Origin of the sequence: Secundilactobacillus silagei JCM 19001, from assembly GCF_002217945.1 — a bacterium.
GTDB classification, from domain to species: Bacteria; Bacillota; Bacilli; order Lactobacillales; family Lactobacillaceae; genus Secundilactobacillus; species Secundilactobacillus silagei.
The window spans coordinates 115,343-173,013 of sequence record NZ_BCMG01000002.1 but is presented as its reverse complement, the minus strand read 5'-3'; the positions used below and the strand labels follow the sequence as shown (position 1 = coordinate 173,013).

Annotated in this window: 38 protein-coding genes and 1 pseudogene (1 of these 39 cut by a window edge); 9 read left to right on the top strand and 30 right to left on the bottom strand. The window is 44.8% G+C overall.

Annotation, left to right across the window (positions count from 1 at the left end; translation table 11 throughout):
• From CES79_RS02415 to CES79_RS02400, 4 genes are all read right to left on the bottom strand, one after another.
• On the bottom strand, positions 1-174 hold the 5' portion of the coding sequence (locus CES79_RS02415; RefSeq protein ID WP_225362285.1) for an ECF transporter S component. It extends 330 nt beyond the left edge of the window; only the first 174 of its 504 coding nucleotides appear in the window; the start codon lies at positions 172-174; its stop codon lies beyond the left edge, outside the window.
• 339 nt (positions 175-513) lie between these two features.
• Positions 514-1,371, bottom strand: a complete 858-nt coding sequence (eutJ, locus tag CES79_RS02410) for an ethanolamine utilization protein EutJ (protein WP_225362284.1) — start codon at positions 1,369-1,371, stop codon at positions 514-516.
• Positions 1,372-1,708: 337 nt separating this feature from the next.
• Positions 1,709-2,326, bottom strand: a complete 618-nt coding sequence (locus tag CES79_RS02405) for a CatB-related O-acetyltransferase (RefSeq protein ID WP_054656041.1) — start codon at positions 2,324-2,326, stop codon at positions 1,709-1,711.
• A 13-nt stretch (positions 2,327-2,339) separates the two neighbouring features.
• On the bottom strand, positions 2,340-2,726 hold the full coding sequence (locus CES79_RS02400) for an Rrf2 family transcriptional regulator (protein ID WP_089136203.1): 387 nt from the start codon (positions 2,724-2,726) through the stop codon (positions 2,340-2,342).
• A gap of 196 nt (positions 2,727-2,922) precedes the next feature.
• On the opposite strand from CES79_RS02400, the gene CES79_RS02395 reads away from it, so the two are divergent.
• On the top strand, positions 2,923-3,171 hold the full coding sequence (locus CES79_RS02395; protein WP_054656043.1) for a type II toxin-antitoxin system Phd/YefM family antitoxin: 249 nt from the start codon (positions 2,923-2,925) through the stop codon (positions 3,169-3,171).
• Between the two features lie 119 nt (positions 3,172-3,290).
• Here CES79_RS02395 and CES79_RS02390 read toward each other — a convergent pair whose 3' ends face one another.
• Together CES79_RS02390 and CES79_RS02385 are read right to left on the bottom strand one after the other, a co-directional pair.
• Complete coding sequence (locus tag CES79_RS02390) at positions 3,291-3,608, bottom strand: HesB/YadR/YfhF family protein (protein WP_054656045.1); 318 nt, start codon at positions 3,606-3,608, stop codon at positions 3,291-3,293.
• Positions 3,609-3,757: 149 nt separating this feature from the next.
• Positions 3,758-4,063: an HIT family protein gene (locus CES79_RS02385; RefSeq protein WP_054656117.1), complete on the bottom strand. Its 306-nt coding sequence runs from the start codon at positions 4,061-4,063 to the stop codon at positions 3,758-3,760.
• Positions 4,064-4,243: 180 nt separating this feature from the next.
• On the opposite strand from CES79_RS02385, the gene CES79_RS02380 reads away from it, so the two are divergent.
• Both CES79_RS02380 and CES79_RS02375 read left to right on the top strand, forming a co-directional pair.
• Positions 4,244-5,020: an acetoin reductase gene (locus CES79_RS02380; protein WP_054656047.1), complete on the top strand. Its 777-nt coding sequence runs from the start codon at positions 4,244-4,246 to the stop codon at positions 5,018-5,020.
• Between the two features lie 164 nt (positions 5,021-5,184).
• Positions 5,185-6,060 (top strand): DMT family transporter, encoded by an 876-nt coding sequence (locus tag CES79_RS02375; RefSeq protein ID WP_159459444.1) that lies wholly within the window; start codon positions 5,185-5,187, stop codon positions 6,058-6,060.
• Between the two features lie 95 nt (positions 6,061-6,155).
• Here the strand turns inward: CES79_RS02375 and CES79_RS02370 are convergent, their stop codons facing one another.
• From CES79_RS02370 to CES79_RS02340, 7 genes are all read right to left on the bottom strand, one after another.
• On the bottom strand, positions 6,156-8,726 hold the full coding sequence (locus tag CES79_RS02370; protein WP_089136281.1) for an ABC transporter permease: 2,571 nt from the start codon (positions 8,724-8,726) through the stop codon (positions 6,156-6,158).
• 5 nt (positions 8,727-8,731) lie between these two features.
• Positions 8,732-9,433: an ABC transporter ATP-binding protein gene (locus tag CES79_RS02365; RefSeq protein ID WP_089136201.1), complete on the bottom strand. Its 702-nt coding sequence runs from the start codon at positions 9,431-9,433 to the stop codon at positions 8,732-8,734.
• Positions 9,434-9,614: 181 nt separating this feature from the next.
• Complete coding sequence (locus tag CES79_RS02360) at positions 9,615-12,074, bottom strand: phosphoketolase family protein (RefSeq protein WP_054656053.1); 2,460 nt, start codon at positions 12,072-12,074, stop codon at positions 9,615-9,617.
• A gap of 285 nt (positions 12,075-12,359) precedes the next feature.
• Positions 12,360-12,809 (bottom strand): DUF3021 domain-containing protein, encoded by a 450-nt coding sequence (locus CES79_RS02355; RefSeq protein ID WP_054656055.1) that lies wholly within the window; start codon positions 12,807-12,809, stop codon positions 12,360-12,362.
• Positions 12,806-13,249 carry a LytTR family DNA-binding domain-containing protein gene (locus CES79_RS02350; protein ID WP_054656057.1) on the bottom strand — a complete coding sequence of 148 codons (444 nt, stop codon included), beginning with the start codon at positions 13,247-13,249 and terminating at the stop codon, positions 12,806-12,808. The genes CES79_RS02355 and CES79_RS02350 overlap by 4 nt, the downstream gene beginning before the upstream one ends.
• Before the next feature lie 142 nt (positions 13,250-13,391).
• Positions 13,392-13,907: a hypothetical protein gene (locus tag CES79_RS02345; RefSeq protein WP_089136199.1), complete on the bottom strand. Its 516-nt coding sequence runs from the start codon at positions 13,905-13,907 to the stop codon at positions 13,392-13,394.
• 80 nt (positions 13,908-13,987) lie between these two features.
• Entirely contained in the window at positions 13,988-14,578 is a 591-nt protein-coding gene (locus CES79_RS02340) for a PepSY domain-containing protein (protein ID WP_089136198.1), read from the bottom strand.
• 237 nt (positions 14,579-14,815) lie between these two features.
• On the opposite strand from CES79_RS02340, the gene CES79_RS02335 reads away from it, so the two are divergent.
• Both CES79_RS02335 and CES79_RS02330 read left to right on the top strand, forming a co-directional pair.
• Positions 14,816-15,439, top strand: coding sequence for a nuclear transport factor 2 family protein (locus CES79_RS02335; protein WP_089136197.1), 624 nt, complete (start codon positions 14,816-14,818; stop codon positions 15,437-15,439).
• Positions 15,440-15,444: 5 nt separating this feature from the next.
• Positions 15,445-16,431, top strand: a complete 987-nt coding sequence (locus tag CES79_RS02330; RefSeq protein WP_089136196.1) for an amidohydrolase family protein — start codon at positions 15,445-15,447, stop codon at positions 16,429-16,431.
• Positions 16,432-16,499: 68 nt separating this feature from the next.
• Here CES79_RS02330 and CES79_RS02325 read toward each other — a convergent pair whose 3' ends face one another.
• From CES79_RS02325 to CES79_RS02315, 3 genes are all read right to left on the bottom strand, one after another.
• A complete protein-coding gene (locus tag CES79_RS02325) occupies positions 16,500-17,780 on the bottom strand; it encodes a YhgE/Pip domain-containing protein (protein ID WP_089136195.1) in 1,281 nt (426 codons plus the stop codon).
• A gap of 143 nt (positions 17,781-17,923) precedes the next feature.
• Entirely contained in the window at positions 17,924-18,502 is a 579-nt protein-coding gene (locus tag CES79_RS02320; RefSeq protein WP_054656071.1) for a TetR/AcrR family transcriptional regulator, read from the bottom strand.
• Positions 18,503-18,585: 83 nt separating this feature from the next.
• Positions 18,586-21,273, bottom strand: a complete 2,688-nt coding sequence (locus CES79_RS02315) for a YhgE/Pip domain-containing protein (RefSeq protein ID WP_089136194.1) — start codon at positions 21,271-21,273, stop codon at positions 18,586-18,588.
• A gap of 180 nt (positions 21,274-21,453) precedes the next feature.
• Between CES79_RS02315 and CES79_RS02310 the strand changes: the two genes are divergently transcribed.
• Together CES79_RS02310 and CES79_RS02305 are read left to right on the top strand one after the other, a co-directional pair.
• The gene (locus CES79_RS02310) at positions 21,454-22,050 is read left to right on the top strand and encodes a TetR/AcrR family transcriptional regulator (RefSeq protein ID WP_054656077.1); all 597 of its coding nucleotides are present in this window, start codon (positions 21,454-21,456) and stop codon (positions 22,048-22,050) included.
• Between the two features lie 110 nt (positions 22,051-22,160).
• The gene (locus tag CES79_RS02305; protein ID WP_089136193.1) at positions 22,161-22,778 is read left to right on the top strand and encodes a hypothetical protein; all 618 of its coding nucleotides are present in this window, start codon (positions 22,161-22,163) and stop codon (positions 22,776-22,778) included.
• Between the two features lie 96 nt (positions 22,779-22,874).
• Here the strand turns inward: CES79_RS02305 and CES79_RS02300 are convergent, their stop codons facing one another.
• The 4 genes from CES79_RS02300 to CES79_RS02285 all read right to left on the bottom strand — a co-directional run bounded on the left by CES79_RS02300 (position 22,875) and on the right by CES79_RS02285 (position 37,888).
• Positions 22,875-26,312: a mucin-binding protein gene (locus tag CES79_RS02300; protein ID WP_089136192.1), complete on the bottom strand. Its 3,438-nt coding sequence runs from the start codon at positions 26,310-26,312 to the stop codon at positions 22,875-22,877.
• Positions 26,313-26,522: 210 nt separating this feature from the next.
• Complete coding sequence (locus CES79_RS02295; protein WP_089136191.1) at positions 26,523-33,698, bottom strand: LPXTG cell wall anchor domain-containing protein; 7,176 nt, start codon at positions 33,696-33,698, stop codon at positions 26,523-26,525.
• Between the two features lie 550 nt (positions 33,699-34,248).
• Positions 34,249-36,561 carry a glycoside hydrolase family 31 protein gene (locus CES79_RS02290; RefSeq protein WP_089136190.1) on the bottom strand — a complete coding sequence of 771 codons (2,313 nt, stop codon included), beginning with the start codon at positions 36,559-36,561 and terminating at the stop codon, positions 34,249-34,251.
• Between the two features lie 31 nt (positions 36,562-36,592).
• A complete protein-coding gene (locus CES79_RS02285; RefSeq protein WP_089136280.1) occupies positions 36,593-37,888 on the bottom strand; it encodes an SLC45 family MFS transporter in 1,296 nt (431 codons plus the stop codon).
• A 293-nt stretch (positions 37,889-38,181) separates the two neighbouring features.
• Between CES79_RS02285 and CES79_RS02280 the strand changes: the two genes are divergently transcribed.
• Positions 38,182-39,207, top strand: a complete 1,026-nt coding sequence (locus CES79_RS02280; RefSeq protein ID WP_089136189.1) for a LacI family DNA-binding transcriptional regulator — start codon at positions 38,182-38,184, stop codon at positions 39,205-39,207.
• A gap of 136 nt (positions 39,208-39,343) precedes the next feature.
• Here CES79_RS02280 and CES79_RS13180 read toward each other — a convergent pair.
• From CES79_RS13180 to CES79_RS02240, 8 genes and pseudogenes are all read right to left on the bottom strand, one after another.
• Positions 39,344-39,460: pseudogene (locus CES79_RS13180) on the bottom strand (LPXTG cell wall anchor domain-containing protein); the annotation flags it as partial.
• 159 nt (positions 39,461-39,619) lie between these two features.
• Positions 39,620-49,222, bottom strand: a complete 9,603-nt coding sequence (locus tag CES79_RS02270) for a KxYKxGKxW signal peptide domain-containing protein (protein ID WP_225362283.1) — start codon at positions 49,220-49,222, stop codon at positions 39,620-39,622.
• A gap of 537 nt (positions 49,223-49,759) precedes the next feature.
• Positions 49,760-50,470, bottom strand: coding sequence for a D/L-lactic acid transporter LarD (larD, locus tag CES79_RS02265; RefSeq protein ID WP_089136187.1), 711 nt, complete (start codon positions 50,468-50,470; stop codon positions 49,760-49,762).
• 123 nt (positions 50,471-50,593) lie between these two features.
• The gene (locus CES79_RS02260; protein WP_225362282.1) at positions 50,594-50,830 is read right to left on the bottom strand and encodes a hypothetical protein; all 237 of its coding nucleotides are present in this window, start codon (positions 50,828-50,830) and stop codon (positions 50,594-50,596) included.
• A gap of 390 nt (positions 50,831-51,220) precedes the next feature.
• A complete protein-coding gene (locus CES79_RS02255) occupies positions 51,221-51,910 on the bottom strand; it encodes a 2,3-diphosphoglycerate-dependent phosphoglycerate mutase (RefSeq protein ID WP_054654921.1) in 690 nt (229 codons plus the stop codon).
• A gap of 140 nt (positions 51,911-52,050) precedes the next feature.
• Positions 52,051-52,662: a signal peptidase I gene (lepB, locus tag CES79_RS02250; RefSeq protein WP_089136186.1), complete on the bottom strand. Its 612-nt coding sequence runs from the start codon at positions 52,660-52,662 to the stop codon at positions 52,051-52,053.
• A gap of 28 nt (positions 52,663-52,690) precedes the next feature.
• The gene (locus CES79_RS02245) at positions 52,691-53,779 is read right to left on the bottom strand and encodes an AI-2E family transporter (protein ID WP_054654917.1); all 1,089 of its coding nucleotides are present in this window, start codon (positions 53,777-53,779) and stop codon (positions 52,691-52,693) included.
• 77 nt (positions 53,780-53,856) lie between these two features.
• Entirely contained in the window at positions 53,857-54,792 is a 936-nt protein-coding gene (locus CES79_RS02240; RefSeq protein WP_225362281.1) for a hypothetical protein, read from the bottom strand.
• Between the two features lie 165 nt (positions 54,793-54,957).
• Here CES79_RS02240 and CES79_RS02235 point away from each other — a divergent pair, with 165 nt between their 5' ends.
• Complete coding sequence (locus CES79_RS02235; RefSeq protein ID WP_089136184.1) at positions 54,958-56,130, top strand: SAM-dependent methyltransferase; 1,173 nt, start codon at positions 54,958-54,960, stop codon at positions 56,128-56,130.
• 378 nt (positions 56,131-56,508) lie between these two features.
• On the opposite strand, the gene CES79_RS02230 is transcribed toward CES79_RS02235, so the two are convergent.
• Together CES79_RS02230 and CES79_RS02225 are read right to left on the bottom strand one after the other, a co-directional pair.
• A complete protein-coding gene (locus CES79_RS02230; RefSeq protein WP_054654911.1) occupies positions 56,509-56,853 on the bottom strand; it encodes an AzlD domain-containing protein in 345 nt (114 codons plus the stop codon).
• Positions 56,854-56,870: 17 nt separating this feature from the next.
• Positions 56,871-57,671, bottom strand: coding sequence for an AzlC family ABC transporter permease (locus tag CES79_RS02225; protein ID WP_089136183.1), 801 nt, complete (start codon positions 57,669-57,671; stop codon positions 56,871-56,873).

Genomic DNA, 57,671 nt, shown 5'->3' with positions numbered 1-57,671 from the left:
GCCAAAAACACCAAGTATCGCGCCATACCAAGGGCCAAGTAAAATGGCTCCCAGAAATGCCGGCATCGAATCAAACGCAATTGATCCCATGATCTTAATGTTTGCGCCAACAACACACAGTGCAATCAACATCGCCGTGAGTGTCAGCCGTTTTAGTCGATCTGAGCTATCCAAAGAAAGTCCTCCTTTGTTCAAAGCCATTCAAAGCGCAACATTTTTCACTAGCTCCATCTTATCGTACAATTCTGAGCAAGCTCGCAGTTTTGTAGTATTCAGCATATCTAAGGCAAAGTAAGGCGAACATGTGCTAAATTACTAATATAATTCGTCTTTTTCACGGATTTTGGTATTATTTTGCAATGGCCCAAAAATAATGACTAAAAAGAACTAAAACTGCCTGAATGACTTCCAGAAAACAATCAGCGTCCGGACTAGGTCTCCTACTTTGGAGAAACTTGTCCGGACGCTGTTGACGTTATTAAAAACTCATTGATGACGTTATTTTGACCCAGTCTATTCTGCTGTCCCGTCGTCAAACATCGCAATGCCTAACGGTGTCACAAACTGCGGGTAGTCAGGTTTGTAAGCTGGCAGTTTAAGGGTCTTACTAAACGTTGGGATGAAATCCTTAAAATTAATGGCACCACCAACGACGATTACTGGCTGCTCGACCCCAGTCTTCACCGCCGTTTTGGTAATGGTCGCCATCTTCTCGACTACTGGCCGGATCACGCCGAAGACTTCATCTTCATTGGCGGGATCCCGCTTCATGAGCTCTGCTTCATCGGCCTTAACGTGCTGATTGCCCGCCAGTACCAGCGTCATATGAAAACCACCCGTGGCTTCATCCAGGACTTCCACCAGCTTACCGCGCTGAAACACACTAATACCAGTTGTCCCACCACCAATATCAACCACCGTGCCGTCTTGCATCTGCAAAAACTTGGCAGCCGCCGTTGGTTCATCAACAATTGCCGGACAGATAAAACCGGCAGCCTCAATAACGTTTTTGACGATCTTGGCACTGCCTTCACCAGTCTTCGGTGGAATCGCACCGCAAGCTGTCGTCAATGGGACGCCTAACACGTCTTCGGCTTTCTGCTTTAACTTTTCCAGGATCTGAACGGATTCCATGTAGTTCACAACCAGCCCATCACGAACGGCATGGTCGTACTCAAACGCACCGTATATCGGTTGATCCTTACTATCTAAAACGGTCAACACGATTGAGGAAGTCCCTAAGTCAACGCCAGCCTTTAATTTTTCTTTAGGTGAAACCTTTCTCATCGCCTTTTCGCTGTTAACAACTTGATCAAATTGATCAAGCTGCTGGTTAACTGCATCGAGGTCCATCTTTTGTTTTTTAGTCATCTTTAATCCCAGCTTCCTAAAAATATGTCAATATTTTATATAGCGCTTACATTTGTAAGTAATGATGATGACGCTAATTGCGATTACTCAAGCCCTTACGAATAAACCACTGTCCCGTGTAAATAAATAATAGGAAGTAACCGTGATTTTTAGGCTTGAACCGTCTTAATTAGTCATTGTGAAATAGTATTCATTTAATGTCTTACTATTTATCTTATCATGAGACATTACATTCCGTAAGCGACATATATGTTTTATCTTGACGCCTTTGTATCAATTTAAGTTAGTTACTTGTAAAAAAACGGACTGCACATTACCGTGCAGTCCGTTTTTAGGTTTAATAGTTGTTAATCAATTGCGTTAAGGTATCAATATCCTGGTCAATATCGATATTAGCCAAGGTATCGCGGTTCTTCACAAAGAAGTCGGGATCCAGTTTACTAAAATCAAGTTTCAGCAACGCTTCAATCGTCGCCGGTTTAAACCGATACTTGATCACCTTGGCCGGATTACCGCCCACAATAGCGTATGGCGGGACGTCCTTGGTTACAATACTACCCGCTGCAACCACTGCGCCCTGGCCGATGTTAACGTTAGAAACCACCGTTACGTTAGCACCGATCCAAACATCGTCGCCCAACGTAATTGGCCCCTTGGCCTGTACATCCGCCTGCTTGGTCACAAAGAACGCATCGTAGGGAAAACTCAAGAAGCGCTTGTAGTCATGCTCCCCACCCATTAAAAAGGTGACGTTATCAGCGATGGAACAAAAGTTACCAATGGTCAGCCGTTCATTATCCGCACCCCAGGAGCGAATATCCAGGTTGCCATAAGTAAAGTTGCCAACGGTCACTTTGTCGATTGGAAACGTATAAGTGGCCACTGTCGTCGTATTATGGCCGTTGCGCTCACGCCACTGTTTTCTAAAATCTTCGAGCGAAATATCCGTGTTCATTCAAATCCTCCATCTAAATCTGTTTTAAGTCAATAAGCCGTTTATTTTCGAGATATTGCCACATCTGCTCTTCTGCCGCTTGAATCGTGGCCGCAATCTCACATTGCTCGCCCGCACCTTCAAGCGCGTCTTGGTAATCCGGTCGGCCATCCAGTGCTTCAATGATCATCGCAAAGGTGATCTTGTCGGGCTGCTGGGCAATGCGGTAGCCACCCTTCACACCGGGAACCGATGCAATCAGATTAGCCTTCGTTAGCCTAGTCAATATTTTGGATAAGTACGTTGGCGACACTTGGAAGCGGTCCGCCAACTCTTTAATACTGGTATTTTGCTGAGACTGTTTTTGAACTAAATAGGTCATTACGTGCAGTCCCATATTGGTTGCCTGTGTGAATTTCATTTAATCACCTCTATTATAGATAACATTTATCTACGATATCTTAATTTAGTTTAAATGTCAATCACTTAATTAAAAAGCAATGCGTGAAAGTCGATCCCTAGTCTTACGAAAGTAAATGGTGCATTTTAAGTACAATATACTGTACTTAATCAACAAACATGATATTCTCAATTTAACTATAAATGAGGTGATTAATATGGACACAGTCACTTACAGTAACTTTCAGCGCAATTTGAAAGCTTATATGCAAAAAGTAAATGACGATGCGGATAGTTTGATTGTTATCACTAAAGAACCGGATAATTCCGTTGTCGTTATGAATAAAGATGATTATGATGCTATGCAGGAAACGATGTCCATCCTTAGTAATCACAAATTAATGGATCGAATCCGTGAAGGCGATGACCAATTTGCTCAAAACGATGGTCATCAACAGAATAAATAAACGATTCGCATCTACGCCTGTCGTTATCATTATTGATGAATTTAAACTAAAAACACCCAATCTGTTGACTGGGTGTTTTTCTGACTATTTATCACTAAACGAAAGTAACATGTTTAGCCTTACAGTTCGTCGTTTTCTGTCCACTTATACTGAACATTTTCTGGATCCTTTTCAGGGTCATAGTCCACCTCAAGGTCGTAGCCAGCGAAGAACCATAGATCATCTTTTTCAATGTAGAAAGTGACACCATCTTTTACCACTTTAACACCAAAGTTATGCGGGTTTAATTCCCTGGCCAGCGCAATTGAAAAACCGTGATGGACTTTAGTACGGCCATATAACTTGCCATAAAAACGAATCGCTGCACTTTGATCCGCGCTCACGTTCATTTCGTCTTCGAACCACTTCACTGCGGCATCGGTAATTTGTAATTTCATAGATTGATCCTCCTTGGATAAACCTGTTTAAATGCAATTAAAGCACGTGTTAGCCACACGTCAACTTCAATATACCATACCCCGCCAGCAGTGTGAAAATTAATACTTGTGTTTTATTTAATTTGTGTGCAACTTATTTTGCAATGGTTTTAAGCCACTGGTACCAAGTGAATGTGGGCGTGGAAAACTTTTTGATAAGCCGCCTTCCCCACGTGACTGAACACTTGATAACCGCGGGGATGATACTGCCCATCTAAGTAATCTTTAGCCTGATCCAGTAAATCAATCATGGCGATCTGCACGTCTCGTGGCGCATCAAAGAAAGTTACGTAATGTTCCTTGGGGACAATTAAGAAGTGGCCTGGTGCCACCGGATGAATATCGTAGAAACCCTTCGCCAGCTTATTTTCGATAACGGCTGGTTTGCTGCAGAAAACACAATTATCATCAATCATTTCAATCACCTATTCTCTCAACTGACCAGAAATCTTCCCCTAGTCAGAAACTATTATTCACATTTAATTGTACCACCACCATTATTTCCAATAAAACGAAAGCTGATTGTTTGTAAAAGCGCTTTCAATCACGTACAATTTAAAAGTACTCTATTAAAATAAGTTGGAGGTTTTCCGATTATGACAAAAGTTGCAATGGTTACAGGTGCTGCTCAAGGAATTGGTGCTGAAGTTAGTTTACACTTAGCAAAAGCGGGCTTCGATATCGCGGTGGCCGATTTACCGGCACAAGAGGAAAAAGCTCAAACGGTAATTGCTAACGTTAAAGACGCTGGTCAAAAAGCCATCTTCGTTCCCGTTGACGTCACGGATCAAGCTGCGGTTGCCAAAGCCGTTGATCAAGCTGCTGACCAGTTAAACGGCTTTGACGTGATGGTCAATAATGCTGGGGTTGCCAAAGTTGATAAGTTTGAAGATATCAAACCTAAAGATCTGGAATTCAGCTACAAGATCAACGTCTTTGGTGTCATCTACGGGATTCAGGCCGCTGCCAAGAAGTTCAAGGAATTAAAGGTGCCGGGCCGGATCATCAACGCGTCCTCAATTGCCGGAATGCACGCCTTCCCAGTCTGGGCAACTTACTCATCAACGAAAGCCGCAGTTATCAGCATCACTCAAGACGCTGCTTTGGAATACGCTCCTGATCACATTAACATCAATGCCTATGCACCAGGTGTCGTTGGTACAACTGGTATGTGGGATGAGATCGATGCGAAGATGTCTGAAATTAACGGCAAACCATTGGGGCAAAACAAGAAGGATTACGTGGGCACGATTCCGCTAGGTCGGACCGTTGAACCTAACGATATCGCCAACATGGTCACCTTCTTAGCCAGTCCAGAAGCTGAATTTATCACCGGTCAGACTTACGCCGTTGATGGCGGTGGCTTGCTTTAAAATAAGCTTTAAACGACTAAAAAAACGTTCCTGCAAGTTAATTCTTGTAGGAACGTTTTTATATTTACATCACCTTTAACCAATCAGAAATACCTTTTCTTGAATACCTTATTTAGTGTAAAATGAGTCTTATACAAATATTATTCAAAGGATGTCATACATATATGAATCGTCATCGTGCTTTTTGGCTGATGCTACTGGTAACCGCCTCTTGGGGAGCGTCTTACATGTGGATGAAGATTGCCCTCATCAGCGTTGCGCCATTATTTCTAGTTGGTCTACGGTTTACCGTCGCGTTTTTAGCCACCATCATTATTTTCGCCAGAGTTTTAAAGCGCCCAACTCATCAGGAAGTCGTGGCCAGTTTTATTTTAGGAACCCTGTTATTTTGCGCTTTCACCTTTGTCATGATCGGTCTGCAGCATACTGATGCCTCAACTGCCGGTTTTTTGCTCAGTACGACTACCGTGTTTGTCGCGATTTTTGAAGCGATTCTCAAAAAACGCTTTCCACGGCTGAGTACGGTTATCGCCACCATCGTTGTCGTTATTGGTCTGTACTTGCTGGTGGCAAATGGTGCGGGGCTAAAACTGAATTTCAACGCGCTGCTGTGCCTCGCCTGCGCTGCCATCTACGCAATCTACATTATCGCTTCTGATATCTTGTCAAAGAAGCATTTAGTCACCTTCAGCGTCAGTATCTGGCAACTGGGTGTCGCTGGTGGCGAAGGCCTCATCTTCGGTGGTCTATTGGACGGTGTTACACTGCCGCAAACCACTTCTCAGTGGGGCGCCGTATTAGCGCTAGGCTTGATCTGCAGCGCCTTTGGTTTTGTCGCACAAACGCAGGTGCAGCACTATCTGGCACCAGATACGGTGGGCCTCATTTACTCACTGGAACCCATTTTCTCCGCAATTTTTGCCTTTCTAACCTTAGGCGAAGTCTTATCTGGTCAGCAATATTTCGGAGCAGCCATCATTTTTCTGAGTGTCGTTGCTTCAGAAATTGTGAAAGCCCGCTGGCCACGAGCTGAAAGTTAACTATCATTCAAATACTTTATAATCCACTAAAAAACGCCAACCCATTTCTGAAAGGTTGGCGTTTTTTGTCTGATTTAGCTTTCATGAACAAGAACCTAATTTTCCTTCAGTGCTTCCACCATATCCACGTGCTTGAGTTTCTGATGGGTCACCCACATGACGATCAGGGTAAAGGCCACCATCAATAACGTGGCTACCACGAACCCTGGCCAGCGGATGATCACGGGGAAGACCACCTGCGCAGTCGTCGCCTGATTCAAAATAAAGCTCAGCAGTCCCCAACCGGCACCGTATCCCAGAACAATGCCAAAGACCGTCAGTAAAATATTTTCTCGGGAAACGTACATGGTCACTTCATTATCAAAGAAACCAAGTACCTTCACAGTTGACAGCTCCCGAATCCGCTCCGAAATATTGATATTAGTCAGGTTATACAACACTACAAATGATAGCACCCCGGATAGTAAGATCATCAGCAGCACGATTACGTTCATGGAGCTGCTCATGGTCTTGATCGTGGCTTCCTGATCTGAAGCAAAGCTGGTACCAAGTGCACCGCCACGCTTCAGCAACTGTCTCGCCAATTGCTTTTGCTGTTGATCAGATTGCCCGTTCAGTTTGAGGAGTAGTGTATTCACCACTGGCTCAACATTGAAGGCTTGGTGATAAGCAGTCGGACTCATGTAGGCAAACACCCCCATGTAATTCGGGGTAACCGCAGTCACTTTCAGGGCAGCTTTTTGACCAGTTGTGGTGGTGAAACTCACCTTATCGCCCGTTTTGATATCAAGTTGAGACGCAATTTTCTTACTGATCACCAACCCTTTTGTGTTGAGTGAATGGCTCAGTGTGACGTATTTTTTAAACTGCTGCTGATTATTCGGGGTGACTAAATTAACATCGCTGATTTGTTTAGCATTGGCTTTCACTTTACCAGTGGTCATATTAACCTTCGTCGCACCCTTGTAAGCAGATGACTGATTCAAAATTGTCATGGCCTTTTTGCTCTGATCATTATGGGCCAGTGACACGGTAGCTGAATAGTGAAAGATCTGGCCGTACTGTTGGCTGGCGGTTGAGCCAATTGAATCATTAAGGCCAAACCCCGTCAGGATCAGCGCGGTCCCGCCAGCGATACCAATGATCGTCATCCACATCCGACTTTTATACCGAAATAGATTCCGGTACGAAACTTTTTGGGTAAAGCTCATCCGCCGCCACAACGGCGTGATCCGTTCCATCAAAATCCGTTTAGCTGATTTAGGCGCGCGCGGCAACATCAAGTCGGCTGGTTTCTCCGCCAGTTCACGCCGGACAACGATAATTGCTGCTCCCACCGTTGCTAACAGTGAAAACGCCACGGCTAATGCGATCACCGTCCACATCACTGGTATCGACGTTGTTAGCGGAATACTCATGTGATACATCGAAATCACTAGTCGCGGCAGTGTCGCGTTACCGATGACACTCCCTAAAAGAGCGCCAATCAAACCAGCCATTAAGGCATAGGTCAAATAATTTCGCGCAATGACCCACTTAGTATAACCCAGCGCTTTAAACGTCCCAATTTGACGGCGTGCTTCCTCGACCATCCGCGTGATCGTCGTAAACGTGATCAATGCTGCAATAAGGAAGAAGAACACTGGAAATATATTAGCAATCGTCGCGATGCGATCCGAGGTGTCGCCAAATGACGTAAACCCAGGGAGGTCTTCACGCGTCTGACAAGTATAGGTCGTCTGTGTCCGGGTGTTCGCCTGTTTTAAAGCCGTGTCAAGTTTGGCTTGATTCTCCCGTAACGTTGCTTGTTGCTGCCGAAGCGCTGCTGAATCGCCGGTTGCTTGCTTTAACTGCGCTAACTGCTGTGAGGCCCGGGTCAATTTTTGCTGTTGCGGTGCAAAGGACCGTTTGACATCTGCTGATAGTTGCCGATCACGCTGTTTAGCTCGTGGTTTGAAGGCAGTTTTCAGCTCGTTAACTTTTTTATTCACCGCAGTTTGGTAGTCATCACTAAATGCATTCAGTCCCTGCAACGATTTAAACCTAACCGTTAGCACCGTGGCAGTTGAAAGTTTCAACTGCTGCGGTTTGATATAAGCGAAATAGGCTACCGTCCCATCGCCAACGTTCGCTGCACCACGAGTGGTGTAATCAATGTACCGCGGTGAATCTGCGAAACCGACAATCTGATATGAACGTTGCTTGAGGTTGGCTTGCCGGTTAAACCGGTAAGTGTCCCCTAAATGATAGCCGAAATCTCGTTTAGCCCGTTCATCCAGCACGATTTGATTAGCTGATTGGGGTAAATGACCGCTGCGTAATTTCAGTTGATTCTGTTTGGCACCGGATTGGTACCCATACAGGGCCACCACGTCTTCATCCTTGCCACCGGTGACATCCTTAAACTTGCTGATTTCTGCTTGAGCACCGCTCACTTGCTCGGCCGTTTGGACGTCTTTGCGGGTAAAACCAGTTGTCGAAAATAACTGCACATCACTTAAATGTTTAGCCTTAACCGTGGTAGCCATGGAGTCATTCAGACTGGGACCAGTCGCTTTAACGCCCACAAAGATCAGCGTGCCCAATAAAATAATCATAATAATGGCAATGAAGCGCCCCTTGTTGGCAGCAATTTCGCGCCACATATTTTTCGTCATTGGCTTCATGCTGATCACCACTCAATCTGCTCAACGGAAACTGGCGTGGGATTATCTTCAACCGAGCGAACTCGGGCATCGTTAATGCGGATGATGCGGTCTGCCATTTTAGCGATTGCTGCGTTATGGGTGATAATGACCACCGTCTTGTTGTCCCGTTGACTAGCTGTTTGCAGCAAGCTTAAAACTTGCTTACCGGTTTCAAAATCTAAAGCACCGGTGGGTTCATCGCAAAGAAGTAACTTCGGATTCTTAGCCAACGCGCGCGCAATCGCTACCCGCTGCTGTTCACCACCGGAAAGTTGGGACGGAAAATTATCTAAGCGATTACCCAACCCCACTTCACGGAGCGTTTTTTCTGCATCTAACGCGTCATCCACGATTGAATTCGCCAGTTCAACGTTTTCCTTAGTCGTTAAGTTCGGAATCAGGTTATAAAATTGAAAAACAAAACCCACGTCACTGCGCCGGTATGCCGTTAATTGCCGGTCGTTAAATTTAGCAATGTCAACGCCATCGATCAAAACCGCACCGCTCGTTGGCGTATCCATGCCGCCAAGAATGTTCAGCACAGTTGATTTCCCAGCACCACTTGGCCCGAGGATCACGGTTAATTGGCCCTGTTCACACGTAAAACTCAATTTATTATTGGCAATAATTTCGGTTTCGCCCATTTGGTATTTTTTAGATTCATCTTGCACTTCAATGTAACTCATCGGTGTACCCCCATTCGATTACTCTTGTATTGAGTATCGCTTGACTGTAACAGAATTTCAAGGTGGAATATTTTAGGCACCAACGCCGGACTATTTTTGATAACACCTCCGTGTACACAAAAAAAGCCAGCTCAATTATGAGCTGACCTTTTTCAAATGTTCAGTGATCCGTTAAAGAAAATTACTTCTTCAATGGAGTCCATTGCCATTTAGTGAATTCTTCAATATCGCGACCTTCATCACGAGTAACCTTGAAGTGTTTTGCTAAGATGTCATCCATCTTCTTGTCAAAGGCTTTACCGGCGGCTTCGTCGATAACACCATTGGCAATCAATGTGTTAACAGCATCTTTAGATTGGTTGAAACGATCAAGCTTAGAGTAAACACGCATGTCGTATGCAGTGGTGATGTCACCATCTTCACGGTAACCGTGAACGTGTGTGCCTAAGTGTTGACGTTCGTAGAAGATTGATTCGATCAGATCTTCATAACCGTGGAAACCGAAGAGAACTGGGGTTCCTGATTGACCGAAGAGTGCTTCGAACTTGTCATCTGACAATGAACGTTCTGCGTTCAGAGGGCCGTTCTTCTTTTGAAGACGTCCAAGTTCAACAACGTTGACATAACGCATCTTAACTGATGGGAATGCATCGTTGATCATGTCGATAGCAGCTAAGGTTTCGATAGTTGGTTCAACACCAGCTGAAGCAAAGACGATATCTGCATCTTCACCTTCAGCAACAGTTGAAGCCCAGTCAATGGTCTTGATACCTTCAGTAGCTAATTCTTCAGCTTCATCGATTGAGAACCATTGTTGACGAGGTTGCTTAGAGGCAACGATGTGGTTAAGCTTTTGACGGTCGCGGAAGGCACGGTCAAAGACAGCTAACAACGTGTTACCATCGGCTGGAAGATATTGACGGATAAAGTCAGACTTCTTTTCAGCCAAGTGGGTCAGCATACCTGGGTCTTGGTGGGTGTAACCGTTGTGGTCTTGTTGGAACACAGTTGAAGTTGAGATCAGGTTCAATGATGGGTAATCATTGCGCCATGGTTCAGCAGCAGCTTGGCGGATCCACTTGAAGTGTTGAGTGGTCATTGAGTCAACAACGCGCAGGAATGATTCGTATGAAGCGAAGATTCCTTGACGACCAGTCAGAGTGTAACCTTCAAGCCAGCCTTCAGCTTGGTGTTCTGACAATTGAGCATCTAAGATACGGCCTTCTGGGGCTTCGTATTGGTCATTAGGTTTCTTGACCTTGCTCATCCATTGACGGTTAGTCATCTTGAACATATCCCAGAGACGGTTTGACATGGTTTCGTCAGGACCGAATACACGGAATGATGTTGGGTTCTTAGTGGCAACGCCAGCAAAGAATGATGACAGCACGTTCATATCCATGTTGCGGTTACCATCTGATAATAAAGTACCGCGGTTGTTTTCGTTGATGTCGTTAGCTAAGCTCTTCCAGTCAGGCAAGTCAAGCATAGCTGGCTTTTCGCCACGACGACGGCCACCGTTAGTTACAGGGTTAGCTGCCATCCGCTTGTCGCCCTTAGGTGCAAAGTCAGCAACTTCGGTCTTCAATGAACCATCAGTATTGAATAATTCAGTTGGCTTGTATGAGTTCATCCAAGCTTCGAACGCTGGTAATTCGGCCAGGTTGTTTTGGCTTAAACCAAGTGGCACTTGGTGAGCACGGAATGAGTTTTCGATTGGTTCGCCAGCTGGGTTCGTCTTAGGACCGCCCCAACCTTTAGGCAAACGTGCGATCACAACAGGCCAAGCTGGAATAGTACCATCTTCGTACTTGCCGTTTTCGCGAGCATCTTTTTGAATTTGTTGGATATCAGCAATTGCTTGATCAAATAATTGAGCAGCTTTTTCGTGGTAAGTCATGTAATCGTGAATATCATCGTTTTCAAGGAAACGAGGTGACCAGCCAAGACCTTCGAAGAACTTAGCAATCTTGTCATCGCTCATTCGACTGAAAATCGTTGGGTTGGAAATCTTGAAGCCGTTTAAGTCAAGAATTGGTAAAACGGCACCGTCGTTCTTAGGGTTCAAGAACTTGATTGAGTTCCAAGCAGTCATTGCAGGACCGGTTTCAACTTCACCATCACCAACAACTGTGAATGCGATTTGGTCTGGGTTATCCAGAACGGCACCAGTTGCGTGTGAAAGTGAGTAACCAAGTTCGCCACCTTCATGAAGTGAACCAGGAGTTTGTGCAGTCATGTGGGAACCAATTCCACCAGGGAATGAGAACCGCTTGTAAAGACGTGACATTCCTTCAAGGTCCTGAGTGATTTCAGGGTAAGCGTCGGTGTAAGTACCGTCCAAGTAAGAGTTAGTTACCATTACTTGGCCACCATGACCGGGGCCACCAATATAGAACATGTTCAAACCGTACTTGTTGATCAAACGGTTGGCGTGGGCATACAGGAACGTTTGTCCTGAAATAGTACCCCAGTGACCGATTGGCTTAACTTTTACGTCATCCTTTTGGATTGGTGTGTTCGTAACTGAGAACAATGGGTTGCTCTTCAGAAAAATCATACCGCCGGAAAGATAGGTTGTGGCACGCCACCAGGCGTCAACTTTTTCCAAATATGATTTGGAATCATAATCTACTGTCATGAATTTGTACACTCCTTCATTTTGAATAGCTTTCTTCTAACAATTAACGAGAAAACGTTATGGTCCATTTGCTTTATTAATAATATCAAGTTTTGCCAAAAAGTCAACAACTTTTTAAATTGATACGGTCCAATTATTGAAAATGTACTTAATTTCGCATTTTCGCCCATTGTCAGCAGCTGAAGCCAGCCCGGTTTCTCGTGCTTAAATCATACTATGTCCGGCTGAAATGCGATAGTTAATTTTAAAATAAATTCATGATTTTCTGCCTGATTTGATTTTTGTTTACTTCTTTTCTTTATTTAGTAACTGATTCAACTGGTGAACCTTACTCTTAGCAATTTGCATGGAAACGGCCCAAATGATGACGTAGATGATGACAAATTCAATCAGGTACATCATGAAATAGCTCTGTATTGGAAACCACCCAGCGAGGAGGGCTAACGGCGTGAACAACGCAAAGGTCACAATAAAGTGAACGATCGTCTGTCGGGTAATGTTCCATTGCGTCTCAAAAATCAGGTAACTGCCAACGTCGAATACAATTCCCATCAGCGCCCACAAACCAGCGGAAGCAATTGTTGCTATCAAAGAATTAGGAAATTGGTTAATAAAGTCTGGTGTTGATGACATAAAAACCGTTGTATGATTCAGCAGTGAAAAGCTGAGTGCCAGTAAAAAACCAATCGTGATGCCAGCTGCTGCTCCCGAAATTGCGTGTGAGATAATTTTCATTTTAAAAACGTCTCCTTAATATGGTGTACATAACGTCTAGAAGTATACGTGGTCGCGCCGGTCGTTAAATGGATCTGGTAACTGCCGCTATTAGTCAGTGAAAATGATTTGATTGCCGTTTTATTGACGATTTCAGCATTTGACACGGCAATGAACGTTGATTCTGAAAGCTGCTCTCTGAGTTCATACATCCGTTGCCGAACTTGGTAAGTGCCCGCCACCGTCTCACAGACTACGTGTTTATCCTGTGTGTAAAATCGAATGATCTGATAGAATGGTACGACGATTTGCCGTTCATTCTGGTAACCTATAATCGTCATGTTATTGACCAGCTGATCAATTTCTACAGAAAGCTGTACCAGTTCTCGGTTTTCTTTTTGTGCGTTAATACTGATGAACGGTTTAACGAACTTCTCTGCTAGGTTGAAGATGACATCCATGTTAGTTCCCCCTCCTTTCAACATTAGTTTAGCTACCGATTACTTTGATAACCAGTTGACTGGGATAACTGGTCGGATTCATTGGATAAGTGGTCAAAAACGACCGTTAGCATACAGGCTAACGGTCGTTTTGACGTTTCATTTAAAATTTATAGCTGCCACTGCTGCTGACCGAAACTGTCCGCTGTCCCTTAGGCAATAACGTTTTGGCGTGAGTGAACACCTGCGCTGACTTCAATTTTGAGCCGGTAACGTTCCACAGCAAAACCGATTGAGTCTTGCCATTAACCTTATGGGTCACGTGCCGAAAGTACATGTAATCAGCTTTCGTCCAACCAGATCCGGCTACCGCTTGATGCTTGTTCTGGGCCATCTTAGCCATCTGTCCAACGTTGATCCGGTACCAGCCATGAACTTTGCTGACCGTTGGCAGATAGCCGAAGTTACCCGTGCCAGATGGAAACGAATGCCAAGTTAACTTATGGGTTGAAAATGAGACCATTTCACCCGCTTTTTCTCCGCGATAGTGGGCAGTCGTCGAATACCAGGTTCCGCGAACTGACTTCGAAGCCGTCCCCGCTGATTTAGCGTTCGCACCCACTCCTGACAAACTAAGTCCAGCAACCAAGACCCCTGCAGCAAGCATCAATTTTTTCATTGGAAGCACCTCTGCTATTTTATTTATAACAGCATAAGCATACTGCGATTAAAGCCTTTCAGCAACTCCCTTAATTAAGATTAATCGTCATGTTCAACCGTTAGTACCTTCCCGGTCTGCGCGTTTAATTTAACGTTCGTCTCTTTGCCCTGATGTTCAAATTGAATCTCCCAATTCGTTTGGCCTGCTTCATGGTCTAGCGAGGCTTCCGTCACCGGCTGATTTTTCGCTGAACTCTGGGCGATCTGAACCGCTCGTTTTAAACTGATCAGCGTATTCAAGTTAAGGGCTTCCTGCCGTTTTGCACCATTGGCTTCGTCCGCATCTAACCGCTCGCTTTGCTTGGCAATTATTTTGGCATTCTCGGCATTTAGCTTCACCTGATACTCACGGTGATCGTCAGCACCCTCAAGCTCATATTGGTACTTGCCCAGTTCTCGCTCCACTGAAATGCCCGTAATATCACTGTTAGGAAACGTTTTTTGATACTGTTTGATGGCTGTAGCGACTGGCACCTTAACCTGAGTGACATCCGCAACCGCACTGGAAGAAGCGGCCTGTTGACTACTAGCAGTTTGACCATGTTGGCCCTTGTTTTGCGAATAATCATTTGCGGAACAGCCCATCAGGACTACCGGTAGAATTAATGTTAAGAGGAGTTTAGCTTTCATCTGGAAAACACCCTTTCTTGGCTAAAAACACGTGACGGTCAAAATTGGATATCGATTTTAATGATGTATTCAGTGTACTGAGAATACAGCGTAAATTCAATCAATCCTACCTTTTAAATGCACCCATGAATTTAACTTGAATATAATTAATTGACAATTATCAATCATTGACTATACTAAACAGTCGAAGATAGAATTTACAATCATCTGGTTAATTTTGAGAGGAAGTCATCATACATGTTGTTTGAACAAACTCGGCCCCAAACCCACAATGCACAGGAAATGTTAGATAAGTATCAAATTACGGAACTGGTTCACTACGAACGTTACGCCCGCGACTATGGTCTGTGGGATGGCATGGCCACCTGCTATACCGCTGATGCCACCATTGAGATTTCTTGGTATAAAGGTCCCATTAAAGGCTTTTTGGAAGCTTCTAAACCAGGGCCCGATGCACAAACTGACTCTTTACCAGCACACAAGATGCACGAAACCCTAGTCTGGCTGAACGGTAACAAAGCTGTCGCAGTAGTCGTCACCACCATGACCGGCCGGACACCGGTTCAGGGGCAGACTATGGATAACCTGATTTACGTGCGGCTAGTTTATTCACTCAAACGGGTCAACGGCGAATGGAAGATCTATTCCATGACCCCCGTGTACGAGCGCGATACCCTGCTACCCGTAACCCCTAAGGACATCAAGCCAGTCGAAGGTGCCCGTGACAGCTACAAGAATTTGGCCATCGTCTTGAAAGACCTCGGAGCTAAAACCAGTGATGACCTGCCAGGGTTAGATCAGCCAGCTAGTGTTCAAAAGTTCCTGAATGGCGTCCAGGACTGGTTTGAAAAAAAGGAGTAATACAGATGACAAAAATAATTACGGTTGAAGAACACTTTCAAGCACCATTTGGTGAATCAGCTCCCCAAGCGCAGCCGGAAACCAAGGTTGACCCTAGAGGTCCCAAAGGCAATCTTGTCGATCACTATCTGCAAAACTTTGATAAACGATTGGCCTACATGGATAAGTACAATATCGATATGCAGGTCTTATCCGATGCTGGTAAATCACCCCAGATGGCACCTGATGCCCAAGCCGTTGCTGGCTGTCGCCAAGTCAATGACACCTTAGCTGCTGAGATCAAAAAGCACCCCACCCGTTTTGCCGGTTTAGCTACTCTCCCAGTAAACGTGCCCGATGCTGCCGCTGAAGAACTGGAACGTGCTGTCACACAGTTGGGCTTTAAGGGTGCCCTGATTGCCGGTTTAGCTAACGATCATTTCTTGGACGAACCGCAATACTTCCCAATCTTTGAAATGGCTGCTAAATTAGACGTGCCAATCTACCTGCACCCCGGCATGGTCAGGGCGTCCGAACGCAAAATGCTTTATCACTCTTCAGCTTATTCCGACCAGATCGGTGATATGATCTCACTAGCCGGTTGGGGCTGGCACATGGAACAGGGTGTTCAGATGCTGCATTTAATCTTATCTGGCTTGTTCGATAAGCTGCCTAACCTGAAACTCATCTCCGGTCACTGGGGCGAATTCGTACCGAACTTCTTGGAACGGCTAGATGAATTCACTGGCATGGTTGACCCGCATTTGGACCGTAAATTCTCCGAATACTACCGCAATAACGTCTACATCACCGCTTCTGGGATGTTCACGCAACCGCAGATGGATTTAGGCCTGGCTGAAATGGGCCCCAATCACGTCCTTTGGGCAGAAGACTTCCCCTACCTCAGACGTGAAGACCAAGTCGCCAGCTTCCTGGAACAGGCACCCATCAAACCCGATGTACGTGAAAAGATTGGTCACGAGAACGCTGAAAAGCTGTTTAAGTTAAATTAATCTATGGACTAACAAAGCCCCAAGTATTGCTCTTACGAGAGCAATGCTTGGGGCTTTGTCGCTATGATTTAATCAAAACTGATCCACTTAGAAAATCCCTTTGGCTGTCGACCACGATAACTGATTGCAACAATCAAGATCGTTAACAGTAGCCCAAGGCCAATGACCAGCCAAAGTGCCGTATCAAACGCACCGGTTTGACCGCCACCATATAAGGCATTAAATGACAGGTAAATCCCTTGATACATTGGGGCGTGGTAACTCAGCCACTGGTAGAAACCGCCCATGGCTTGCCGTGGAATGATTGCGCCACCTGCGATAACTTGCGCCACCATAAGTGGTAACTGCACAATGATCGATGGTAACCCAAACATCAGCAGTGCTAATGCAAAGCTCAATTCAAAAGCACCTAGTCCGAATAGCCATTCACTGCCCCAAAGAGTGAGTAACGCACTCCCAGAGAATTGAATGAAGCAACGTAACGTCAAAATGGCGATCAATGGACCGATAATCGTTCCCAGTACCCCGTTGATCTGGGCTGCTAGAAAAGCGGTCCACTTACCCATCGCAAACCGGCCACCCATAAACATGAGCGTTAGGATAATACTCATGATCATGAAACCGAGATAAAGGCCTAAGTTCAAGAACATCGGCGCCATCTGGTATTGATAATTATCGCCAAGTTTGTGTAAATGGGTCGTGTGACTGTCTGGCGCAGCTGTCAATTTTTTGGCAGCCCGTTGCGCCTGAATCTGAGTCTGTTTCGTCACTGTTTGTTTAACCTGCTGCTGCATTTTCTTCATTGCTGCAGGCGGCATTTGGCCACCGGCTTTAGCAGCTTTAGCCTTAGCTTGAGCACTAGCCTGCTTAGCAATCTGCGGCCCAATCTGCTCAGCCATCGCCCCGGTAATACGACCGGATGTCAGTTGAGCTGCAATCTTGTCTTGGATCGCCGTAATTGCTGAACGGGTAATGCTATTTTGCAAAAGCCCGTTGGAGTCACTCACGTAGAAATTAAGTTTCGGCTGTTTGCCAGCTTCAACCGACTTCGTGAACCCTGCCGGAATTGCAACCGTCATTGCATCCGTCCGGTTGGATAATCGATTTTTAGCAGCGGCTAAATTCGTAGTAGTGGTGACGTGCTTAAACGGCACGTTATCTTTGAGCCCTGTCGTCATTTTCTTAGTGACCGCCGTCTTATCCTGATCCACGATCGTCATGCGAAGTTGATCAGTAGACGTTGGTAATTTGGAAAAGCCTGGCACAGCTGCCAAAATAAAAAGTACCCCTGTGATAACAGAAATTAGCATCGCAACGTATGCTAACGGGTGTTTAAACCATTGTCTCATAACATCTTTCTCCCTTACATTTGTAGTTATATTCAGTATGAAACACCAACCCCACAGTCACAATCTGCAAAAAAACGCACAGTGTCCGATAATGGACATTGCACGTTAAAAAGTACGATAAACAACATTTTAATAATAATTAATTACTTAGCATTTGGATAAGTATCCAAATCACCACCATAGATACTGCGAATCATCTTTTCACTTAGAGCTGATGCCTCTTCACTCATCCCGTTTTGCAGCGACCAGCGAATGTAATTCAAAACAATCGCGGACTCTAAGTTAGAAACGAAGCTTTCCGGTGCCTGCTGGTCCGCACCATAGCGCTGATTGACCCGCTGCCAAGTTTCACCTAAACACCGCTCCCAATTAGTCAGCAGATCTAAATTGTCCTCGTGGACCGCCAGCAACACATTCAAGGCTTCACGGTGATCCTGTAAAGTGGATGCAATTTTCGAGATGGATAACACGTGGGTCTCCTGCTTAATGATCTGCGTTGCCCGCTCCTTGACCAGCCCTTGAAATAACAGCGTGTACTGCTTGACCAGCTGGCCCAGCAGATCGTATTTATCCTGAAAGTGTTCATAGAAAGTGGAACGGGAAACCAGTGCTTGGTCACAGATCTGACTGATGCTGATTTTCTGAAACGGGGTCGTTTTAAGCAAGATCAAAACGGCCTGTTTAATGTCACGTTCTGTTTTAATGATTCGTTTATCTGTCATGCTGCCTCACCTAACTATTATGGTTGAATTCGTGAATCAATTCACTCATATCATACCATAGTCGTTTTTTCAACAATGAAGTGCTAACCAGCCACTTTAGCCATCCGCTGCGTCAGCCGATTTTGGGTCGCGGCCACCGCTTTCGGATTCTCAAAATCGATCTGGGATAACTGCACGTAGCGCCGACTGTAAAACAGCCACATCACCGTAATCAGCACAGCAATCACACCGATCAGGACACCCGCTTGCAACCACGCTGAATTGTTGTACATCATCAACGTTTTGCGCATGCCTTCTACCGCGTAGGTCATTGGCAGCCAAGGGTGAATGGCTTCAAAGAAGTGGTTGGACAGCTGGATCGGATACGTACCGCCTGAACCACCCAGTTGGATCACCAGCAGAACCATGCTGAAAAATGACCCAATCTGAGCAAATATCAAGTTTAATAACGTCACCAGTGCCATGGCAACGATCGCCCACAGCCAGATGATGCCAAACGAACTTATAAAGTGCAGTGGCCTTAACCCATCCATCGCGCACACCAAGTTAAAGCTTAAGAAACTTTCCAAGAACGTAAATGGTAACCAGATGGTCATCTTACTGATCAGCCAGTCAAAGCCGGACTTCGGATAAGCCTTTGGCAGATACATGTTGAACATCATATTCAGTGCGATTGCGCCCACAAACAGTGAAACAGCAATCATATACGGTGCCATCGCCGTCCCGTTATTGGGTACCTTGTCTAATTCAGTGTGATCTGCTTTAACTGGCTGCGCGACCTGCTGATAAGTCGCGTGATCAGGATCAACGTTAGCCTGGTCAGCCGCTGTCCCCAGCTTGGTTGACAGTTGCTGGGCACCGCCAGTAACTTGGTCGATACCACTGCCCAATTTTTTAGAACCAGCAGATAATTGCTGCACGCCATTGGCCAGTTGCTGATTACCGTTGGCGACTTTATTCGATCCAGCGGCTAAGGTTTGACCGCTGGTTGCCAATTTACTAAGCCCGTTACCAACCGCGGAACTGCCGGCTGCTAACTTACTCGTACTAGCAACCACTGCTGGCATCTGGCTGTTAAGCTTGCTCATACCATTGCTCAAGGTGGTCGCACCAGCCTGCAAGCCTTGACCAGATTGGGCAAATTTCGTTGAATTAGCGGCTAATGATGATGAGCCATTAGTCAGCTGTCCCACACCGTTCACTAAGGCTGGCGTTTGCTTGGCAAGCGTAGCCGTGCCGGCATTCAGCTGGTTAGCTGACTGTGTCGCCGTTACCAGGTGAACTGATAGTCTAGCTGATCCCGTCGCAAGCCGATTCAAGGCACCATTCTCAGCGGTTTGCTGCGCCTTCATTTTACCCAAGTTAGCCGATAATGCGGCCGTAGTGTTGCTGTTAGGCATTGAATGGGTCAACTGATCGACCGAACTGTTGACCGCGTTCATGGCTGAAGTGACCGCTGCCGTGTTCGCTTTTTGGTGAGTGTCATTACTGCTCTTGACCGCGGCTAACATGGCCGACTTTTGAGCTGGTGTCAGTTTTTGCTGATCGGCTGCTGTACTGACTTTACTGCTGAGATCACTGTCTTTATCATTAGTATCCAGTCCGGCGACCGCTGTCTTCAAATCAGTTAATGACTTATCTAACGACTTGACCGCTTGATCATTGCTATTGAGACCAGCGACTTGTTTTGAGAGTGAATCTAATTGTGACTGCATGGCTGCCGTATTAGTTGAACTACTGTCAGCTAACTGTTTGGCCGCCGCACTTAATTTTTGGCTGCTGGTACTAAGTTGACCGAGTCCGCTGGCCATTGCGGTCATGCCGTTATTGAGTTGAGCTGTACTGCTGCCCATCTTGCTCACACTGCTGTTGAGTTTTTGCATCCCACTATTTAATTGACTGCTGCCATTTTGAATCTTCCCCGCAGCAGCGACGTATTTATCAACGCCGCCGTTCAAATTAGTCGCGCCTGTCGCCAGTTTAGTCGCTCCCGACTGCAGTTTTTGACTGGCTGATTCAAATTGAGTCAAGCCAGCCGTCACCTTTTGATTGCCGGCTTGGGCTTTTTGCACCCCACTGACGTACTGTCCTAAACCGGTCGTCACTTTTTGGCTGCCATTCGCTAAGGTCAGTGAACTGTTGGCGACCTTATTCAGATTATTAGTCAGTGCGGCATCCCCAGACTTCAACTGCTGACCGCCCTTGGCCATTTTACCGTTAGCTTTCCCAGCAGTCTGCATCCCGCTATCGAGCTGCTTAACCGCACCAAATAAAGTTTTCGCATAAGTGGCCGTAATTTCGTGGCTGACCTGATCTTTGATCTGGCCAGCTGCTGAGTTGGTCATTTTAGAAGCCGTGTAGTTGTGACCGGCGCTGGTGGTGTAATTTAGCTGCATCCGTTTGGGATTGCTAGCCATCAAGGTCGTTGCATTTTTAGAAAAGGACTTCGGTACCGTCAGCACCATGTAGTATTTACCAGCTTTGAGCGCGTTTTGTGCCTGCTGCTCGCTGGGGACTACCTTGAAATCAAGCGCTTTTGACCGTTTTAAATTAGTCGTTAATGACTGCCCCACTGCCAAATGTTTCCCCTGATAATTGACACTTTTATCCTGATTGACCACCGCCACTGGCAGCCGGTTCATCTCACCATACGGATTCCACATACTGCGCAAAAATGTGACCGAATAGATCGAGGGTATCAGCGCCACGACGATTAAAACGATCATCATCAATTTATGCTGTTTAATATACTGCCACTCCGCCTTGATCATGCTTAATTTTCTCCCTTACACTTGAACTTTTAGGCTGGTCAGTTCATAATTCACGTTAATGACCAACTGTGTATTAAGTATGATAAACACCGCACCTTTTTTTGACCACATCAAAAACTACTCATTTGTGGCTTATACCACAGATTGCTTAATTTTGTGAATTAGGGAGGAAAATGCTTCATGGTACCCAATACTGATAAGCGAGCACAGCGTACTGAACACGCGATTCAAGCCGCGTTCGAGCACCTGATTGCCACCATGCCGTTATCTGAGATCACGGTGACCCGGCTAACGCAAGAAGCCGATATTAATCGAAAAACTTTTTATCTACATTACAACTCGATTGAGGATTTGCTGGATGGCCAGGTCGATTACATTTCGAATCAAATGCTGTCGATCCTAGCCATTAGACCGCTAAAGGAGATCTATTCTGACCCCGGCTTTTTCTTTGACCAGTACAGTAAGTTAGTTCTTGACCACCATTCCATTGCCCGGGCACTAACTTCTTCTAACGAATATGCACCTTATATGCGCAAAATTGGTGACAACATTGCCGATTCACTGACCCAACGTGTCAAGCAGTCGTTTCCAATGAGCAATAAGGACGCTACCGTGGTGGCTTACTTTCTGATTCATAACACCTTGTCACTGTTTCAGCTCTATCTGCAAGACCCCCAAACGATGACGATCAACGAACTGCGCGCATACACCATCCGCCTAAATATGCAGGGCTTAAGTACCTTTTCGAAGTTGCAGCTAAAACCGTTATCAGATTAATGCAATTAACAAGCTAGATAGTGGTACATTGCCCCCGATTGTTTTAAAATAACGGCACATTAAAGTTGATCCGTACCGTTCGCACACACTCACCTAAAGGGGGTAACACGATGTTTAACTGGGAAATATTGGAACCTGCTGAATATCAGCGTTCAGTTGTTCCAGAACTCGTTGAGTTAACTACACGTAGCTATATCACTGCGGAAGGCCGCACTTCAAGCCACACCGCAGATGACACTTTTTTAGCCTTGGCCGCCGCCGTTGAAAAATTGGCAGCAACCATTGCTGATAGTCCGAATATTGGCATTGAAGTTGACAGTTTTAAATCCTACCGTCCCTACCCAGTTCAAGCAGTTTGGATCGCCGATGGTGATGACGAGCGGTTTAAAATTTGGCTCAAACAACCGTTATTTATTCATGAAAATATCTTTGAGGCCGCTAAAAAGATCGCTAACTTGGCGCCTGCTTTGGCCAACCAAATACACTTTGAACATCTGACTGAAGGTACTGAAATTCAGGCGACGGGGCACGGTGAAGCGGGCAGCCAATCAGCCGCTTTACAATCGCTTAAGACAGCTATCAAGCAAGCAAATTATCAGCCCCGTAATCTCGATACCTACCGTGAACTTTATCTGGATGGTCTGCCACTCACCGACCACAGCGACGTTTTATTCCGGTTAGAAATTGATCCTGCAGTAGGAAATCCTAAACCTAGGGTAAGCAATTAGTTGCAATATTGATTAATCCAAGCCAGCAAAAAGCCCAGATCGCGATGATCTGGGCTTTTAAAATTCAAATTAGAAGATAATCACTTAGAGATTTACTTAACGCGCATGCCGTTTCCGCTTTGGCGCTAATCCTAATAAAGCTGCCAAGCTCAATACCAGCATGCCGATGATGGTAGTTGTTTGATGTTGCTCGTTAGTTTGTGGTAATTGCGGTACTGCCTGAGTCGTTTCACTATTGGTGCCATTGGACTGAGGTAAATCCGTACTTGTATTCTGTATCTGAGGTGACTTAACCCCTACCGCTTGAGCGCTGACTTGATTGACCGGTGCAGCTGTCTTTTCATGGTTGGAGACTGCGGTTCCACCACTAGTTTCTTGTCCATCAGTTGTTGGTTGCTGGTTTTTTTGATCAACCGTTTGTGTTGGTGCAGTCTCACTCGCAACTGTCTGACCGGCTTCGGTAACAGGCGCGGTTTGGGCCGTAGTTTGAGGTGTTACAACAGGTTGAGAAGTATCAGTTGGAGGGACAACCGTTTCAGAGGTGTCAGTTTTCTTCGGTCCATCAGTGTCGGTTTTAACCTGTACAATTGGTGTTAGAACCACCTTAAAGCCCTGAACTGACTGTGAATCAGTATCAAATCTCGCGTTCACTGTACTGTCGGAAACTAGGCTATAACCCTTGTTAATCGCATCTTGAATATAAGTTGCCACCTGACTATGATCCAGTACCGTTCTAGTAGGTCCACTAAAGACCTGACTAGTGATAATTGGCTGGCCATTTTGGTCAACAAAGGCCACCACTGCCTTTTGGATATCAGCCTTGTATTTCACTAACGTCCCAACTGGTGCTTGGGGAACAACTAACTTCTGGTCTGGAACTACGGTGTAGCCCGGAACCGTTGGGTAATTAGTTTCTTTGATTAGATCCCCTGGCACGCCGGTCACCTGCGTTGTTTTAGAGAGGATCATGTGACCAGTTTCATCAACCGGAATTAATGATGTGGTCAGTTGTGACACTGCGTTTTTCGTTAAAATCACTTTGAAGGTTTGCGGTATCTTCGTGTCCTTATCATAAGTGGCATTAAGCGTGCCATCAGTAACCAGCTTGTAACCCTGATTAATCAAAAATTGAATGGTTGGTGCCACTGATTTATGACTGACAGCCGTCCCTGACAAACCACTGACAGTAACACTTGGCGCAAGTGACTGCTTATCCTGATCAATAAAATTAATAGCGCCTGTCTGCGTATCAGCTGTGTAAACAACCTGGATTTTTTGATCAGGTTTATCCGGAAATGTTAATGTCGAATCCTGCACAGTGTAACCTGGTACCTGCGGATAATCATCCGCTGCGATGGTCGTTCCTGGTAACCCGGTGATGGTAGTTTCAGTAGCGTCCAACGGAACATTCTCAGCGTCTACTGGAACTAATTTGACGCTGAGTTTTACTGGTGCAATTGGGACAAATACGACTTCAAGTGTCTGGTCCTTTTGATCATCATTATCAAAGATGGGCTCAAGTGACCCCATTTTAGGACTAAGGTTATAGCCCTTATCCAAGACAGCCTGAATGGTCGGTGCAATCAGCGCGTAATCAATTTTCCCGTCAGTCACACCAGGCAGCGTCAGGTCTTTAGCAACTGGTTTGGTTTCCCCGTTAATGGTAGTCACAAACTTAACAGTGGCATTCTGGTCATTAGCCTTATAAACTGCATTCACTGTCCCATCCGTTTCAGGAATCTCCAATGTTTGATCAGGGACCAGCGTGTAACCAGTAACCGTTGGCGTTTGGGTAATGACAGTGCCAGGTCTGCCTATAGTTTTCAGAGGTTGAGTGCCTGCAATTGATTTTCCATCCTCATTAATTGCCTGGACCCTAACGTTGACATCATGTGTGAAGACGAGATTAATCACATTATCCGCCCCGGACAGTTCTACTGCCTGATTGTCTGCTAGATAGTTCGTTCCGATGTCAGGGACGGCAATTGCCTTGGTCACCGTTTTACCATCAACAGTTGTCGGTGCTGTCGTCCCAGCGCGGTAAAAGCCAACCACATCTGAGGCCATGCCTTTAATGCCGTTTTGCGTTGGCCCAGTTATGTCAGCTGGCAAGCCGCTGGATATAATATTTAAAGTCGCAGTCGCAGCTTGGTAGCTGTAAGAGTTGATTTTTGCTGAATAAGCAGCGTGTGATGCAGCAGTAGCACCGGAAACAGCCATGGTGAAGAATTTACCAACGTACTCATCTGGAACAACGTACTTCCAGGTGGTCACGTCTGCACCCGATTCATCTTTAACCACCGTCGTCAGTGTTTTATCATCAGCTTGATAGTTCACAACAAAGGAGTAATTGATACTTTTCGATGGTTCCGCATCACTTAACGCTGTTGTTATATTCGTAACAACGGGCTTATTGTCAGGTTTATTAATTGCTTGTTGTGGGTTACCGTCTTCAGCCTGATAAATAATCCAGGAGTTCTTATCGTAGCTGCCCTTTGGTGACTCTTTTTTGGCATTCGTTGAAATAATGTAGGCAATCTTGTTAACATCCAACTTACTGATACCAATACCGCCACCTTCTTGGGCAGTTTTAACCGCTTGGTCCGGTGACACATTTTCAAACATCAGGCCCATGCCATCGCCGCCATAGCCCCAACTTTGGTCCTTCATCTGCTTGTTCCAATTAATGGCGATAGTCGCGTTTAAACTAAAGTCCTTGGTAAAATTAATCTGCTGTTTTGTGGTGATCAGCGCTGTGGATTTGGGAAACTGATTTGGTGCATTAAAAGAAAACGCGCTTTCAAAACCATCCGTTAGTTGAACTGTATCCCCGTTAAATGTGATTGGCGTACCATCGATCTTGTGCGCTTCCAAATACTGCGCAATGTTATTAGTGTCTACAGATATATCTGGATTGCCAGTGGCATCAGGGTTCACCGAATAATTGCCCTTAGCGTCCTTTTGGGTCACTAAGTAGGCCGACTCATCAACTGGTGCTTCACGGCCTTGCAGTTTTTCGGTTGGTGCAGCTTTTGCTGGTTTGGGTATTGCTTCTGTTTTGGGTGTTGCTTGCGTTTTTAGTGCTGCTTGAGGTTCTGATGTTTTTTGAGTTTCTGCAGGTAATGTTACTTCATCTTTAGTAGTTACAACTGGTGGTATTGATTCAGTTTCTTTTTCTGCCACCTTATTCGTTGCAGGTTGACTGACTGTAGAAGTGTCAGTTTTAGCTACCTGATCTGGTTGCGTGGTCGCAGCCGCATCCTGTGTAACAGAATCAACCGGTTTTTCGGTAGCATTATTGACTGTTGTTTTTGGACTCTGCAGTGCCACTGCATGAGTTGTATTTTTAACTGTAGTGACAGTCGATTGAGCTGTTTCGGCCGCGTTAGCAACCGTTCCCCCGGTCATTGCTACCCCGATACCAACTGAGGCAGCTACGATCATGGTATAAGACCAGGCTTTACCTTTCTTATACATCTTATAATGTTCTTTTGTGATCATTAATCCCTGTGTGAGTTTTCTTTGCTGTTTCATTTCATTCATCTCCCCCAAAAGTGATGACATCGAACAATAAAACACCTACTTTTCCATTTTGCATGTTGATTATACTGCGATACGTGTTTGCTTACAAGACATATTCAAGCAATTTTAAAAGTGTTCGTTTTCCAAAACTTTATGGCAAATTAAAAGAAGCGCAATTCATTTAAGAATTGTGCTTCTTTTATCATTTTTAACAACTTTCAATTAGTCTTGACGTTTCTTACGTTTCAAATCAATGACACCTAATGAACCTAACAACATTACTAAACCTAAAAGTGATGCTGTGTTTCCTTGCTGAACATTAGTTTGTGGTAACTTATTAGCACTTTGTTGCTTGTTTCCTGCCACTATATGCTTATTAACATCTGCTTTACCGTTAGATTGATTTCGACCTTGTAAATATTGACCGTCAACAATGCCATGGACATTACTGTTTTCAAGGTTTACTGAATGAACTCTCTTTTGATTAGTAACGTCATCAGCAACGCTAGTTCTAACGTTGTTTACATTAGCTTGACTATTCTCTTTAGAACTGTCCTCAGCTTCAGAATTGGTCTGGTTATAACTTACAGTATTATTTTGTTTCTGCACCATTACGTTATCGGATTCAGATTTCTTAACACTGCCAGCTATTGCTTTATTCGCCTGACTAGATTGATCAACCGTATCTTCTGCCGACTCATTATTAGTCGAGGTTTCATTAACCTGATGTTTTTGATAGCTATCCGGATAGGTACTGTTGAAACCATCCTGATAACCTTGAGTCTGGTCTTTCAAGTCAGCTGGTACTGCTTGGCCGGCCTCTCCAGTTGTTATACCATCTACAGCACCCTCAGTTTTGGCATTGTTATAGAACTGTTCACCAAGTCGCTGACCGTTTACATAACCATCTTGATAACCGGCACTTTGCTTGCTGTTATCTGTAGCCTTATTTGCTGTTCCGTCGGTTTGACCAGCTACCTGACCATTTTGGTAGTCGGTATCATAGCTGGCTTTGCCTGCTTCATATGCACTGGTATAACCTTCTTGATAACCTTGTGGTTGATCTTTCAAATCAGCAGGTACTTGACCGGCTTCACCAGCCTTAGTACCAACTGTTTCACCAGCAGTTTCAGCATTTTTATAGAATTGAGTGCCAAGGCGTTGACCATTCACATAGCCATCTTGATAACCGGCACTTTGATTACTGTTATCTGTAGCCTTATTTGCTGTTCCATCGGTTTGACCAGCTACCTGACCATTTTGGTAGTCGGTATCATAGCTGGCTTTGCCTGTTTCATAAGCACTGGTATATCCATCTTGATAGCCTTGTGATTGATCTTTTAAATCAGCAGGTACTTGATTAGATTCACCAGCAGATTGACCAGCTGCCTGACCTGTTTGATAGTCAGTATCATAGCCGGCTTTACCTACTTCATATGCACTAGTGTAACCAACTTGATAACCTTGTGGTTGACCGTTTAAATCAGCAGGTACTTGACCGGCCTCACCAGCCTTAGTACCATCTGTGACACCCTCAGTTTTGGCGTTGTTATAGAACTGTTCACCAAGTCGCTGACCGTTTACATAACCATCTTGATAACCGGCACTTTGATTACTGTTATCCGTATGCTTGTTAGCAGTTCCGTCAGTTTGACCAGTAGTTCGTCCAGTCTGATAATCGGTGTCATAACTGGCTTTGCCTGCTGCATATGCACTGGTATATCCATCTTGATAACCTTGTGGTTGACCGTTTAAATCAGCGGGTGCTCGACCGGCTTCACCAGTCTTCGTACCATCTGCAGCACCCTCAGTCTTGGCGTTGTTATAGAACTGTGTGCCAAGTCGTTGACCGTTCACGTAACCATCTTGATAGCCGACACTTTGCTGACCATTGTCAGTAAACTTGTTAGCTATTCCGTCATTTTGACCAGCGACTCGTCCAGTTTGATAGTCAGCATCATAGTTTTGCCGACCAACTTTATTACCAACAGCATAACCCATTTTGTAACCAATGCCCTTATCGCTGTTATTAACAATCCTGTTAGCTAAACCATCGGTATATCCAGCATCTCTGCCTTGAACTGCTTGTGCATTGTAAGCTTTTTGACCGGCATCATAGCCTAAATTGTAGCCATCAGTATAACCGGCTGTCCGAACTTTTAATTCAACAGCAGTTTCACCGGCTAAGCCTTCAGAAACACCATCGACAGTGCCTTTAACTTTATCAGTGTCATAACTTGCTTTTGCAGTTGTGTAAGCATCAATATATCCATCTTGATAGCCTTGTGTCTGTTTTCTCAAACCTGTCGATGTTTCTTGCCCAGCTTCACCAGCAACCTTACCAGCCTTAGAACCGGAACTCTTAGCATCGGTATATAACATCTCTCCAGCCTTATGGCCACTTGCATAACCATCACGATATCCTTGTGTCTGATTAGTCAAATCAGCCATTGCCTTACCAGTAGAACCGGCAATAATACCATCGACACTACCTTTTCCTTTATCTATCTCATAGCTCTCGTGGCCAGCAATTTGACCATTTACATAACCAACACTCTTTGTATTGTTATCAGTTAATTTATTAGCTGCGCCATTAATCTGACCGTTTTTATAATCGGTATCATAACTAGACTTACCTTTGGCATAGGCAGTTTCATAGCCAGCTTGGTAGCCTTGAGTATGGCCGTCCAAATCAGCTTGTTTCAAACCGCTCAATCCATCAGCATTACCAGCAGTAGTTCCAGCTTTATTAGCATCGGTATATAGCATTTTCCCAGCTTCGTGACCACTTGCATAACCATCCCGATAACCTTGCGTCTGGCCAGTTAAGTCAACTGCTGCTTTACCAGCAGAACCGGCAACAATACCATCGACACTGCCTTTTCCTTTATCTGTCTCATAGCTCTTGTGACCAGCGATTTGACCATTTACATAACCAGCTCGGTAACCAGTACTCTTTGTACTGTTGTCAGTTACTATGTTAGCTGCACCATTAATCTGACCGTTAGATTGGCCGTTTTTATAATCGGTGTCATAACTAGACTTACCTTGGGCATAGGCAGTTTCATAGCCAGTTTGGTAGCCTTGAGTATGGCCGTCCAAGTCAGCTTGTTTCAAACCGTTTAATCCATCAGCATTACCAGCAGTAGTTCCGGCATTATTAGCATCGGCATATAGCATTTTCCCAGCTTCGTGGCCACTTACATAACCATCTCGATAACCTGGTGTCTGATTGGTCAAGTCCGTTACTTTTTTACCGGCAGTACCGTCAACAGTTCCAGCAGCTTTGCCTTTATTTTTTTGATCAGTGTAAGTCCGTTTTCCGGCAGTAAATGCAACATTGTAGCCAGTTGTATAACCTGCTGACTTACCGGCCAAATCAGTTGCTGGCTTCCCAGAAAATCCAGTAGCAAAACCGGCAACCGTTCCAGCGATTTCATCTAAATCATGACTAGTTTTACTGGTTTCAAAAGAAGCATTATAACCATCTTGATAGCCTTGACTTTGATTCTTCAGATTAGCTGCTTCATTACCGGCTAAGCCATCGGCTTTACCAGCAACCTCTCCTGCAGATTTTTGTGTCTTATAATTTTCCTGGCCTGTGATATAACCTGACTTATAGCCAGCAGTATAGCCAGCTGTCCGCCCCTTTACTTCAACAATAGTTTCACCGGCTAACCCTGCAGTATTACCATCAACCGTACCTTGAGCCTTATCCACTTCGTAGCTTTGTTGACCAGTGATTTGACCAGCAGCATAACCGGCTTGATAACCGGCACTCTGCTTGCTATTATTAACTTTTTCATTAAAAGTACCATCCGTCTGACCAGCGGCTTGTCCCGCTTTATAATCAACATCATAACTAGTTTTCCCAGTAATATAGGCAGTTGCATAGCCATCTCGATAACCTTGAGTATGACCGTCTGAGTTAACTTGTTCCAAGCCATCCAATCCATCGGCAGTACCAGCAGTAGTTCCAGCAGTCTTAGCATCGTTATATAACAGTTCTCCAGCCTTTTGGCCCTTTGTATAACCATCCCGATAACCTTGTGTTTGACCGGTCAAATTCGTTGCTGTTTTATTGGCAAAACCATCAACAGTTCCATCCACTGTACCTTTATTTTTTTGCTCATTATAAGCCTTTGTTCCGGCAGTAAATGCATCGTTGTAACCTTTAATATACCCTACTGACTTGCCAGTCAGATTAGTTGCTTGCTTGCCAGTAAATCCAGTAACAGACCCAGCAGCCACACCAGTAATTTCATCTAAATCATACTTACCCTTTTCACTAGTATAAGCACTCATATAACCAGCTTGATAAGCCTTTGTTTGCTTACTTAGAGAAGTTGTTAAATCTATACCAGCTGAACCATCGGCATCACCGGCAGTAGTTCCTGCAGATTTTTGTGTGTCGTAAATCTTCCAGCCAGCATCATAACCTAACTTATAACCATCAGTATAACCAACAGTCTGACCTTTTACATTAACCTCAGTTTCACCAACTAAACCTGCTACGACCCCTTTAGCAGCACCTTTAACTTTATCAGCCTTATAACTTTGTTGGCCAACCGTAAGGCCCGCTACATAACCATCTTGGTAGCCGGCACTCTGCTTACTGTTATCAGTTGTTTTATTTTCTGTACCATCAGTTTGACCAGAAGCTTGGCCAATTTGATAGGCCTTATCATAACTAATCTTACCTGCTTCATAGCCATTATGATAACCATCTTGATATCCCTGAGGTTGATCTTTCAAATCAATAGATGCTTGACCGGTTTCACCAGCCTTCGTACCATCTGTTTCACCTTTAGTTTTGGCGTTGTTATAGAACTGGGTGCCAAGCCGTTGACCAGCAGCATAACCATCTTGATAACCAGCAGTTTGCTGACTAATATCTGTAAACTTGTTATCCGTGCCAGCAGCCTGACCAGAAGCTTGGCCAGTTTGGTAGTCGTTATCATAGCTGACTTTACCTGTTGCATAAGCATTGATATAACCAGCTTGATAGCCTTGAGTCTGAGCTATCATATCTGCTGGTATTTGATTAGATTCACCAGCAGTTTTGCCGGCTGCTTCACCTTTATTTTTATCAGAAATATAACTTTGCTGACCAGTATCATAGCCTGTTTTGTAGCCATCAGTATATCCCAGTGTCTGTCCTTGTACACTAGCAGGTTTACCAGTTAAACCTGCGGCAATACCAGCAGCAGTTCCTTTGGCCTTATCAGCTTCATAATCCTGTTGACTAACCGCAGGATCGATAACATAACCAACTTGATAAGTACTGGTATCTTCTCCAGTAATTGCTGGAATTTCAGTTGCTGCAACCCAGTTGCCACCATCTTTTGAATATCCAGAAATATAACCACTCACTTGAATAATGGGTACTTCCGCTAGATTGGCAAAAAGATTAATTGCTGGACCATTGGCACCTGAAATTGGTGTCGTACTACCTGGATAGACGGCAATCGCACTGCCGACTGATGACTGACTAGTACCAGGTTCCGTTATCCCATTTGGCATCATATAACTATTAATTGTCCGTGTTTTTGAATCTTTGTTCTTATTTTTATAATAAACATTAATGATGTTGTAGCCTTTTTTAGCAGTATCATCAAGTGCGTTAGTATTAACTACTTGCATCACATTTTTTGAATCATTTCCATCAGCAAGTTGATAGTGTCCACTAGCATCAGTTCCGACTGCGCCCACAAAAGTATATCCAGCAATACCTGGTGCACCATAGCTAGCAGTATTACCAGAAGTTGTTTCGTTTACTGCTAGTGTGTTACCAACACTGGCATTGATTAAAGTTTGTGAGTATGCTGCGTTACTAGTATCGCTATCTACATGAAGCCTGTCACCAGTATCACTATCAATATAATTGATTGTTACTGTTTGAGGAACTTGTTGCAACTTGTAGGAAGTAATTCGACCTTGAGCTAACACACCCTCGCCAGTTCCACCTAAAGCACCAAACAGCGCAATAGAAGTTGCACTTGGCAACTCAGTATTATCTGTAACTACTTTCCCGAGAACCTTCGATGAATCATTAGGATTAGATACGGCTACTGACAAAGTACCAAGAGTTCCATTAATGACCTTTTTGGAGTCATCTTGAGTCTCATTTGGTACCCAATTAACATCAAAAAGCATATCTATTTTATTACTCTCGTTATTATTACTTTTGTTACTATTCGTAGTTTTAGTATTTCTAGTAGTTTTCGTAGGTGTATAAATTAAATATCCATACCCTGGTACCAATATCGACCATTGTTGATCATCTAGTTGATTGTCTTCTTGGTCCTTTTGTTTTCCTCCGATAATCGCATAGGGAGCGTCTAGATTATCTTGCTGTGCGTATTTACTTTCCTTATCAAGGTTTAAATTATTAAATCCTCCTGGCCCTTTTGTACCAGTATTATCCGTTTGCCGAATGGTTAAGGTACCGGGATCTGTATCATGATCAGCATCAAATTGGCTTTTATAACCATCAAATCCTAAAAAAGTAGTATTTTTTTGTCCCTGAATACCAATATCAATTGAAGCATCACTGTCTGCACCAATCCCCGCAAACTGTGGATTTACTGGCTGTAAAATGATACCAATACCGCCACCGGGATTAACTGGTTTACCATCCTTATCAGGGACACTTAGATACCATTCACCTTTAATATTAAAACTAGAAGTAGTATCGATTTGATTTTTAAAGGAATATGATGCAGCTACATCATTAGCATCTGATACCAATTTCACCCATTGTTTACCATCGCCATCTTGATAAACCTTCCCGAAATTGTTTCCAACTTCTCCCGGCTTAGACGCGATAACAACGTGATGCGAAGTAACGTTTGGTAAATCATCATTTTGCCCACCTTGACCCGAAAAGTTATCAGTAACATTTGTTGCCATATCAGCATTAGCATCTGATGTTTCATTGCCACCAACGGTTTGTGCTGGTTTGTTTGATGAAACATTGCCTTTATCATCGATATATTGACCGGATAACTGATCAATTGTTTTTAAACTCGTTGATGAAGAAGGGTTCGCAGCTGTTGGGCCTGCAGTTGAATCCGCGTTAGTCTGTAAATTATTTGAAACTGCTTTAGTTGCTGAATCTTTGCTGGCTCCAACCGTTGTATTGGTATCTTGTGTGTTACCTGCAGCAGCCCCTAAATCCTTATCAGTCACCTGACTATTGTTAGCGCTACCAGTAGCGGGTGTGTTAACTGTCGTTGAAACATTAGAAGTAACAGCCGCATGCGCATCTTGGCTCAAAAACAGCCATGACCCACAAGCAATCATCGCAATGCTGGCATACAAAATCCGCTTACCTGCTTTATACATCTTGTAATGTCTGGTCTCGTTACACTTCATGATCCTATTCTGGTTTTCCAAAACGTTCTTTCTCCCTTAGAGTTAATTCCAAATGCTAAAAGTTTAAAACCTTTTACTAGATTAGGTTTAACTAATATCGTACAACTATACAAATCCTGTTTTGTAGCTAATTAGCCGTCCATCTACCGGACTTAAAACTGACGCCATCCTATGCCAATCACTTTCAGATATCAGTTTTGTAATTCTCACCAATATGGCGATTTTTTCACAATCTAAATTTTGATATCTCAATTACTAATGCTTGACAGTTGTAGTAGACGTAACGAAAATGACACATCTAACATTATAATCTATCTGTAGCATTAATGATAGACTTATCAAGCATAAGTTTAAAAAAATCGCTAAGCAACGCGATTAACGTCCTTAGCTAATTTTAAAATAAACAATAAATGATTAAGTCATCTATCCTGTTAATATCAAAATAAGACAATTAAGTTACAAGTTATGCTATTGGAAAACAAAAAAAGCCCCATTCTTCATGGGACTTCCGCAAAACACTTCACAAAGAAGTATTCTTACAACAGTTTTAATTTATCATATCAAAACGATGTTATTTAGCAGCAACGTAACTATCTGACTTGTCGTCAAACTTAAATTCAACTACCCGGTCATTCAGTTGAACGTCAATGGTTTGATATTGACCAGCATAGCCATGGTGATCCAGCTTGATCTGGCAATTGCCATCAGCCGTCACGCTGACAACGTACTGGTTATATTCACCCTTTTGATAGTTAAAGTCGATGCCATCATCTTGATAATGGGTATAAGTAGCGGCATTACCAAATAATCTGAAGGTCATCTTCGTGTCAGGCTTGTCAGAAATATGTTCAACAGCTTGACCCCAAGGCATTAACGTATCCTTCTTGATGAAGACGGGTAACTTGTCGATCGGCACGTTAGCCAAGATGTTCGTCCGGCCACTGTACTGAACGCCTGAATCGAGTGCGATCCACTCGCCTTCTGGCAGGTAAACGGCACGGGCGGTTTGTCCCTGTTGCACGATTGGGGCAACCAAGATATTATCGCCGACCATGTATTCATCGTTCATGTTTCGAACCGTCTCATCATCGGGATAGTTCAAAACTAACGGCCGCATAACTGGTAAACCAGTTTCAGTTTCATTCTTAAAGCAATCGTAAAGATAGGGAATGAAGCGATAACGCAAGTTCAAGAATTTACGGTAAATATCTAAGACTTGTTTGCCAAAGACCCATGGTTCCTGGTTGCGGACTTGTAAAGCACTGTGGTTTCTGAACAGTGGGCTAAACAGCGCTGCTTCGATCCAACGAGTTAATAATTCGGGTGTGGTATCGGCACTGAAACCGCCAATATCAGTTCCGGCATAGCTGAAACCGCTGAGGCCTAAATTACATAACTGCGGAATCGACATCTGCAAATGATGCCACAGACTTTGGTTATCACCAGTCCAGGCAGTGGAATACTTTTGCGTCCCCGCATAGGCAGCACGGGTAATGACGTATGGTCGCTTGCCAGTTGCATCTTTAATACCGTTATACGTTGCTTTAGCCATGTTATGACCATAAACGTTATGCATCATTTTAGCAGTTGATGGCTGGTCTTCATCCGTCATAACCACGTCGTCTGGCATATCGCCATCAAAGGTAGCTGGTTCGTTCATATCCGTCCAGATACCGGCAGCACCCTTGTCCAGCAAGAACTTGCAGTGCTTCCCCCACCATTTGCGGACGTCTGGATTACCGAAGTCTGGGAAGGCTGACTTGCCTGGCCATACCCGGTTAATGTAAACCGAACCGTCTTTATTCTTAGCGAAGTAGCCCTTCTTCAAGCCTTCTTGATAGATGTCGTAATCATCATCTTGCTTAACACCGGGATCCAGGATTGGAATGACCCGGACGCCGCGCTTACGCAACGAGGTCAAGAAGCCCTTAGGATCGGCAAACTTGTCGGTGTCCCAAGTGAACACCCGATAGCCCTTCATATAATCGATATCGAAGTGAATCGCTTCTAGCGGTAAATGATACTGCTCGAACTTATCAACGATTTCTTCGACCCGTTTCGGATCCATACTGTAGCCCCAACGTGATTGCTGATAACCCAGCATCCAGCGTTGTGGTAACGGAACGACACCGGTCAAATAAGTGTAGTCGGCAACAACGTCTTTCAACGTACGGCCACCGAGGATGTAGTAGTTTAAATTCCCGTCATCAGCTGAGTAAACGTAGTACTTAGCACTTTCCTTACCAAGGTCAAAGTGACTGCGGTAAGTGTTGTCAAAGAACAAGCCGTATGGATGGCCCTGCTTGATCCCAAACAGAATTGGAATCGACTTATACAGATGTGTAAAGGTTTCAATGTGTGGCCGTGGTTCGTCAACGTTCCAGTTATCGTATTCATAACCGCGCTTGTTCAGAAAACCGGTCTTATCACCTAAGCCATAGAACTGTTCGTCATCGTCAAGCTGGTTAAGAACTTCATAGTAGGTCTTGCTGGCTTCATCAACCGCAGCAACTTCGTGGCCTTCAGACCGCACAATCTTCTTATGAGCTGAATCAATGTTTTGGTTGATTGATTCCCGTTGCCCATCATAGTGAATAACCAATGGATGATTGTCCTGGTCATACACATCGACGTGTAGGTCTGCATCGACCTTAACCGTCAGCGCATCGGTTTTAATGATCACGTGATCGGCATCTTTTGACACTGCATACTTGGTGTCAACGGTTTTATCGCCTTCCACCGCGTATGAATGCGTGCTCTTACCGTAATCTTGAAAAACTTGGATGATCTCCGGTTTCACGATTGAAAACGTTAGGCTCTTGTTTGCCGAAGTCACTTCAACTTGTTGATTCTTATCCGTAAATTCAAATGAACTTGTCGTCATATTATCTATCCCTCTTACTTAAACTATAGAATTAAGCTGTCTTTCTTTCAACTTTGATAATCCCCATCAAAGCAGCACCGATCAACCATGAGATACCACCGATCAGGATCATTGTTGGCATTGAATCACCAACCATTGGGAAGATGATGAAACTGCTCAATGAAGCAATGATTTGAGGTAAGCAAATGAACACGTTGAAGAGACCAATGTAAGCACCATCGTTGGCACCATCAGTGGATGTCGTAAAGATGGCAAATGGTTCAGTGTGCATCGTTAAGAAGCAGACCCCAATCAAAACAAAGGCGGCAATTAAAGCGTACTGACTGTGCGTAAAGGCAACCCAGATCATACCTAAACCACCAGAAGCTAAGCCGATCCGATACCAGAATTTACGTTTGTACTGGCTGGTTCGTGACAAAACTAAGAAGCCATATAAGATACCAACAACTGATTGAACAAAGGTTAAAACACCGTACCAGTTACCAGCTGATTGAAAGCCTGCAGAGGTAGCGTTAGCTGTGTGCCATACGTTCTTGGCAACGGCACCAGTTGTGTAAGTCCAAAGATATTGAATCCCAAAGTAAGCAAAGAACTGAATAAAGGCAACTTGCCAGAAAGTACTTGGTGCTTCCTTGATCAACGTCCAGTAAGACTTCTTCTTCTTCTTTTCTTTAGGATCAAAGTTATGGTAATTAGCGTAAGTAATTGGATCATATTCCTTAACAGAAACGATCGTGTAGATTGAAGTTGCCAGTAAAACAACGGCGGCAATGTAGAATGACAACCGAACTGACAGCGGAACAACCCCACGTTTAGCGACGTTAGCGACACCGATCCAAGTTAAAACGAATGGGCAAAGGTTTGCTAACACACCACCAACGTTACTGAAAGCTTGTTGCCATGACCAGGCTTGATCTTTTTGATTTTCGTTGACCATGTCACCAATAATCATTCGGAATGGCTGCATACATGCGTTATTTGATAGATCCATTAGAATAATTGCAATTGAACCAAATAGCAAAGCAGCTAGCGACCCGAATCCAAAACCAAACGACCCGGCATTCGGCAACAACACTAACACAATGGCTGCAAGTGGTGCCGCGAACATTAGAATCGGCATCCGTCGGCCAAAGCGCGGTGACCAGAAACCATCTGAAAACTTCCCTAAGATTGGTTGAACGATCATCCCAATTAACGGTGGGAAAATAAAGAAGAAACCTAGTTTAGTAGGATCCGCACCAATCGTTTGAAAAATCCGACTCATTTGCGACGTTTGCAGTGAAAACGCCATGTTGACACCGCAAAAACCAAAGGTAATGGCAAACATCGTTTTAAAACTTATATTTGGCAGAGAATGCTGTTTTTTCACATTGTTCTCTGTTTTGTCTGTAGCATTTGGATTGACAGCACTGATATTTTCATGCGAGCTTTCCAAATTAACATCTCCCAACAGAAGTTTATGTAAACGTTTACAGTTAATAGTGTAGTCCCTACTGTAAACGTTTACAATGGTTTTAGCTTATTTTTTTAAATTTTTGGTAACAAATTACGCTCTATGTCTACTATTTCTAGGGCTGAGGGGCGATAATAAAATTAAAGAATTTTTTTGAGGTCGATAATATGAATTCAGAAAATAGAGTCACAATTAAAGATATCGCTAAAGCAACGCAGCTGTCCGTAGCGACCGTTTCGCGGATTCTGCATAAGAAGGGCCAACATAACAGCCAGACCGTTAAACGGGTCACTGAAATCGCCAAACAGATGGGTTACGTCAGGAATACATCAGCCGCGGACTTGGTAAAGCAAAAAAGCCGCATCGTCGCGGTGGTCGTGTCGGATACTAAATCAAACTTCAGTGAACACATTATTGATGCCATCGAAGCTAAAGCTATCCCGGCCGGACTTAACGTGTTCATCCTCCACGCCGGCAACCACGATGAAGCTTCACAGATCAGAGCCATTAAGACCGTGGTCGAACGTGCTGTAATGGGCATTATTCTAGTCTCACTGGAACTTGACGACCACGTGCTGGCAACGCTTAAGGACATCAGCATCCCCAGCATCTGCTTATCCACTTCCGTTAAGGACGCCACCATCCCCTTTGTGACGTCAGACAACTATCAAATGGGCTACACAGCTACCCAGTTAATGATCGATAAGGGCCACACTAAGATTGCCCTAGCCGGTATTCCAACTACCGGTTCCATTAATCTGCGGACGCAGGGTTATTTAGCATGCATGGCTGACCATCATTTACCCGTCAAACCCGAATGGATTCACTACGGATCGTGCACCTACGATGATGGCATCAAAGCTTGGCAAGCGTACGCTAAAAAGCGTGAGATCACCTGTGCGATCTGTGCCAGTGATTTTACGGCGATTGGGTTGATGAATGCCGTTACGGAGTCGGGGCTCAAGATACCTGATGATATTAGCCTCGTCAGCTTTGATGGGACTGAAATGGTCGATATGGTCCGGCCCCGAATCACCAGTATCACCCAGTCATTTTACGATATGGGCCTAGCTGGCATTCAGTATTTGATCAACGGCAAGGACGTGAAGACAGAATACTTACCGTTTAAATTAACGGAACGTGATTCAACTAGAAATTTAACAGCCGCCGAACAGGGCAGCAAAAAGGACTAAGCTTACTTGGCTTAGTCCTTTTGCATGATAAAGGCATCATCACTCGTACTTCCTTTTGGGGGAAACCTAGTTGATGATGCGCTTTATTTTTTTGGTCTCTAACTGAGTGATATCAGTCAGTATTAACCGGTTTCAATTAATCTTGACGCTTCTTACGCTTCAAACCAAATAGGCCTAACACGCTCAGCAATATTGAACCCAAAAGTGATTCTGCATTTCCCTGATGCTCACTGGTTTGTGGTAACTGATTGCTGGTGTCTTGCTGCTTATTTGTCCCTGACGTAAGGGCATTTGTAGATGTCCCTGTTAATTCAGTATGACCGCCTGCCTGTTCAGAATCCTGACTTAAGGTTGCCTGGTTCTGTTCGGCTGCAAGTTCTGTACGACTTGCTTCAGCAGCTGACTGACTGCGTTAGGTTGGAACACCTGTACTATTCGCTTTAGCAGCCGACTGACTGCGTTCTTGTAACTGTGCATAGCCTGCACTTAAATCAGTCTTGCGCGTTACCAAGCCTGCTGAACGGCCAGCTTGAGAATTATTAATATTTCTGCCAACACTATCTACATTAGATCGCTTAGACCGGCCGTTTTGCTTAACTTGTTTAGCACTTCTCTTAGTCTTGGAATGCTGGTTAAAGGCTTCACCTTTGTCTGAAACTCGGGTGATCGAGTTATCTGGTTTAGCAGCTGACTTAGTCGCTTGACTAGCACTCTTAGTACTGCTAATTACTGGTTGATTGGCTTGATTGGCTTGATTAGTTGCATCAGTGGCTTGAGGCGCTTCATTTGTCGTCTGATCGTCATTAACCGGTGCCTCATCAGCCTGAGAAGCCACGTACGTCTGATGACTTGCTGGGTACGTGCTGTTATAACCGTCTTGATAGCCTTGTGGCTGCGTTGCCAAATCAGCTGATGCTTGACCAGTTAAACCATCATTCGTACCGGCAGCTGCACCAGCAGCCTTCGCGTTCTTGTAGAACTGAGCACCAGTCCGGTGACCGTCCGCATAACCGTCTTGATAACCGGTGCTTTCAATCATGTTATCAGCAGCTTTATCAGCGATACCATCGGCTTTACCAGCAGTTTGACCAGCTTGATAATCTGCATCGTAGCTCTTCTTACCAACGGCATAAGCAGCGGTATAGCCATCTTGATAGCCCTGTGGTTGGCCTGTTAGATCATCTGGTACCTGACCTGATAAGCCGGCCATATTACCGGCAGTCCTGCCGGCAGCTTTCGCGTTCTTGTAGAACTGAGCACCAGTTCGATGTCCATCCACATAACCGTCTTGATAACCGGTACTTTCAATCATGTTATCAGCAGTTTTATCAGCGATACCATCAGCTTTACCAGCGGTTTGACCAGTTTGATAATCTGCATCGTAGCTCTTCTTACCAACGGCATAAGCAGCGGTATAGCCATCTTGATAGCCCTGTGGTTGGCCTGTTAGATCAGCTGGTGCCTGACCTGATAAGCCGGCCATATTACCGGCAGTCCTGCCGGCAGCCTTCGCGTTCTTGTAGAACTGAGCACCAGTCCGGTGACCCGTCTGATAACCAGCTTGATAGCCGGCAGTTTGACTAGTATTATCGGTTGTCTTGTTAGCCGTGCCATCGCTTTGACCAGCGGTTTGGCCGGCTTGATAATTTTTATCATAGCTGACCTTACCAGCCTTGTAGCCCTTTTGATAGCCTGTGCTGTAACCCGCTGACTTACCCTTTAGATCTGCGGTTGGTTGACCGTTAGCTCCGGCAGTTGCACCAGCAGTGGTTCCAGCAATCTCATCGAGGTCGTAACTGGCTTTACCAGCTGTGTAACCACTGCTATAGCCGTCTTGGTAGCCTTGCGGTTGGTCCGTCAAATCAGCTGATGCCTGACCTGATAAACCTGCCTTTTTACCGGCAACCGTGCCAGCAGCCTTTGCATTCTTATAAAATTGAGTACCAATTCGATGACCCGTCTGATAACCAGCTTGATAACCAGCTGTCTGACCAGTGTTATCGGTGGCCTTGTTAGCCGTGCCATCGCTTTGACCAGCAGTTTGGCCAGCTTGATAATTTTTATCATAGCTAACCTTACCAGCCGTATAGCCCTTTTGATAACCAGTGCTATAGCCTGCCGACTTACCTTTTAGATCTGCAGTTGGTTGACCGTTAGCTCCGGCAGTTGCACCGGCAGCGGATCCTGTAATCTCATCAAGATCGTAACTAGCTTTACCAGCTGTGTATCCATCTTGATAACCTTGTGGCTGATTCTTTAAATCAGCTGGTATTTGACCCGCTAAGCCGGCTTGAGTCCCAGCATCTTTAGCATGCTCATAGAATTGTTTACCAGTTTCATAGCCATTCGCATAGCCATCCTGATAACCGGTACCCAACTTGCCATTATCAGTGATCTTGTTGGCAGTACCATCAGTCTGGCCAGCCGTTTGACCCGTTTGATAAGCAGTATCATAGCTGGCTTTACTCTTAGCATAAGCACGCTTATAACCATCTTGATAACCTTGTGATTGACCCTTTAAATCAGCTGGTACTTGACCCGCTAAGCCGGCAGTTTTACCAACTGCAGAGCCTTTAGCTTCGTCAGTATCATAACTAGCTTTACCAGCGTCATAAGCCTTAGTATAGGCTTTCAAATAACTCTGTGGCTGTTTTGCCAGATCACTTGCTTTTGGTTTACCTGCCAAACCAGTATCATTACCATCTTGGGTACCCTGCTTGACTTGCTTTTTATAAGCCTGTGTTCCAGCAGTTAGACCGGCGTTGTAACCTTTAACATAACCTGCTGACTTACCTGTCAAATCGGCAGCCTTATTGCCAGCAAATCCAGCAGCAGACCCAGCTGCGGTTCCGGTAATTTCATCACGATCATAACTAGCTTTACCAGCTGTATAACCATCTTGATAACCTTGTGGCTGATTCGTCAAATCAGTTGGTATTTGACCAGCTAAACCAGCTTGGGTTCCATCAGCCTTAGCACGGTCATAGAATTGTGTACCGGTTCTATGGCCATTCACATAGCCGGATCGATACCCAACACTCTGATGACTATTATCTGTAGACTTATTGTTAGTTCCATCGGCTTGACCCGTTGTTTGGCCAGCTTGATAGTCTTTATCATAATTAACCTTGCCAGTTGCATACGCGGTAGCATAGCCGTCTTGGTAACCCTGTGGTTGGCCTTTTACATTGGCTGGTACTTGACCAGCTAAACCAGCTTTGGTCCCATCAATTGTTCCTTGATCCTTTTGGTTTGCGTAAGCCTTGGTCCCTGCTGTATAACCAGTCTGATAACCTTTGCTGTAACCGGCAGACTTGTCTTTCAAATCTACGGGTTGCTTGTCATTAGCTCCAGCAGTTGCACCAGCAGTGGTTCCAGCAATTTCGTCAAGGTCATAACTGCCCTTACCAGTTGTATAACCACTGTTATAGCCGTCTTGATAACCTTTGGATTTACCTGTCAAATCACCGATTGGATTACCAGCAGAACCAGCAAGTTTTCCGGCTTTAGAACCGGTTGTCTTATCATCATTATAACTGTTATTGCCAGTAGTATAGGCTTTCGTATAGGCTGTTTGATAAGCCGTGGTCTCTTTACTGATATCGGCATCTGGCTTACCTGCTAATCCATCAGCACTACCAGCTTTACTACCTTGGGTCGTATCATAAGTGGTCTTAGCGGTCGTATAAGCTGTCGTGTAACCATCCTGATAACCTTTTGATTTGCCTGTCAGATCAGCTGCTGGATCACCTGCGGAACCAGCTGCGGTTCCGGCTTTAGAACCGGTTGTCTTATCAGCATTATAACTGTTATTGCCAGTAGTATAGGCTTTCGTATAGGCTGTTTGATAAGCTGTGGTGTCTTTACTAATATCAGCACCTGGCTTGCCAGCTAACCCATCAGCGCTACCAGCTTTACCACCTTGGGTTGTATCATAAGTGGTCTTAGCGGTCGTATAAGCTGTCGTGTAACCATCCTGATAACCTTTTGATTTGCCTGTCAGATCAGCTGCTGGACCGCCTGCGGAACCATCAGTGGTCCCGACACCTGAACCAGTCTTCTTATCGACAATATAACTGTTATTGCCAGTAGTATAGGCTTTCGTATAGGCTGTTTGATAAGCCGTGGTCTCTTTACTGATATCAGCACCTGGCTTACCTGCTAATCCATCAGCACTACCAGCTTTACTACCTTGGGTCGTATCATAAGTGGTCTTAGCGGTCGTATAAGCTGTCGTGTAACCATCCTGATAACCTTTTGATTTGCCTGTCAGATCAGCTGCTGGACCGCCTGCGGAACCATCAGTGGTCCCGGCACCTGAACCAGTCTTCTTATCGGCAATATAACTGTTATTGCCAGTAGTATAGGCTTTCGTATAGGCTGTTTGATAAGCTGTGGTGTCTTTACTAATATCAGCACCTGGCTTACCTGCTAATCCATCAGCGCTACCAGCTTTACCACCTTGGGTTGTATCATAAGTGGTCTTAGCGGTCGTATAAGCTGTCGTGTAACCATCCTGATAACCTTTTGATTTGCCTGTCAGATCAGCTGCTGGACCGCCTGCGGAACCATCAGTGGTTCCGACACCTGAACCAGTCTTCTTATCGGCAATATAACTGTTATTGCCAGTAGTATAGGCTTTCGTATAGGCTGTTTGATAAGCTGTGGTGTCTTTACTAATATCAGCACCTGGCTTACCTGCTAATCCATCAGCACTACCAGCTTTACTACCTTGGGTCGTATCATAAGTGGTCTTAGCGGTCGTATAAGCTGTCGTGTAACCATCCTGATAACCCTTTGACTTGCCTGTCAGATCAGCTGCTGGATCACCTGCGGAACCATCAGTGGTCCCGGCACCTGAACCAGTCTTCTTGTCGTTGCTGTAACTCGTTTGTCCTGCTTGATAACCATTGACATACCCGGTACTCGTATTCGTCTTACTCTTTGCAACATTAGCGGTACCATCAGTTTTACCGGCTTGATAGTCTCCACTATTGGTCGTGTAGGCCTTCGTATATGCATTCTTGTAAGCTTGCGACTCCTGACTATTATCTGCAGCCGGCTTACCCGTGGACCCATCACTTGTTCCGGCTTGAGTAGCGGTATCATAGGTTGCCTTGCCCGTGGTATAGCCTGCGGTGTAGCCATCTTGATAACCTTTGGACTTGCTCGTCACATCGGCAGCTGGATTGCCAACGGAACCGGCTGCGGTTCCGGCATCCGAACCAGTCTGCTTATCGTTGCTGTAACTCGTCTGTCCGGCTTGATAGCCATTGACATACCCGGTACTCGCGTTCGTCTTACTCTTTGCAACATTAGCGGTACCATCAGTTTTACCGGCTTGATAGTCCCCACTGTTGGTCGTGTAGGCCTTCGTATAAGCATTTTTGTAAGCTTGCGACTCCTGACTATTGTCTGCAGCCGGCTTACCTGTGGACCCATCACTTGTTCCGGCTTGAGTAGCGGTATCATAGGTTGCCTTGCCCGTGGTATAGCCCGCGGTGTAGCCATCTTGATAGCCTTTGGACTTGCTCGTCACATCGGCAGCTGGATTGCCAACGGAACCGGCTGCGGTTCCGGCATCCGAACCAGTCTGCTTATCGTTGCTGTAACTCGTTTGTCCTGCTTGATAACCATTGACATACCCGGTGCTCGTGTTCGTCGTACTCTTGGAATTATTAGCGGTACCATCAGTTTTACCTGCTTGATAGTCTCCACTGTTGGTCGTGTAGGCCTTCGTATATGCATTCTTGTAAGCTTGCGACTCCTGACTATTGTCTGCAGCCGGCTTACCCGTGGATCCATCACTCGTTCCGGCTTGAGTAGCGGTATCATAAGTTGCCTTGCCCGTGGTATAGCCTGCGGTGTAGCCATCTTGATAGCCTTTGGACTTGCTCGTCACATCGGCAGCTGGATCGCCGACGGAACCGGCTGCGGTTCCGGCATCCGAACCAGTCTTCTTATCTGCAGTATAACTATCCTTACCAGTTTGATTCCCAGCCGCATAACCGGCTTGATAACCGGCACTCTGACCAGTTACCGGTTTCGTTGTGTTAGCTTTACCGTCTGTCTCACCAGCACTTTCACCAGTGCCATAATCAGCTTGATAGCTTTGCTTACCGGTTTGATTCCCAGCCGCATAACCGGCTTGATAACCGGCACTCTGACCAGTTACCGGTTTCGTTGTGTTAGCTTTACCGTCTGTCTCACCAGCACTTTCACCAGTGCCGTAATCAGCTTGATAGCTCTGCTTACCGGTTTGATTCCCGGCTACATAACCGGCTTGATAACCAGCACTCTGACCAGTTACCGGTTTCGTTGTGTTAGCTTTACCGTCTGTCTCACCAGCACTTTCACCAGTGCCATAATCAGCTTGATAGCTTTGCTTACCAGTTTGATTCCCAGCTGCATAACCGGCTTGATAACCAGCACTCTGACCAGTTATCGGTTTCTCCGTATTAGCTTTGCCGTCTGTCTCACCGGCACCTTGACCAGTTCTATAATCGGCTTTGTAGCTCTTTTGCCCATCATTATAGCCATTGGTATAACCAGCAGTCTTATCTGTACTGCTTCCCGACTGACCAGCTACACCTGTGGTATAACCAGTTTGATATTCCTTAGCACCGGTATTATATGCTGTCGTATAAGCCGTCTGATAATTGCTGGTTTGTTTGCTGTTATTTGCAGCTTGCTTACCCGTGGTTCCATCACTCGTACCGGCTTGAGTGCCATCATGGATATCCTTAGCCGTATCGTATGCAGTGGTGTAAGCAGTTTGATAGGTTTGCGACTTCGTACCGTTATCTGTAGCGGCCTTGCCAGCTGAACCATCAGCGCTACCAGCTACAGTACCAGCATTGGTATCATAACCAGCATTATAACCATTCTGATAAGCTATAGTTTGACTTGAAGTATCAGTCTTAGCTTTATTAGCAGTAACGTCATTACCACCGTTTGCATAGCCTGATTTATAATCGTTGCTTGCTGCAGTAAATGCCGTATTATAGGCAGTTTGATATATCTGAGTTTGCTTTTGAACATCACCTGGTACCGTCGCACCAGTTTCACCCAAAGCAGTCCCATCATGTGTCCCTTTAGTGCTTTCAAATCCTTGCTGATAACCTGAAATATAATCAGTTGAATTCTTAGCAGCTGTGAGTTGCGTATTCGTTTGTTCAGTCTTGCCAGCAGTGTAATCAGCTTTACCAGCAGCAGCACCCTCATCAAACGTTCCCTGATTAAGGTAAGTGATCTGACCATCAGAGCCAATGGTAACTTTCTGCTGATTATCGCTCGTGGTTGCTTTAGCGTTCTTATGAGTCAAATCAAAGTTTTTATCAGTTCCATGATAGGTCAAGGTTGTTGCACCAATTGTCACTGCTTTATTCATCGGTGCATCCGTTGGTCCAACCGGGCTGCCACCCTTTGTAGTTTCCGTCAAACTAGCTGTGTTATCAGTCGTATTGATTTCAACGTGGGAAGCATCGCCGTCACTCCAGGTTTTATCAACCATGATGACGTTCTTAGTTTTAGTATTAATGGTTACTTGAGTTGTCCCGCCATCAGCATCTTTTTGAACCGGTAACGTAGTTGTTCCGACCATTAACCGCGCTGCTGAATTGCCAAAATTAAGCTTGCTGGCATCAACACCGTAAGCAGTGACAACTTTAGCCTGTCCACTAGCCGTTAAATTAATATCATATTTACCAGCAATCAGGTTTGAATAGCTACCAGTGATCGTTTTACCATCCTGTGTAACTGTCACATCATCGCGGTCCAAGGTAACCGTTGGCGCAATTGTATTGCCACTAGTCGCCAATCCAATTTGCGGCGTTGCACCTGCTGGAATCGTTGTGTCGGCTAGCTTCGGTGATGTCGATTCATATTGAACGGTGTAGGTCGTCCCCGCATCGCTGCCATCACTGGCTGGAATTGCAGTAGCTGCTTTCCAAGTACCACCGGTTGTTGTATAGCCAGAAATGTAGCCATCTTCCTGTTGAATCGGAACTGCCGATAAAGTCGCTGAAAGCTCGATTGGATTACCCTTGGCATCCGTAATCGGTGTCGTCGTTCCGGCTTTTATAGCTGGCGCTGTTTGACCTACTGATGCTTGGCTAACAGCGGGTACTGACGTTCCATCAGGAAGTGTGTAACTTGCCACCGTCCGAGTAGCTGCTGAAGCATTCGTTTTTCTGTAATAAACGTTGAGGGTGTTGTAAGTTCCTTTGGCACCATCAGCTAACGTACTGGTGTTAACAACGTCCATGGTAGTCTTTTGATAATTACCAGTGGCATCCGTGCCAACCGCACCCATAAAGGTATAGCCGCCAATGTCTGGCGCACCATAACTAGCGCTCGTCCCTGAAGTGGTTTCCTCAACGTCCAGCGTATTCCCAACATCGGCATTAATTAACGTCTGTGGTTTGACCGTTGCACCTGAATCGATATCGACGTAGTTAACGGTAACCTTTTGTGAAACCTGTTGCAGCTTATATAGTGTAATTCGGCCTCGACTCAAAACATTGCTGCCGCTACCGCCTAAAGCACTGAACAGTGCAATGGAAGTCGCACCTGGTAATTTCACTTGATCAACCGTTACTTTGCCCAGCGGTTTCGTCATTGCTGAATCAGCAGCATCATAAGCAGCCACTGATAATGTCCCACTGACGTTATTGTCGGCATCTTCAGTGCTGCTATCTGGTGTCCAATCAACGTCAAAAAGTACGTCTAGCTGACTGCCGTTACTCTGTCCAGCAATAGTTGCATCTGGTGTATCTTGATATAACGATTTCGCATTAATACTATTTTTGGTATCAAGCGTTAAATTATTAAAGCCACCATGGCCCGCTGCGTTCATTGCACCAGTTGCAGTAGTCTGACGAATCGTTAAAGTGCCGGGTGCTGAATCATCATCACCAGCATCAGTACTCTGATAGCCATCAAAGCCAAGAAAAGTCGTTGATTTCTGTCCTTGAATTCCAATATCGATAGCGGCATTACTGCTGCTGCCAATACCTGCAAGTTGTGGGTTCACCGGTTGTAAAATAATACCGATCCCGCCACCAGGATCATTTTTCGCCATGTACCATTCACCCTGAATCTTAAATGGCGATGTGGTATCGATTTGGTTCTTGAAGGAGTATGAAGCAGCGACAGCAGTATCATCCGAAGCCAGCTTTACCCATTGTTTACCATTATCATAATAAACCTTGCCGTAATCGTCATGATTTTTACCCTGTGTAGCGATCACAACATGTTTGCTACTATCATTTTTCCCACCTTGGCCGGAAAAATTACCGTCATCTGACGTATAGTATACCGTACCGTCACCAGCAGTATATTGATGGGTTAAACTCCCCGTAACATCCGTTGACATGTTGGCAGTACTTGCCGTTTGACCACCGCCAGTAGCTGGTGCTGGCTTAGTTGCTGAAATGTCGCCTTTATCATCAATGTACTGACCGTTTAATTGATCGATCGTCTTTAAACTAGTTGGCGCTTTCGTGGTAACATTCTCCGCGGCATTTCCGGTACCGTTTACATGTCCTTGGGCGCCATTTGCTTCTTCAGGGGTAGCCGAGGTTGCATCCACTTTATAAGTAAACTGCGGCTGAACAGTGCCACCCGTTTTAGCAGTTGCATCACCCGTTGCTGAGCCTTCATTACCACCAACTGTTGGCGTCTTTGTTTGAGTCGGCGTTTGAGTGTTGACGCTAGGATCAGCAGCATCCGCACCTTTAGGGCTTACTTGATCAGCACTGTTATTACCACCCTGAGTCTGCGCATTATTGCCAGAATCAGCTGAATTAGCAGTGTTTTCAGGACTCACTTGATTAAGGTTTGTACCCTTTTTAGCAGTAGCTTGAACTGTCGCTGAAACGTTAGAATTCACATCAGCATACGCGTCTTGATTTAAAAACATCCAAGAACCCATGGCCATCATAGAGATACTAGCATAGAGAATCCGCTTCCCAGCTTTGTACATCTTATAATGTCTAGTCTCGTTACATTTCATAATCTTATTTCGATTTCTCAAAATCACACGTTCTTTCATTAAAACCAGTTCTAAGCTCTATTGAGGTACTCAGCTATTTTTAATAGACGTTTTCTCAACGACTGTCTTGAAAACCATTTAAATACAGCCTTATACCCTAATAACTTAGCGACAAATATTATCCAAAATCCCCTATTCGACCGCCCTTATTCTCCCTGTTTTGGGGCGATAATTTCAGGATGACATCTACCGTCATCTTAAATACTGATATCTATAATACTTATATATTTAAGGTAACCATTAAAAATCCTCATCATTTTTATCGTAGTCCTAAATTAGAACAATTTACAGTGTCATGTCCCGTATTTTTTCAATAAATTTATCTGCTAAGACTACTATGCCGTTATAAATAAAGCTTAATTTTTTAGCGGAATCCCGCGCTTTGTAGGCAAGACAGCCGACAAAAAAGCTAAGAACCATGGTGCGTGTCCTTAGCTTTTTAAAAATAAGAAATTGCTTATTAAAATCAATCAATATTATTGATTAACTGTCATCGTATTAGATGCCCAAATAAAGTTTGGCAAACATCGCTGCTGCCACCGCACCACCAAATGGCGCAATTCCTGGAACGATCAGCCCATATTGCCAGTCACTAGCTGCCTTGTTCTTAATCGGTAGAATCGCGTGCGCAATTCGTGGTCCCAGGTCCCGGGCTTGGTTCATCGCAAATCCAGTAGGACCGCCCAGTCCCATCCCAATTGCCCAGACTAACAGGCCAACACCAATCGGCACCATCTCTGGCGCGTTAATTCGAGAAATAGCAAGGATTCCCGTTAAGAATAGGAAGGTATCAAAGAATTCGACAAAGAAATTCCGTGGCAAGTTCCGAACTGCCGGTGCCGTTGAAAAAATGTTTCGAATGGTTTCTGGATCAACTTTGTCATAGGAATGTTTGAATGAATCGGCGTACATCACGTAGACGATCAATGCCCCCACAACCCCGCCGGCCATTTGAAAAATAGCTGTTTCAATAAATGTAATAAAGGTCATTTTGCCTAATAAGAATTCACAGAAAGCCATTGCTGGGTTGATCGTGACGTTACCGAAAATAAATAGCGCCATGGAAATACCAAACGCCCACGTTGTAATTGCGAATAAGTGACCGGAACCGTGGTACTTTGTATCGTTTAACACTGTGTCAGCGTGGACACCCACCCCAAATAAAATCATAAGGGCCGTGCCCATAAACTCTGCCATTAGTTGATGCATCTCTTTTATGCCATCCCAATCTCTTAGTATTTAGTTTTAATTGACTTCATTTGCCACAAAAAAATACCCCTGGATTCGTTGACTGGCGAACTTCAGAGGTATTGCTAACTCTGCCGTTAATGACTACGCAACTGTATTATGATCATCTAAAACATGTTGGAACGAAACGACGCCATCCGTCAGATTGGCTTTAAATAATCCCTTAATATGGGTGTTTTCATCCGTGACGACGACGAAGTACTCGCCCTCATTTTCCTTTGAACGCTCAAAGGTTTCGTATTCACCCTTAAAACCGTTCTTTCTAAAGATCCCGATGATTTTTAACATTTCTCGTTGACTGACTTCTGTTTCGTTGTTCAAGTTTAATACTCCTGTTCAATTAAAGTTTATTTTTGTTTATTCCATTATTAAACGCAATTTAGCGCAGAAAAATGACCACCCACGAGCCAGACTTGATAGCCCGTTAGTGATCATCTTTTTTGTTTTTAGTTACGTGGTTGAAACTGGTTGTGCAGGGTAATCTGCAACATAGCTGAAACGTGTTGCAGCAGGCAAGGAGCTATGTGTAAGCCAACTTCGGCATAAATCCAAACCCAGGATTTATGCTCTGTTACGCCTACATAGCTGAAACGTGTTGCACAGACCAGATTGCTGCATGTAAGTCACTTATGACATAAATCCAAAACCGGGATTTTTGCCATAAGCGCCTTACACACCGCAATCTAAACGGTCTGTTCCACACTCTGTTCTTTAGCCCAGCTTACTCTTCTTCAACACATTCAACTTTTCATCAAAGTCATAAATAACTGGTTGGCCAGTCTTCATTTCCAAGTTGATGATATCTTCATCAGAGATACCTTCAATGTACTTGCTTAAGGCACGTAATGAGTTACCGTGGGCTGCAATGATGATGTTCTTGCCATCAAGCAACTTAGGTGCAACTTCATCTTCCCAGAATGGCATAACCCGTTCCAAGGTAACCTTTAAGTTTTCACCACCAGGCACGATGTTAGGATCCAAGTTAGCATAACGACGGTCCTTAGATGCTGAACCTTCATCATCAGCCTTCAGCAATGGTGGCAAAACATCGTATGAACGACGCCAGATGTGGACTTGTTCGTCACCGAACTTCTTGGCTGCTTCAGCCTTGTTTTGGCCTTGTAATGCACCGTAGTGACGTTCGTTCAAACGCCAAGTCTTCTTTTCTGGAATCCAGAGTTGGTCTGAGTATTCCAAAGCGTAATGCAACGTCTTGATGGCACGAGTTAAAACAGAAGTGTAGGCATAGTCGAATTGAATGCCTGCTTCCTTGAGTAACTTACCAGCGTTGATAGCTTGCTTAACACCTTCATCGCTAAGATCAACGTCAACCCAACCAGTAAATTGGTTAGATAAGTTCCATTCACTTTGACCGTGACGGATCAATACTAATTTAGCCATTAGTTAAATACCTCTTTCTTCTTTTAATTACCAAACCATTTTACACCAAATCACTGGTAATTTCAGTACCAATTAGCGCTTCACATGAAGAAAGCGGGTTCAATCCTTAATTAGATTGAACCCGCCCATAATTTGTGAAATTAATTTTGATAATCATTAATGATCTTGTGGTTGCCTTTCCAGAAACCGACCTTCACGACCCCGACCATCTTGCTCTTAGGAACGAAGCCATACATCCGGCCGTCTTCAGAAACGCTGCGGTGATCTCCCATCACGAAGTAGCAGTTCTTCGGCACTTTGTTGACCCGGTTATTACCGATTGCCAGGCTCCACTTGTTGCTCCAGTCGTTTTGACGAGCAGCGGAAACCAGGTTAAACCCGTTCGTATAGCCGGCCACCGTACCAGCTTGCTGCTGATACTTAGAAATAAAGTTCTGCGCCTGATACTTGCCGTTCACGTAAAGCTTACCGGTCTTAGAATAACGAATTGAATCCCCTGGTAAACCAATGACCCGCTTCACGTAATTTTCCTTTGGTGCGGCGTTAGGATCCACGCCAGAAGCATCAAAAACGATCACGGAATACCGTTTAACGGATGCCGTTTTAACCGCGACGACTCGTTGACCATTCTTTAAATTAGGCTCCATTGACGCCCCATCAACGTTGACCGGTACCAGCCAGAAGAACCGAATACCAAGTGCCAACAAGAGACCAATTGCGATGGGTATCAGCCATGAAAGTGTTTTTTTCAAACTAAAACCTCCAATTTGTTAGACAACGTCATCGCTTTTTGTCTTCAGACTTCCAGCGTTTACGTTGCGCTTTAATTTTTTCTTTTAATTCTGTGGGTGCGACGTATAACCCGTGAGCTTTCTTCACGCCTAAAATATCCAGGAAAAAGGTGAAGATCGGCACACTGACGATCAAACCCCAGATGCCCCACATCGCTTCACCTGCCAATAATACCACGAAAGTATAGAAAATCGGCAATTCAGTTTTACTGGACATCAATTTTGGATTAAGCACGTAAGCTTCAATCACGTGAACCACCAGCAGTAAGATCAATATCGTAGCGACATCTTTAGCGCCGCCAACCGCGTAACCGAGGATGCTTAGCGGAACAGCCGAAATAATGACCCCCGCCACGGGAACCAGACTGAGAACGAAAATCATAATGGCCACGGCTAATAACTGCGGCATGTGCAGGAACGCTAAACCAACCGTTGTGACCACCGTGTTGAAGATCGCAATCAAAAACTGGGCTTCAAGAACGACCCCAAAAGTATCCGCAAACTTGTGACCAAAGTAGGAAATGTCTTGGAAGAACCAGCCATAATCGCTGCTTAAGAAGAGCTTTGAAAAGGCGTCCATCGGTTTCAGTTCAATCGTATAAAAGAAACTCAGGATAATCGACAAAACGAACGTCACCCCAAATGACCCAATACTCGTAATGTAATCAACGATGACTTTCAAACCGCCCTTAACTTGCGGCAAGAGGTGAGACTTGGCCAACCAGTCTGAAACCAGCCTGACCGTTTGGTTCGTATCGTTAGCCGAATTTTGGTAGAAGTTATAAATCGACTGAACGGAAGAGATCACCTGCGCGGTAATTTTGGGAATGTAGATCGTAATGGCAAAATACAGGCCAATAATCAGCAAAGCGTAGACCACGATCACGATCAGCTGATACGGTATGCGGACGTGCCGTTGAATGGCTCGAATCAGCCGAATGATCAAAAACGTAAAGATAAAGGTCAGCAAGATCTTGCTCATTTCAGATCTGACTAGCCACAGAAAACCAATCAAAATCCCTAAAACGACCCATCGCCGTAAAATCACGTTGTTAACAAAGCGCTGATATAAACTCATAGCGTCCCTTCCCTCTTGAAGTTAATGAAAAGAGCCCTTGCTGCCACTCCAGTCGTGGCCAAACAGGGACCATTTTGTTACTTATATGTCTTTTGTGCGTATGCTTTAAATGAAATACCGGCCTTATTAGCAGCAATCAAACCAGTTCTAATATCTTGATCGGAGAAGCTGCCAGCAGGGACGTTGATTGCAGATAAGGTTTTTCGGGCGCTGGCAATTTGAGCAGCCGTAATGGCCTTACCATTAATTTCAGTCTGCGATTTTTTAACTGTAAATTCGTTGGAACCCTTATAGTTCTTAGCGGCCTGTTTTTCAGAATTCGTCAGCCCCGTTGTGCGACTGCTGCTACTGCTGTCGCTACTGGCATTGGCTGAACTGGAATCAGCTGAGCTTGACGCACTATTCGGGGTGCTTGAACTAGGATCAGAAGTCCCATCGCCGCCGTGTTTAATGGCCTTATTATTAGCGCTGCGCAGATCGACCGCGTGGTTGTAAATATTGGTATAGTAGCTTTGCTTAGCAGCGGCATCCTTAAAGATCCGGTCCAAAGTTGCGTTAGACGCTTCGTAAGACTGTCCCTGATTTTGAGTTAAGGCCTGATCGTAAACATCTTGGAAAGTTTCCGCTTTAAGCTGAACCGTCTTCAGCAGTTTCAACGCTGTTTTGGCACGGTTACGTAACATTGACGAGCCTGATTTGGCGTTCTTGACCTTCGTGTAATCTGACTTGGCGGTACTAAATTCGTGATCAGACATTGCTGATTGCGCTGACACAAAGTTTTGAGTCTGAGTCAAATGGCCCTGTGCCTGCTGATCATTGGTGCGGTGACGCAATGCATCTTGAAAAGCCGATTCAGCAATTGAATAGTTCTCTTTGCTGACGGCTTGTCTACCAGTTGTCATCGCTGCTGTATAGGCCTTCTGCGTAATATGATGGCTCGTAAAGGTCACCCCGCCAATCACGGCGATAATTACGACGGCCACAATGGTCCAAATCCACTTTTTCAATGTCATTTCTCCTTCTTTTAGCTATATTACCCATTATTATACCATGTTGCCAATTCCTACGGCAGTAGCGATTTTTAAGATTGCCTAAATCCCCCAAAAGTACAAACTTGACGGCAAAGCGTATAATTAATGTTTGTATACAGTATTTTTGAAAGAGAGGATTGAAAGTTCATGCTTGAAAAAACGTTTTATAAAACCTTTCTGAGCCGTTCATTTAACATCCCAGTTAAAGTCACTTACTGGGACGGCAAAACAGAAACCTATGGGGATGGCGAACCTGAAGTTCACATTACCTTTAACGAACCGATTCCAATTAGTGATATTCGGAAAAACGCTTCGATTGCCCTTGGCGAAGGCTACATGGATAAAAAAATTGAAATTGACGGCAGTATCGAAAAACTGATCACTTCAGCGTACACAACTGCGGACAGTTTCTTCCATAACAATAAATTCATCCACTTCTTACCCAAACAAAAACACGGTGAAAAGGAAAGTAAGCAGGATGTCCAAAGCCATTATGATTTAGGCAACAACTTCTACAAGTTATGGCTGGATAAAACTATGACTTATTCTTGTGCCTATTTCGAACACCCCGATGATGATCTGGAAACAGCCCAAATTAACAAAGTTCACCACATTATCAATAAACTCAATCCGCAGCCGGGCCGGACCCTACTGGATATTGGCTGTGGCTGGGGAACTTTGATGCTGACGGCTGCTAAGGAATACCATTTAAAAGTCACCGGTGTCACGTTGAGTCAGGAACAGTATGATCTGGTGCAAAAGCGGATCACCGAAGACCACCTTGAAGACGTGGCCGAAGTCCTGTTAGTTGACTATCGTGAGCTAGGTGACCGTCAGTGGGATTACGTCACCTCCGTGGGCATGTTTGAACACGTAGGTGAAGAAAACCTTGGTGAGTACTTCAAGGACGTTGCCAAGTATCTGAGACCGGATGGTGTGGCATTGATCCACGGTATTACCCGGCAAGGCAAGGGTGCTAACAATGGCTGGCTCAACAAGTGGATCTTCCCGGGTGGCTACGTCCCAGGCTTAACCGAAAATATCCAGCATATGTTGGATGCCGGCTTACAGATTGATGATCTGGAAGCTCTGCGTCGGCACTATCAAAAAACCACGGAAATCTGGGATAAGAACTTCAAGGAACATGTCCCAGAGATCACGGATATGATGGACGAGCGCTTCGTTAGAATGTGGGACCTCTACTTGCAGGCCTGCAGTGCATCGTTTGCATCAGGTAACATTGATGTCATGCAGTTCCTATTGTCAAAGGGCGCGTCTGCTAAGAGTCTGCCGATGACGAGGGATTATATGATGAAGTAGCAGGTGCGAAAGTGGGCGGTTAGAGAGTGGAGTGTAAGGTATCGACCGTGAAAACCCCGGTTTTGGGTTTTGACGGTCGATGCCTTACATGCAACTCTCTGTCCACTTGAGCCAGTTTCAGCTATGTAAAATCATAGGTGCAAAAGCAGGCGGTTAGAGACTGGAGCCTAAGGCGCTTTTGGTAGAAATCCCCGATTTTGGGATTTGTACCGAAAGTGACTTAGGTGCAAGTCTCTGCCTACTTGAGCCAGTTTCGACTATATAAACTCAAAGAACCAAAAAAGCAGCCCCAACGTCAGTCAATTAAGACCAACGTTCGAGCTGCTTTTATCTATTTAAAAACACAATTTCAAATTTAAATTCAAACCGTAATACCCGTCACAACACGACCGCCAATATAAACACACTCGCCAGCCCCACGACCACCGAAAGTGCCATGGACCGCGTGAAGTAAGCAATCAAGCCCACGATCACTGAAGCGATGAGTTCCGGTATGTGATGCACGACATCAAATTGATAGGTCGGACTCACAAGAACATCCTTCACGACCAGTGCTGTAAACAGTGAAACTGGTATGAACTTCATCCATTCGTTGAACCATTCCGGAATTTTACGTTGCGTAAAAATCTTAATGGGCAGGTAACGTGGTGCAAAGGCCACAAAGAACCCCAAAATAACTAATAAGAGATGTTGCGTTGTATCCCAGTGATTTACTGCTGCCATATCTGTCCCCTACTTAATTAATTCTCGTCCGACTCTTCAACTGCTGCCTCTTTACTGCCAGGGCTCTTGACCGAATAAAGGAACCGACTGTTGGGCTTCTTTTTCCGGAGATAATGCTCAAGCGCAAAACCAATAAATGATGAGATCAACGTCGAGATCACTAATCCTAACGTACTCTTTGTCAGTACTAGGAAGAAGACTGCCAATACCGCTGCGATCAAGCCAACCAGAATGGTCAGCCGGTTCTTGACTTGCATGATGATCATGTAGAGGAACAGCGCCGTTAAGGCAAAGTGAACAACGGTTAAATCGATCTTCAGCGCACTGCCGATCAAACTTCCAACCAGGTTACTAACGGTCCAGAATAGCAATGAATAATGTTCAACCATCAAGGCTTCCCGGGGTGTCCACTTCTTATCAGTGGCAAATTTTAAATAGTTCACCGCGTAGTTTTCATCGTTCATCGACACTGAAAAAATCAGTTTGAAACGTTCTGACGTCCCAATCAAGTATTTTGATAGACTTGATCCCAGCAGCGCGTAACGCAATTCCAGGAAGAACAGCATTAGCACAATGGACAGCAGTGGTGCGTTAATCGTCAGCATGGACGCAATCATAAATTGCGCACCACCTGAGAAAATAAAAATTGACACAAGCCCAGTTAGAATCGTGTTAAACCCAGCAGCGTGCAAAAGGACACCGCAGGCCAATCCGATCGGTATGTAACTTAGGTTCAATGGCATCGCTACTTTTAACGTCGAACGCCATTTGGGCTCATTTGGATCTGGCACTAGTTTTGTCAAGAATGATGCCTCCAT

Bases quoted from the DNA above. Each gene is read 5' to 3' on its own strand.
- eutJ (WP_225362284.1), bottom strand. From the start codon at position 1,371: ATGACTAAAAAACAAAAGATGGACCTCGATGCAGTTAACCAGCAGCTT.
- CES79_RS02405 (WP_054656041.1), bottom strand. From the start codon at position 2,326: ATGAACACGGATATTTCGCTCGAAGATTTTAGAAAACAGTGGCGTGAG.
- CES79_RS02400 (WP_089136203.1), bottom strand. From the start codon at position 2,726: ATGAAATTCACACAGGCAACCAATATGGGACTGCACGTAATGACCTAT.
- CES79_RS02395 (WP_054656043.1), top strand. From the start codon at position 2,923: ATGGACACAGTCACTTACAGTAACTTTCAGCGCAATTTGAAAGCTTAT.
- CES79_RS02390 (WP_054656045.1), bottom strand. From the start codon at position 3,608: ATGAAATTACAAATTACCGATGCCGCAGTGAAGTGGTTCGAAGACGAA.
- CES79_RS02385 (WP_054656117.1), bottom strand. From the start codon at position 4,063: ATGATTGATGATAATTGTGTTTTCTGCAGCAAACCAGCCGTTATCGAA.
- CES79_RS02380 (WP_054656047.1), top strand. From the start codon at position 4,244: ATGACAAAAGTTGCAATGGTTACAGGTGCTGCTCAAGGAATTGGTGCT.
- CES79_RS02375 (WP_159459444.1), top strand. From the start codon at position 5,185: ATGAATCGTCATCGTGCTTTTTGGCTGATGCTACTGGTAACCGCCTCT.
- CES79_RS02370 (WP_089136281.1), bottom strand. From the start codon at position 8,726: ATGAAGCCAATGACGAAAAATATGTGGCGCGAAATTGCTGCCAACAAG.
- CES79_RS02365 (WP_089136201.1), bottom strand. From the start codon at position 9,433: ATGAGTTACATTGAAGTGCAAGATGAATCTAAAAAATACCAAATGGGC.
- CES79_RS02360 (WP_054656053.1), bottom strand. From the start codon at position 12,074: ATGACAGTAGATTATGATTCCAAATCATATTTGGAAAAAGTTGACGCC.
- CES79_RS02355 (WP_054656055.1), bottom strand. From the start codon at position 12,809: ATGAAAATTATCTCACACGCAATTTCGGGAGCAGCAGCTGGCATCACG.
- CES79_RS02350 (WP_054656057.1), bottom strand. From the start codon at position 13,249: ATGGATGTCATCTTCAACCTAGCAGAGAAGTTCGTTAAACCGTTCATC.
- CES79_RS02345 (WP_089136199.1), bottom strand. From the start codon at position 13,907: ATGAAAAAATTGATGCTTGCTGCAGGGGTCTTGGTTGCTGGACTTAGT.
- CES79_RS02340 (WP_089136198.1), bottom strand. From the start codon at position 14,578: ATGAAAGCTAAACTCCTCTTAACATTAATTCTACCGGTAGTCCTGATG.
- CES79_RS02335 (WP_089136197.1), top strand. From the start codon at position 14,816: ATGTTGTTTGAACAAACTCGGCCCCAAACCCACAATGCACAGGAAATG.
- CES79_RS02330 (WP_089136196.1), top strand. From the start codon at position 15,445: ATGACAAAAATAATTACGGTTGAAGAACACTTTCAAGCACCATTTGGT.
- CES79_RS02325 (WP_089136195.1), bottom strand. From the start codon at position 17,780: ATGAGACAATGGTTTAAACACCCGTTAGCATACGTTGCGATGCTAATT.
- CES79_RS02320 (WP_054656071.1), bottom strand. From the start codon at position 18,502: ATGACAGATAAACGAATCATTAAAACAGAACGTGACATTAAACAGGCC.
- CES79_RS02315 (WP_089136194.1), bottom strand. From the start codon at position 21,273: ATGATCAAGGCGGAGTGGCAGTATATTAAACAGCATAAATTGATGATG.
- CES79_RS02310 (WP_054656077.1), top strand. From the start codon at position 21,454: ATGGTACCCAATACTGATAAGCGAGCACAGCGTACTGAACACGCGATT.
- CES79_RS02305 (WP_089136193.1), top strand. From the start codon at position 22,161: ATGTTTAACTGGGAAATATTGGAACCTGCTGAATATCAGCGTTCAGTT.
- CES79_RS02300 (WP_089136192.1), bottom strand. From the start codon at position 26,312: ATGAAACAGCAAAGAAAACTCACACAGGGATTAATGATCACAAAAGAA.
- CES79_RS02290 (WP_089136190.1), bottom strand. From the start codon at position 36,561: ATGACGACAAGTTCATTTGAATTTACGGATAAGAATCAACAAGTTGAA.
- CES79_RS02285 (WP_089136280.1), bottom strand. From the start codon at position 37,888: ATGTTTGCCATTACCTTTGGTTTTTGCGGTGTCAACATGGCGTTTTCA.
- CES79_RS02280 (WP_089136189.1), top strand. From the start codon at position 38,182: ATGAATTCAGAAAATAGAGTCACAATTAAAGATATCGCTAAAGCAACG.
- CES79_RS02270 (WP_225362283.1), bottom strand. From the start codon at position 49,222: ATGAAATGTAACGAGACTAGACATTATAAGATGTACAAAGCTGGGAAG.
- larD (WP_089136187.1), bottom strand. From the start codon at position 50,470: ATGCATCAACTAATGGCAGAGTTTATGGGCACGGCCCTTATGATTTTA.
- CES79_RS02255 (WP_054654921.1), bottom strand. From the start codon at position 51,910: ATGGCTAAATTAGTATTGATCCGTCACGGTCAAAGTGAATGGAACTTA.
- CES79_RS02245 (WP_054654917.1), bottom strand. From the start codon at position 53,779: ATGAGTTTATATCAGCGCTTTGTTAACAACGTGATTTTACGGCGATGG.
- CES79_RS02240 (WP_225362281.1), bottom strand. From the start codon at position 54,792: ATGACATTGAAAAAGTGGATTTGGACCATTGTGGCCGTCGTAATTATC.
- CES79_RS02235 (WP_089136184.1), top strand. From the start codon at position 54,958: ATGCTTGAAAAAACGTTTTATAAAACCTTTCTGAGCCGTTCATTTAAC.
- CES79_RS02230 (WP_054654911.1), bottom strand. From the start codon at position 56,853: ATGGCAGCAGTAAATCACTGGGATACAACGCAACATCTCTTATTAGTT.
- CES79_RS02225 (WP_089136183.1), bottom strand. From the start codon at position 57,671: ATGGAGGCATCATTCTTGACAAAACTAGTGCCAGATCCAAATGAGCCC.